Annotated in this window: 46 protein-coding genes, 1 CRISPR repeat array and 2 riboswitches (1 of these 49 running past the window's edge); of the genes, 37 read left to right on the forward strand and 9 right to left on the reverse strand. The window is 37.5% G+C overall.

The window, feature by feature from the left end; all coding sequences use genetic code 11:
* The 14 genes from infA to fabV all read left to right on the forward strand — a co-directional run.
* Positions 1–117 carry the 3' portion of a translation initiation factor IF-1 gene (infA, locus tag B2V22_RS01660; RefSeq protein WP_290490023.1) on the forward strand. It extends 102 nt beyond the left edge of the window, so only the last 117 of its 219 coding nucleotides appear in the window; its start codon lies beyond the left edge, outside the window; its stop codon occupies positions 115–117.
* 31 nt (positions 118–148) lie between these two features.
* Positions 149–262, forward strand: coding sequence for a 50S ribosomal protein L36 (rpmJ, locus tag B2V22_RS01665; protein ID WP_004262605.1), 114 nt, complete (start codon positions 149–151; stop codon positions 260–262).
* A gap of 32 nt (positions 263–294) precedes the next feature.
* Positions 295–660: a 30S ribosomal protein S13 gene (gene rpsM, locus B2V22_RS01670; RefSeq protein WP_290490024.1), complete on the forward strand. Its 366-nt coding sequence runs from the start codon at positions 295–297 to the stop codon at positions 658–660.
* A gap of 23 nt (positions 661–683) precedes the next feature.
* Complete coding sequence (rpsK, locus tag B2V22_RS01675) at positions 684–1,073, forward strand: 30S ribosomal protein S11 (RefSeq protein ID WP_004262610.1); 390 nt, start codon at positions 684–686, stop codon at positions 1,071–1,073.
* Between the two features lie 66 nt (positions 1,074–1,139).
* The gene (locus B2V22_RS01680) at positions 1,140–2,084 is read left to right on the forward strand and encodes a DNA-directed RNA polymerase subunit alpha (protein ID WP_004262612.1); all 945 of its coding nucleotides are present in this window, start codon (positions 1,140–1,142) and stop codon (positions 2,082–2,084) included.
* Between the two features lie 25 nt (positions 2,085–2,109).
* Positions 2,110–2,490 (forward strand): 50S ribosomal protein L17, encoded by a 381-nt coding sequence (gene rplQ, locus B2V22_RS01685; RefSeq protein WP_004262615.1) that lies wholly within the window; start codon positions 2,110–2,112, stop codon positions 2,488–2,490.
* Positions 2,491–2,908: 418 nt separating this feature from the next.
* On the forward strand, positions 2,909–4,816 hold the full coding sequence (locus tag B2V22_RS01690) for an acyltransferase family protein (RefSeq protein ID WP_290490025.1): 1,908 nt from the start codon (positions 2,909–2,911) through the stop codon (positions 4,814–4,816).
* Positions 4,817–4,951: 135 nt separating this feature from the next.
* A complete protein-coding gene (locus B2V22_RS01695; protein ID WP_290490026.1) occupies positions 4,952–5,401 on the forward strand; it encodes an OsmC family protein in 450 nt (149 codons plus the stop codon).
* A gap of 74 nt (positions 5,402–5,475) precedes the next feature.
* Positions 5,476–5,601: riboswitch (FMN riboswitch) on the forward strand.
* A gap of 117 nt (positions 5,602–5,718) precedes the next feature.
* On the forward strand, positions 5,719–6,561 hold the full coding sequence (locus B2V22_RS01700) for an energy-coupling factor ABC transporter ATP-binding protein (RefSeq protein ID WP_290490027.1): 843 nt from the start codon (positions 5,719–5,721) through the stop codon (positions 6,559–6,561).
* Positions 6,537–7,466, forward strand: coding sequence for an energy-coupling factor ABC transporter ATP-binding protein (locus B2V22_RS01705; protein WP_290490075.1), 930 nt, complete (start codon positions 6,537–6,539; stop codon positions 7,464–7,466). Before B2V22_RS01700 ends, B2V22_RS01705 begins: the two co-directional genes overlap by 25 nt.
* A 3-nt stretch (positions 7,467–7,469) precedes the next feature.
* Positions 7,470–8,258 carry an energy-coupling factor transporter transmembrane component T family protein gene (locus B2V22_RS01710; protein ID WP_290490028.1) on the forward strand — a complete coding sequence of 263 codons (789 nt, stop codon included), beginning with the start codon at positions 7,470–7,472 and terminating at the stop codon, positions 8,256–8,258.
* A gap of 21 nt (positions 8,259–8,279) precedes the next feature.
* Positions 8,280–9,137, forward strand: coding sequence for a tRNA pseudouridine(38-40) synthase TruA (gene truA / locus B2V22_RS01715; RefSeq protein ID WP_290490029.1), 858 nt, complete (start codon positions 8,280–8,282; stop codon positions 9,135–9,137).
* Between the two features lie 159 nt (positions 9,138–9,296).
* Positions 9,297–10,079 (forward strand): type I 3-dehydroquinate dehydratase, encoded by a 783-nt coding sequence (gene aroD, locus B2V22_RS01720; protein ID WP_290490030.1) that lies wholly within the window; start codon positions 9,297–9,299, stop codon positions 10,077–10,079.
* 228 nt (positions 10,080–10,307) lie between these two features.
* Positions 10,308–11,507 (forward strand): enoyl-ACP reductase FabV, encoded by a 1,200-nt coding sequence (fabV, locus tag B2V22_RS01725; RefSeq protein WP_290490031.1) that lies wholly within the window; start codon positions 10,308–10,310, stop codon positions 11,505–11,507.
* Positions 11,508–11,619: 112 nt separating this feature from the next.
* On the opposite strand, the gene B2V22_RS01730 is transcribed toward fabV, so the two are convergent.
* Positions 11,620–12,510, reverse strand: a complete 891-nt coding sequence (locus B2V22_RS01730; protein ID WP_232089775.1) for a fructose bisphosphate aldolase — start codon at positions 12,508–12,510, stop codon at positions 11,620–11,622.
* A gap of 199 nt (positions 12,511–12,709) precedes the next feature.
* Here B2V22_RS01730 and pepF point away from each other — a divergent pair, with 199 nt between their 5' ends.
* Complete coding sequence (gene pepF, locus B2V22_RS01735) at positions 12,710–14,521, forward strand: oligoendopeptidase F (protein ID WP_290490032.1); 1,812 nt, start codon at positions 12,710–12,712, stop codon at positions 14,519–14,521.
* Between the two features lie 50 nt (positions 14,522–14,571).
* Positions 14,572–14,736 carry a preprotein translocase gene (locus tag B2V22_RS01740; protein WP_111856611.1) on the forward strand — a complete coding sequence of 55 codons (165 nt, stop codon included), beginning with the start codon at positions 14,572–14,574 and terminating at the stop codon, positions 14,734–14,736.
* 368 nt (positions 14,737–15,104) lie between these two features.
* On the opposite strand, the gene B2V22_RS01745 is transcribed toward B2V22_RS01740, so the two are convergent.
* The gene (locus B2V22_RS01745; protein ID WP_290490033.1) at positions 15,105–16,283 is read right to left on the reverse strand and encodes a 5-methyltetrahydropteroyltriglutamate--homocysteine methyltransferase; all 1,179 of its coding nucleotides are present in this window, start codon (positions 16,281–16,283) and stop codon (positions 15,105–15,107) included.
* Between the two features lie 127 nt (positions 16,284–16,410).
* Between B2V22_RS01745 and B2V22_RS01750 the strand changes: the two genes are divergently transcribed.
* A complete protein-coding gene (locus B2V22_RS01750; protein WP_290490034.1) occupies positions 16,411–16,863 on the forward strand; it encodes a LysR family transcriptional regulator in 453 nt (150 codons plus the stop codon).
* A 159-nt stretch (positions 16,864–17,022) separates the two neighbouring features.
* On the opposite strand, the gene metF is transcribed toward B2V22_RS01750, so the two are convergent.
* Entirely contained in the window at positions 17,023–17,904 is an 882-nt protein-coding gene (gene metF / locus B2V22_RS01755) for a methylenetetrahydrofolate reductase [NAD(P)H] (protein WP_290490035.1), read from the reverse strand.
* 3 nt (positions 17,905–17,907) lie between these two features.
* A complete protein-coding gene (gene metE / locus B2V22_RS01760; protein WP_290490036.1) occupies positions 17,908–20,160 on the reverse strand; it encodes a 5-methyltetrahydropteroyltriglutamate--homocysteine S-methyltransferase in 2,253 nt (750 codons plus the stop codon).
* Positions 20,161–20,644: 484 nt separating this feature from the next.
* Here metE and B2V22_RS01765 point away from each other — a divergent pair, with 484 nt between their 5' ends.
* From B2V22_RS01765 to rpsI, 3 genes are all read left to right on the forward strand, one after another.
* A complete protein-coding gene (locus B2V22_RS01765) occupies positions 20,645–21,556 on the forward strand; it encodes a LysR family transcriptional regulator (protein WP_290490037.1) in 912 nt (303 codons plus the stop codon).
* Positions 21,557–21,708: 152 nt separating this feature from the next.
* On the forward strand, positions 21,709–22,152 hold the full coding sequence (rplM, locus tag B2V22_RS01770) for a 50S ribosomal protein L13 (RefSeq protein ID WP_290490038.1): 444 nt from the start codon (positions 21,709–21,711) through the stop codon (positions 22,150–22,152).
* Between the two features lie 14 nt (positions 22,153–22,166).
* The gene (rpsI, locus tag B2V22_RS01775) at positions 22,167–22,559 is read left to right on the forward strand and encodes a 30S ribosomal protein S9 (protein ID WP_004262670.1); all 393 of its coding nucleotides are present in this window, start codon (positions 22,167–22,169) and stop codon (positions 22,557–22,559) included.
* A 353-nt stretch (positions 22,560–22,912) separates the two neighbouring features.
* On the opposite strand, the gene B2V22_RS01780 is transcribed toward rpsI, so the two are convergent.
* Positions 22,913–23,299 (reverse strand): hypothetical protein, encoded by a 387-nt coding sequence (locus B2V22_RS01780; RefSeq protein WP_290490039.1) that lies wholly within the window; start codon positions 23,297–23,299, stop codon positions 22,913–22,915.
* Positions 23,300–23,332: 33 nt separating this feature from the next.
* On the reverse strand, positions 23,333–23,596 hold the full coding sequence (locus B2V22_RS01785; RefSeq protein WP_290490041.1) for a hypothetical protein: 264 nt from the start codon (positions 23,594–23,596) through the stop codon (positions 23,333–23,335).
* Between the two features lie 152 nt (positions 23,597–23,748).
* Here B2V22_RS01785 and B2V22_RS01790 point away from each other — a divergent pair, with 152 nt between their 5' ends.
* The 4 genes from B2V22_RS01790 (at position 23,749) to B2V22_RS01805 (ending at position 28,452) form a co-directional block, all read left to right on the forward strand.
* Complete coding sequence (locus tag B2V22_RS01790; protein WP_290490042.1) at positions 23,749–24,012, forward strand: hypothetical protein; 264 nt, start codon at positions 23,749–23,751, stop codon at positions 24,010–24,012.
* Positions 24,013–24,129: 117 nt separating this feature from the next.
* Positions 24,130–24,372, forward strand: a complete 243-nt coding sequence (locus B2V22_RS01795; RefSeq protein WP_290490044.1) for a hypothetical protein — start codon at positions 24,130–24,132, stop codon at positions 24,370–24,372.
* Positions 24,373–24,671: 299 nt separating this feature from the next.
* Positions 24,672–27,701, forward strand: a complete 3,030-nt coding sequence (locus B2V22_RS01800) for a DEAD/DEAH box helicase (protein WP_290490046.1) — start codon at positions 24,672–24,674, stop codon at positions 27,699–27,701.
* Positions 27,702–27,891: 190 nt separating this feature from the next.
* Positions 27,892–28,452, forward strand: a complete 561-nt coding sequence (locus B2V22_RS01805) for a hypothetical protein (RefSeq protein ID WP_239047520.1) — start codon at positions 27,892–27,894, stop codon at positions 28,450–28,452.
* A 544-nt stretch (positions 28,453–28,996) separates the two neighbouring features.
* Here the strand turns inward: B2V22_RS01805 and B2V22_RS01810 are convergent.
* On the reverse strand, positions 28,997–29,311 hold the full coding sequence (locus tag B2V22_RS01810) for a DUF4298 domain-containing protein (protein WP_290490049.1): 315 nt from the start codon (positions 29,309–29,311) through the stop codon (positions 28,997–28,999).
* Positions 29,312–29,350: 39 nt separating this feature from the next.
* The gene (locus B2V22_RS01815; protein ID WP_290490051.1) at positions 29,351–29,581 is read right to left on the reverse strand and encodes a hypothetical protein; all 231 of its coding nucleotides are present in this window, start codon (positions 29,579–29,581) and stop codon (positions 29,351–29,353) included.
* Positions 29,582–29,732: 151 nt separating this feature from the next.
* On the opposite strand from B2V22_RS01815, the gene B2V22_RS01820 reads away from it, so the two are divergent.
* From B2V22_RS01820 to B2V22_RS01835, 4 genes are all read left to right on the forward strand, one after another.
* Positions 29,733–30,167, forward strand: a complete 435-nt coding sequence (locus B2V22_RS01820) for a cupin domain-containing protein (protein WP_069285331.1) — start codon at positions 29,733–29,735, stop codon at positions 30,165–30,167.
* A 239-nt stretch (positions 30,168–30,406) separates the two neighbouring features.
* A complete protein-coding gene (locus B2V22_RS01825; RefSeq protein WP_149315119.1) occupies positions 30,407–30,790 on the forward strand; it encodes a tautomerase family protein in 384 nt (127 codons plus the stop codon).
* 98 nt (positions 30,791–30,888) lie between these two features.
* Entirely contained in the window at positions 30,889–31,416 is a 528-nt protein-coding gene (locus B2V22_RS01830) for a methylated-DNA--[protein]-cysteine S-methyltransferase (RefSeq protein WP_290490054.1), read from the forward strand.
* 84 nt (positions 31,417–31,500) lie between these two features.
* Complete coding sequence (locus B2V22_RS01835) at positions 31,501–32,142, forward strand: endonuclease III domain-containing protein (protein WP_313551839.1); 642 nt, start codon at positions 31,501–31,503, stop codon at positions 32,140–32,142.
* Between the two features lie 105 nt (positions 32,143–32,247).
* Here B2V22_RS01835 and B2V22_RS01840 read toward each other — a convergent pair whose 3' ends face one another.
* Positions 32,248–33,006, reverse strand: a complete 759-nt coding sequence (locus B2V22_RS01840; protein WP_290490058.1) for a hypothetical protein — start codon at positions 33,004–33,006, stop codon at positions 32,248–32,250.
* Positions 33,007–33,854: 848 nt separating this feature from the next.
* Here B2V22_RS01840 and cas9 point away from each other — a divergent pair.
* From cas9 to B2V22_RS01885, 9 genes are all read left to right on the forward strand, one after another.
* Entirely contained in the window at positions 33,855–37,268 is a 3,414-nt protein-coding gene (gene cas9, locus B2V22_RS01845) for a type II CRISPR RNA-guided endonuclease Cas9 (RefSeq protein ID WP_290490060.1), read from the forward strand.
* Between the two features lie 201 nt (positions 37,269–37,469).
* Positions 37,470–38,384, forward strand: a complete 915-nt coding sequence (cas1, locus tag B2V22_RS01850) for a type II CRISPR-associated endonuclease Cas1 (protein WP_290490061.1) — start codon at positions 37,470–37,472, stop codon at positions 38,382–38,384.
* Between the two features lie 26 nt (positions 38,385–38,410).
* Positions 38,411–38,704 carry a CRISPR-associated endonuclease Cas2 gene (gene cas2 / locus B2V22_RS01855; RefSeq protein WP_290490077.1) on the forward strand — a complete coding sequence of 98 codons (294 nt, stop codon included), beginning with the start codon at positions 38,411–38,413 and terminating at the stop codon, positions 38,702–38,704.
* Entirely contained in the window at positions 38,701–39,705 is a 1,005-nt protein-coding gene (gene csn2-St / locus B2V22_RS01860; RefSeq protein ID WP_290490063.1) for a CRISPR-associated protein Csn2-St, read from the forward strand. The genes cas2 and csn2-St overlap by 4 nt, the downstream gene beginning before the upstream one ends.
* Positions 39,706–39,728: 23 nt before the next feature.
* Positions 39,729–41,677: direct repeats of the CRISPR family, unit length 36 nt; unit sequence GTTTTTGTACTCTCAATAATTTCCTATCAGTAAAAC.
* A 120-nt stretch (positions 41,678–41,797) separates the two neighbouring features.
* Positions 41,798–41,919: riboswitch (FMN riboswitch) on the forward strand.
* A 120-nt stretch (positions 41,920–42,039) separates the two neighbouring features.
* Entirely contained in the window at positions 42,040–43,134 is a 1,095-nt protein-coding gene (ribD, locus tag B2V22_RS01865; RefSeq protein ID WP_290490064.1) for a bifunctional diaminohydroxyphosphoribosylaminopyrimidine deaminase/5-amino-6-(5-phosphoribosylamino)uracil reductase RibD, read from the forward strand.
* A complete protein-coding gene (locus B2V22_RS01870) occupies positions 43,135–43,737 on the forward strand; it encodes a riboflavin synthase (RefSeq protein WP_290490066.1) in 603 nt (200 codons plus the stop codon). It begins immediately after the preceding gene.
* Positions 43,738–44,934, forward strand: coding sequence for a bifunctional 3,4-dihydroxy-2-butanone-4-phosphate synthase/GTP cyclohydrolase II (locus B2V22_RS01875; protein ID WP_290490068.1), 1,197 nt, complete (start codon positions 43,738–43,740; stop codon positions 44,932–44,934).
* Between the two features lie 18 nt (positions 44,935–44,952).
* On the forward strand, positions 44,953–45,426 hold the full coding sequence (ribE, locus tag B2V22_RS01880; RefSeq protein WP_270371560.1) for a 6,7-dimethyl-8-ribityllumazine synthase: 474 nt from the start codon (positions 44,953–44,955) through the stop codon (positions 45,424–45,426).
* Between the two features lie 145 nt (positions 45,427–45,571).
* Positions 45,572–46,951, forward strand: coding sequence for a M24 family metallopeptidase (locus B2V22_RS01885; protein WP_290490072.1), 1,380 nt, complete (start codon positions 45,572–45,574; stop codon positions 46,949–46,951).
* Positions 46,952–46,969 lie beyond the last annotated feature (18 nt).

A 46,969-nucleotide genomic window follows, 5' to 3' on the forward strand; every position in this document is an offset into this window, starting at 1 on the left:
CATATTTCAGGAAAAATGCGTGTAAACTACATTCGTATTTTACCAGGTGACCGTGTAAAAGTTGAGATGTCTCCATATGACTTGACGAAAGGTCGTATCACCTACCGATTCAAGTAATGTAGAGATATATAATCGAGGAGGTATAACTGTGAAAGTAAGAGCATCTGTTAAACCAATGTGCGAACATTGTAAAGTTATTCGCCGTAACGGTAAAGTTATGGTTATTTGTTCTAATCCAAAACATAAACAACGCCAAGGCTAATTAAAGACAAATAAAAAGGAGGGTTTTCGTATATGGCTCGTATAGCAGGAGTAGATATTCCACGTGAGAAACGTATCGTTATTGCCTTAACATACATCTATGGTATCGGTAAAACGACTTCTCAAAAAATCTTAGCGCAAGCTGGAATTTCAGAAGATACTCGTGTACGTGACTTAACTAACGATGAGTTAGATCGTTTACGTGCAGCAGTAGATACAATTAAAGTTGAAGGTGACTTACGTCGTGAACGTGCTTTAGACATCAAACGTCTACAAGAAATCGGTTCATACCGTGGCATCCGTCATCGTCGTGGTTTACCAGTTCGTGGTCAAAACACTAAGAACAACGCACGTACGCGTAAAGGTAAAGCTGTCGCAATTCAAGGTAAGAAAAAATAATCTAAAAGGAGGTTAATTACACTATGGCTAAACGTCCAGTTTCACGCAAACGTCGTGTGAAGAAAAATGTCGAAACAGGTGTGGCACACATCCACTCTACATTTAACAATACTATCGTTATGATTACTGATGAGCATGGTAATGCAATTTCTTGGTCATCTGCAGGTGCTTTAGGATTTAAAGGTTCTCGTAAATCTACTCCTTACGCTGCTCAAATGGCTTCAGAAACAGCTACAAAAGCTGCTATGGATCACGGTATGAAATCTGTTGAAGTTTCAGTAAAAGGTCCTGGTTCAGGTCGTGAATCAGCTATCCGTGCTTTACAAGCAGCAGGTTTAGAAGTTACTGCTATTCGCGATGTAACACCTATTCCTCATAATGGTTGCCGTCCTCCAAAACGTCGTCGTGTTTAATCGATTGATGAACTTGGATATGCGATGATACATTTTCTCATGTTTTGAAAGGGGTAATTTGTCGATATGATCGAAATTGAAAAGCCAAATATTGAGACAATTGAAATTAACGACGATAGTAAATTTGGTAAATTCGTTGTAGAACCATTAGAACGCGGCTATGGAACAACCCTAGGTAATTCATTACGTCGTATCTTGTTGTCCTCACTACCAGGTACAGCAGTTACATCAATCCAAATTGACGATGTTTTGCATGAATACTCAACAGTCCCAGGTGTACGTGAAGACGTTACTGAGATTGTGTTGAACGTAAAACAATTATCATTGAAATTGTATGACGTAGAAGAAAAACAAGTAGAAATTGACATCACAGGTCCAGCTGACGTAACAGCTGCTGATATTATTGCCGATGCTGATTTCGATGTTATGAATCCAGACTTACATATCTGTACGCTTGCAGAAGGCGCTCGTTTCCACATGATTATGAATGTTAAAAACGGTCGTGGTTTTGTACGCTCAGAAAATAATAAAGTGGATTCAATGCCAATTGGCGAAATCCCAGTGGATTCTATCTACACACCAATTTCCAAAGTAAACTATCAAGTTGAAAATACTCGTATCGGAGAAATCAACGAATACGATAAATTAACTATGGATATTTGGACTGATGGTACAATTTCACCCGAAGAAGCATTAAGCTTAGCGGCAAAAATCATGACAGAACACTTGGAAGTATTCGTTAACTTAACAGACGAAGCTCGTCAAGTTGAAGTTATGGTCGAAAAAGAAGAAACACAAAAAGAAAAAATGCTTGAAATGACTATTGAAGAACTAGACTTATCAGTTCGTTCATACAACTGTCTAAAACGTGCAGGCATCAATACTGTTGAAGAATTGACTAACAAGTCTGAACCAGAAATGATGAAAGTACGTAACTTAGGTCGTAAGTCTCTTGAAGAGGTTAAAAACAAGCTAGCTGCTCTTGACTTATCTTTACGTCAAGAAGATTAATAAATCATAAAGGAGGATACTGACAATGGGTTACCGTAAATTAGGTCGTACTAGCTCTCAACGTAAAGCTATGTTACGTGACTTAACTACTGATTTAATTATCAATGAACGTATTACTACAACAGAAACTCGTGCGAAAGAAATCCGTCGTACAGCTGAAAAAATGATTACTTTAGGTAAACGTGGAGATTTAGCTGCTCGTCGTCAAGCGAACCAATTTGTTCGTAACGAAATCGCCGATGTTCGCGCTGAAGGTGAAGACATCGTTATCGAGTCTGCTTTACAAAAATTATTCAACGATCTTGGTCCTCGTTACGCTGAACGTCAAGGTGGATACACTCGTATCTTAAAAACTGAACCTCGTCGTGGCGATGCTGCACCAATGGTTATTCTTGAATTAGTTTAATATAAACTTTTAGTGATGTATAAAACGGAGTGTCATGATGGTGGTTATACCTTGTATAACCGAGTCTAGCTCTATCTACTCCTAGCGTGATGAAGTTCGCTAGGAGTGGAATATATCCATAAGTCTTATGAATAAATCAAGGCCAATTCATTTAGGTGAAAAATTGGTTCGGCATATGTGTTGTTTAACCAACAGGTGTTTGGTAGCATATATGCTTTTTTATTTTCTAAAGTGGTTGGGGATAGGGCTCAACCACTTTTTTGGGTTTTTGGGTGGTATTAGTCGGCAGGATGTTGGGAAATCTCAAAATTAATGTTCTCATTTTCCCATACTACCGATATAATATATGTATTATATTTGCGTGAATTGTCTCGAGCAGTGTCAACTGCGTGCTTGGCAATTTAGAGAGGCGAGGGTAATGAAGAAAAACTACTTTACACAGTTTGATACAATTCGATTCTTAGCGATGTTGGGTATTATTTTATACCACTATCTAACCCACCGTGTTTCGGGTGGTTTCTTAGGGGTGGACATTTTTCTCGTACTTTCGGGGTATTTAGTGACCAGTCAAATGGAGAGTAAATATAAAGCAGGTATCCAGGAGTCTTATTTTAAGAAAACCTGGGGTCGCATACGTAAAGTATGGTGGCCTATGGTCATTATTACAATGGTAGGTCTGACTTATTTACTACTATTTAGGCAACAACTATTAGTCAATATTGGCATTAATCTAACAACATCCTTGTTATTCGTCAATAATTGGCATCAAATATTATCTGGGTCATCCTATTTTGCGAATATGCTACACCCGTCACTAACAACACATTATTGGTATATTGCCGTTTATATGCAATTTATGGTGATTTGGCCACTATTCTTCAAAGCTAGTCGACGTTTCACCAAGACCAAATGGCAGTCGGGTCTAGTCATGCTTGGTACCGCGCTTTTGTCAGGCATTTTAATGGCGATAATCTTCACACCTGGTGAAGACCCATCACGAGTTTACTACGGCACGGATACTAGATTCTTCTCTATCGCTTTTGGTGGGGCTGCTGCCCAATTGTTAGATATGGAACAAATGGCTTCTTGGTTGAAGAATCGTATTGGTCGCTTTCACCACTTTATTGTTGATGTGGTATTGCTAGGCTTATTGGCTATACTCACTTATGGGATGCTTCACATGCTTGATGCAGCGACATTCACCTACTATGGTGGGATGTTCGGTTATAATTTCCTAGCAGCTGTGACCATTGCCCTATTGACCTACCAGGGATCTTGGGTTGGTTTTCTATTGAAATTTAAACCCTTGCGTTGGCTTGGTCAACGTACATTCCATATGTATTTATGGTATTACCCAATCAATGTGTTGTTCCATATGGTACCAACCAGTCAGAATTGGTTTACCAATAGTATCTGGCCGCAAGTCATTTTGATCATTATCCTATCCTGCTTGTCTTATGCCTTACTAGAGGAAAAAAGATGGCCGGTGCCGGTCTTCAATGAAGTCCGTAACGACCAATCTGTCCATCTTTTTACCAAGGTTCGCAACTTGTTTAAAGAGCCAGCACCCTGGTTGACCCGCATTTTATTCATTGCATTTGCCCTCGTTTTCCTTGGAGGCGTGAGTGCTGTGGCAGTATCTAAACCAGCAGACAATGTGACAGTAGAGGAGGAGCAAGCAGCTGAACAGGCTAAGAAGATTGAGGAATTGAACAAGCAACGGGCTGAACAAGAGAAGCAAGCTGACGCTAGTCTGTCAACCTATAAAGACAGTTTAAGTGAGGCGTCGCTAGGATTTTATGAAGGGATTCCTGATGAACAAGCCCGCTTTGCCTACCAATTACCGGTAACCTTTATTGGTGACTCCCTCATGGTGGGCGAATCAGAGGGTTTGTACACCTTGTATCCTAATGCTATTGTTGACGCGGCGGTTGGTCGCCAGTTATATACCTTAATTGGCTATCCAGCTAGCTTAGAAGCACAGGGTATGCTAAAAGATGTCGTTTTGGTTGACCTAGGTGCGAATGGTGGCTTTACGTCAGCTCAATTGTCTGACTTCTTAGATGAGATTGGCCGGGATAAGACCATTTTTCTAGTCAATACCCATGTCGACCGTCCTTGGGCATCTGATGTCAACAAAACTTTAGCTGAAGCAGCTAGTGACAATAGTGATTCAGTATATTTACTGGATTGGCATGAATTCTACAGCAACCACGAAGAAGCGTCCACTTGGTTGAGCCAAGACGGGGTCCACTTTAATCCAGACGGAGGCCAAGTGTGGTTGCAGTTTATCACCAACGGTATGTACGAAGTCTTGAAAAAATAAAATTTCCATATATAAATGAATCATTCGGTGAAAAGGCAATTGCGGATTTGAGTGCAATTGCCTTTTTTGTGTTGGAAATTAAGGGTATAATGACCCATATTAGAGCGTTATCAAGAGGATGGAGGCAATGCGCATATGGCTGAGGATAAATTGTTTTATACGACACGGGTGCATAATGATCAAGGACTTAAGGGAACGGCCTGGGTTGAAGGGGAGAATGAGCTGCGGGTTCAAACGTCAAGTCCTTTGAAAGCGAATGAGCCTGGGACGAACCCAGAACAATTGATTGCCTTATCATGGGCTACGTGTTTGAATGCGACCATCGAAATTGCTTTAGACCGACACGGTATCAAGGGTATGACCAGTGAAGTGGTCGTTCAAGTGGATTATAAATTAAACCAGGAAACGACCATTACTTATTTTGATTTTAAAGTAGATGTCTATCTCGATTTACCACGTGATCAGGCGGAAGCTATTGTCTATGAGGCAGAAGAACGTTGTCCGGTATCTCAAATTATCGGTGATTATCCTTATACGGAAATGGTGATTCATCCTAATGATCTTGGGGATGGTACAAAGGCATAAACAAGGTGTCTTGACATCTAATCATTGCTTTTACTGGTGGATTTGTGTAGACTAAACTAAGTGAAAAACAAATGAAATGTCTTCAGGGCAGGGTGCGAGTCCCGATCGGCGGTAAAGTCCGCGAATTACCAGGTAAAGCAGGTGATTGAACTAGTGGAATTCTAGTACCGACTGTTACAGTCAGGATGGAAGAAGCGTATAGCAGGATGAACGAGACGGCGATGCAAGTCTAGCTGGACTTGGGCTTCTTTGACAAACTCTTCCAAGTAACGTTGGAGGAGTTTTTTTTAAATATATTAAGTGAGCGAGGGAACAAGATGGCGAAACCGATTATTCAGGTTCAAGATTTGTCTTTTCAATATAGTCAATCAGACGAGAAATTAGCTATAGATGGCCTATCAACGACTATCTATGAAGGTGAATGGCTAGCAATTATTGGCCATAATGGGTCGGGGAAATCGACCTTTTCAAAATTATTAGTGGGCTTACTAGAAGCCAAGTCAGGAATCATTCAGGTGGACGATAAGGTCCTTTCTATGGAGACCTTATGGGATATCCGGAGTCAAGTGGGGCTAGTCTTTCAAAATCCAGACAACCAATTCGTTGGGGCAACGGTTGAAGATGATGTGGCTTTTGCCTTGGAAAATATGGGTATGCCGGTTGATGAGATGCATGCCCGTGTTGAGTCTGCCTTGAAACGGGTTAAAATGTGGGACTATCGCGACAGGGAACCCGCAGCCTTATCAGGTGGTCAAAAACAACGAGTAGCTATTGCGGGTGTGATTGCTGTGGCACCGAAAATCATTATTTTAGATGAATCGACTTCAATGTTAGATCCCGAAGGGCGTGACGAATTGATGGCAGTCGTGGCGGATATCAAACAAGATAATTCCCTGACTGTGATTTCGATTACCCATGATTTAAACGAGGCGGCGGAAGCTGACCGGATGCTTGTCTTTAAAGAAGGGCAAATTATTAAAGAGGGGACGCCAGCTGAAATCTTTACTTACGGGAATGATTTAACTGAGATTGGTTTGGATGTGCCTTTTTCCGAGCAACTAAAAAGCGCCCTTGCTAAACGCGGTGTGGCTGTGCCGGATGCATATTTTGATGAAGAAGGGTTGGGTGAATGGTTATGCAAATCGCATTTGAACAAGTAGGCTTTACTTACGGTGCTGGGACACCGTTCGCCAGTGTAGCCCTGCATGATATTAACGTGATGATTCCAGATGGATCATATACGGCGATTATTGGCCATACAGGGTCAGGAAAGTCTACCATTACCCAACACCTTAACGCCTTGGTACAACCCACTGTAGGCCAAGTACGGATTGGTGAGACGGTGGTATCAGCTGACTCTAAGCCAAAAAACTTGAAGAAAATCCGCCAACGAGTAGGGATGGTCTTCCAATTTCCTGAAGGACAACTATTTGAAGAAACTGTTATTAAAGATGTCATGTTCGGTCCTATGAATTTTGGTGACGGTGAAGCGACAGCCCGCGAGAAAGCTGAAGCGGCTTTAGCAGCAGTGGGGATTGCCCCGACTTTATTTGAGCGGTCACCTTTTGAGTTATCTGGTGGGCAAATGCGCAGGGTAGCCATTGCTGGGGTGATTGCCATGAAACCGGAAGTACTGGTATTAGATGAGCCAACTGCTGGACTGGATCCAAAAGGTCGGATGGAAATGATGGCTATGTTCGACCGCTTGTACCGAGACCAAGGGTTGACGATTGTTTTAGTGACCCATCAAATGGAAGATGTGGCAGCATATGCCAACCACGTGATTGTGATGGACGGTGGGACTTGTGTGAAAGAAGGGACGCCAGCTGACGTCTTTGCGGACCCTGCTTGGTTAGCCAGCCACCAACTGGCTTTACCGGAAGCAGCTGATTTTGCTTTTAATCTACAAGGTAGATTAGACCGCCAGTTATGGAATGCAGCGACTCAAGTGCCATTAACGGTAGATGCTTTAGCTGATTTAATCGTTGATAACTTGTCTTTAACGACCGGGCAAAATGACGACGACAAGTCAAGCGGACTTATTACACAGGAAGGAGGCCAATGATAGATGAAAGATAAATTGATTATTGGCCGGTACATTCCCGGTAATTCCTTGATGCACAAATTGGACCCACGGGTGAAATTGGTGGGCTTGATTGTCATGATGCTATTGGTATTCGCGGCAACTAATGTCACGACCAATATCGTTATGATCGTGGTAGTCACGAGTCTAGTCTTTTTAACTGGGATTTCTTTAAGGGTATTTTTACGCGGTTTGAAACCCATGATAGCTATTATTATTTTTACGGTAGCCCTACAAATTCTCTTTACCCACACCGGGGACGTCCTGTGGTCATTTGGGCCACTAGCCTTAACAACTGGTGGCTTGTCTAATGCGGCCTATATTTTTGTCCGCTTCCTATTGATTATTTTTCTATCGACGATATTGACTTTGACCACTCAACCCCTGGCTATTACAGATGCCATGGAAGCCTTGTTGAAGCCTGTTCGTAATATTTTGCCAGTCCATGAGATTGCCTTGATGTTGTCGATTGCCTTGCGATTTGTCCCGACCCTACTTGAAGAAGCGGATAAGATCATGAACGCACAGCGGGCACGTGGTGTGGACTTTTCAGAAGGGAATATCCTTGAGCGGGTGAAAGCCTTTATTCCAGTCCTCATTCCCTTATTCATTTCAGCCTTTAACCGGGCTTATGACCTAGCCACTGCCATGGAAGCACGTGGTTACAAGGGCGGTGAAGGCCGGACCAAGTACCGTCAATTGCATTGGGGCAGAATAGATACCCTTGCTAGTATCGGTCTTGCTGTTTTGACTATTATCATGATTATCTTATAGCCAATAGAAGGAGGGCGCATTTTGCCTAGATTTAAAGTAACCTTGCAATACGACGGGACCCCCTTTGTCGGCTTTCAAGTTCAACCAAATGGCCATACCGTACAAGAGGCCCTTGAAAAAGCCTTAAAGCTCATGTCTAAAGGACAGACGATTCCTGTCGTTGGGTCAGGCCGGACCGATTCAGGCGTTCATGCCCTTGGCCAAGTGATTCATTTTGATTATCCAGCGGAAATCGGTGAGGAAGCGGTTTTAAGAGCCTTGAATTCAATCCTTGATGATGCTATTCGCATCACCAAGGTTGAGCGGGTGGAGGATGATTTCCACGCTCGGTTCCATACTAACGGCAAGAAGTACATCTACAAGGTAGACACTTCTAAGTTTCCGTCACCGTTTACTAGACAGTATATGTACCACCATCCCTACCGGACGGACGTTACACGTATGCAAACGGCCTTAAAAGACATTATCGGCGTCCATGATTTTAAGTCCTTCTGTTCGACAAAAACGGATAAGACCAACTTTGTCCGGGAAATTTACCGGGCTGAGGTGACGGCTGATCCGGATGCAGAAACCTTGACCTTTGTCTTTGAAGGGTCTGGATTCTTGTATAATATGGTCCGAATTTTGGTGGGTACAACGCTTCAAATTGGTGACGGGTTAAGACCAGTTGATGAGATGAAACGGTTGATAGCAGCTGAAGACCGGAATGAAGCAGGACCCACAGCAGCCGCACATGGCTTATATTTAGCGGAGGTTTATTACCTAGGACTAGAAGACCGCCGGCAGGTTTCCAAGGCTTATAGCGACTATAAAGCTGGTTTAGGGACGCCTATGGGTGCAAGTGTGGACTTAGATGCAGATCCAGGTGAAGACTTTTAGAGACGGTCGACAATTTTGATGATGGTATGAATCAAGAATAAGTTCTTCAATCTTTGGTCACAAATTTTATATAGCTTAAAAGGCAAAAACTCGATACAATATACATATCAAATTGTATCGAGTTTTTTTATTTTACCTTGATGTCAGAAGGAGTCCAACATGAAGAGTGTAAAAATTGCTTCCTTGAAGTTCGGGGAGGATAGACCAAAAATGATTATTCCCTTAGCCGAGGATAATGCTGTAGATATTATCAACTGTGCCAATTTCTACCGCCGTCAACCAGGCGATATGGTGGAATGGCGGATTGATTACTTTGACGATTTCGACGAGCTGGAAGAGTTGGCTGAATTGAGTAAACGGGTGAAAACTTCTATTCAAAAGCCCTTACTTGCCACCTTTAGAACTTTGAGCGAGGGCGGGGAGTCAGCTATAGGCAAGAGCCAGTATGTTGAAATGTACCGGTATTTAATCCAAGCCAAGGCTGTCGATGCTATCGATATCGAGTTTGAGCGCGGCCAGGATATCTTAGACAACCTAATTCCTTACGCCCACAAACACCAAGTCAAAGTCATCGTTTCCTACCATGATTTTGTGAAAACCCACTTGGAAAATGATATGGTCAAACGTCTACAAAAGATGGGGCAGTCAGACGCGGATATTGTGAAAATGGCCGTCATGCCCCACGATGAAGCGGACGTATTGGCCTTGATGAATGCGACCCAACAAGCGTCAACATTAATCGACCAACCTTTGATTACCATGTCGATGGGCCGTTTAGGCAAGATTACCCGGATTGCAGGGGAAATCTTCAAATCAGCTGCTAGCTTTGCCACTGTAGAAGGGATGTCATCTGCCCCTGGGCAAATGGCCGTTGAAGATGTGGAAGAATGCCTGAACTTGTTGAGTCTACGTGCAGATGACCTGGATGACGATGATTTCTAGGATAAGTTGTTTCTAGGGTTGAAACGCGGCCATTGGGTAACGAAATACGCATAAGATAAGAGAGGATTGTAGGGTAAAACCACAGTCCTTTTTGCTTTCAAAAAAGCTTTCATTAACACTTTGATTTTTGATATAATCATGTAAAACTTTACTACTAGTTTCCTTAACTATATAATGTAAAGATGAATCATCAAAAAATGAGAAATTAGTAAATATTAGGAGACTTATATGACTTTAGAATTTAAGCCAAAAATGCGTGGCAATGTCCTTGTTAGTGTGAATCCGATGGGGTTGAAGCAAGAAGTAAACAATCAAATTCAATATGTTAAAGACCAAGGGACCTTTGAAGGACCAAAGAAAGTTTTGGTATTAGGGGGCTCATCTTCTTATGGATTGGCTAGCCGGATTAACCTAGCTTTTGGGGCGGGAGCAGATACGATTTCAGTTTCACATGGTGGGGGACCACGATCTGAGAAAAACCTTGGTAAGCCAGGTTGGTATAACAATATCTTTTTCCGGCAAGCAGCGGAGGCTGAAGGGCTAATCGCCAAAAATATCATGGCAGATGCCTTCTCTAGCGAAGCGAAGGACCAAGTGATTGACTTCATCAAGAATGAATTCGGTGGAAAAGTGGACTTTGTGGTTTATTCATTGGCTTCAGGACGCCGTACAGACCCAAATACCGGGGAAACTTACAATTCAGTAATCAAATCAATCGGCCAAGAAGTAGTGGGACCAAACGTCAACCTACAAAAGGAAACCTTCTATGAACAAGTGCTTGAACCTGCAACTGAGCAAGAAATCGCAAATACTGTGAAAGTAATGGGCGGTGAGGACTGGCGGATGTGGATGAATGCCTTACAGGAAGCAGATGTGCTTGCTGAAGGTGTTGAGACAGTGGTTTATTCTTATTTAGGGGCTGAATTAAACGAGTCATACTACAATAAGGGAACTTTAGGCCGCGCTAAAGCGGACTGTGATAAGGCTGCCGCTTTAATCAATGAAGACTTAAAAGATATCAACGGAAAAGCGACTGTCGTTGTAGCAACAGCAGTGACGACGAAAGCATCATCAGTTATTCCATTCTTCCCAGTTTATTGTCTAGGGTTGTATAAAATAATGGAAGCACGCGGCCAACATGAAACGCCAATTATGCATATTGACCGAATTTTCCGTGACATGTTGTTTGGTGATAAGCCAGAGTATGATGAAGAGGGCCGTTTGCGTCCGGACTCATGGGAATTAGATCCAGAAGTACAAGCTGAAGCCAAGGTTTTAATTGAACAAATCAACCAAGATAACTTCAATACAGATTTCACAGCTTGGGATACCTTCATGAAAGAATTCTTGAATTTAAATGGCTTTGAAGTGGATGGTTATGAAGAAACACCAGTGACTTATGAAGAGTTAGTGAATTTAAAACCCTAAATAGCGATCATCATCAAGCACGGTAAGGAAGACGCGTTCGACTTATCGTGTTTTTTGCTATAAAAAGCTCAGAGGACTAAAATCCCCTGAGCATGATGTATATTAAAATAGTTTATCTCTTGTTAACGGATGCGTCGTAAATGGTATCAATAGCACTGGCTAGTAAGTCATTGAATTCGTCATCTGCTTGGCTTGCTCGTAAATCGGATGCGAGGGCACGTGAGAATGACGCGATCATGTCGTGGTTTTCAGCCAATAGTTCATTGGCTTCTTCACGGGTATAACCACCAGATAAGGCCACTACACGAACAACGTTAGGGTGACTGGCTAATTCACGGTAAGTATCTGGTACAGTAGGGATTGTCAGCTTCAACATGACTAAGTCATTTTCCCCTAATTGATCTAAGTGTAATCTGATTTCTTCAGCTAATAATTCTTCGATGGCTGCTTTGTCTTCAGCCTTGATATTCACTTCAGGTTCAATAATCGGTACTAAACCTGCATCAATAACTTGTTTAGCGACTTCAAACTGTTGGTCGACCACTTCTTTGATGCCTGCAGGATTAAATGCGAGAATATTAGACCGTTCCTTAGTACCGAAAATACCGCGGTCATTAGCACGTGCTAATAGGTCGTCAAGTTCTGGCATATCTTTCATTAATTGTACGCCATTGGCTTCTTCAGCAAGTCCTTTATCGATTTTAAGGAAGGGTACGATCCCTTTGTCAGCTAAGTATTCTGCGGTGTATTTACCGTCTACTTGGCGGTCCATGGTATTTTCAAATAAGATAGCAGCTAGAATTTTATCGCTAGTAAAAGCTGGACTGGTCATGATTCGCGTCCGCATTTCATGAACTTTCGCAAACATTTCGTCTTCATTGCTGTAGGTATCTTCGGCTACGCCATAGGCTAATAGGGCTTTTGGTGTTGAACCACCTGATTGGTCTAGGGCAGCGATAAATCCAGGGGCATTTGACATGCGTTCTAATTGTGCTTGATTAATTGACATATTGAAAATTCCTCCTTAAAAATTAGCGGTGGTATCATTTCGTCACTTATTATTATGAACCTAATATTTTAAAAATACAAAGAAAGACACTTGAAAAGAAGGATAGGCAACCTATTTCTGGTAAGTTTTGGGGTTTTAGTGGTAAACTTATTTAAGAAAATTACCATTAAACTAGGAAAGAAGGATATGCCGGATGACAACAGAGAATACATTCCCAACCCGCGACCAAGTAGATGTAGCAACCACTTGGGACCTCAGCCAAATTTTTGAAGATGAAGCAACTTTTGAAGCGAAATTAGCTGAATTTAAAGATCTAGGAAAAGCTTTCAAGGAAAAATATGAAGGTAAATTAAGTGACGCGAGCGATATTGCTAATGCAGTTTTAGCGGCATCTGACGTGCAAGTTTTAGGGTCACAATTGATGCACTATACCTTTTTAGCGGTTGAAGCCGACCGTACAAATTCACAAGTAGCATTGAAATTACATAAGGTATCGGCAGCGAGCAAAAATGTTCAAGAAGCGATGCTATTTTTCCAAAATGCATTGCTAGAAAAATCAGCAACTGAACTGGAAAAAGTAAAGGCCATTGCTCCAGAAACAGCAGATTATATTGCTGAAGTTGAACGTCAACAAGCGATATATCTGGGTGCTAAAGTGGAAGATGTACTATTCCAATTCGAACAAGCACATGATCAAAATTATGAAGTGTATAACAACGCTAAATTAGCCGATTTGACTTTTCCTGATTTTGAAGTAGATGGTACTACTTACCCTTTAAGCTTTGTTTTATATGAAGATAAATATATGTTTGAAGAGGATACAGCCGTTCGTCGGGCAGCCTTTGATGCTTTCTCAAAAGAATTGGCAAAATACCAAAATACCTTTGCAACAACTTATTATGGCCACGTCTTGCAGGAAAAAGCTCAAGCTAACATCCGTGGCTATGAATCAGTGATTGACTACCTACTCTTCAGCCAAGACGTGGACCGAGAACTATATGACCGTCAAATTGATGTGATTATGGAGAAATTAGCGCCCGTTATGCGTAAATATATCAACCACGTTAAAGAAGTACGCGGCTTAGATAAAATGACTTACGCTGACTTAAAAATTAGTTTAGATCCAACTTTTTCAAAACCCGTTTCTTTTGAAGAATCAGAAACCTACGTTAAAGAAGCCACAGCTATTATGGGTGAGGACTACTTTAACGAAATCGCACCAGCCTTCACCGACCGATGGGTAGATTACGCCCAAAATATTGGTAAATCAACTGGTGGATTTGCAACCATCGCTGCCGGTGTTCATCCATATATCTTAATGAGCTGGACAGAACAATTGTCTGATGTCTATACCTTGATTCATGAATTGGGTCATGCAGGGCAAATGAGCCGAGCTGAAGCCAATAACTTGTTTATTTCAAGTGAACCCAGCTTGTATGTGATTGAAGCGCCGTCAACTTTCAATGAGTTACTATTAACTGGCTATTTACAAGCCAATGGTGAAGACGACCGTACCCAACGCTTTGCCTTAGCCAATATGCTAACCAACACATATTTCCATAACTTCATTACACACTTGTTAGAAGCGGCCTATCAACGTGAAGTTTACCGACTAATTGACAAGGGTGAAGCCTTCACAGCCGAAACCCTTTCTGACTTGAAAAAAGGGGTATTAGAAGCTTTCTGGGGTGATGCTGTAGAGATTAATCCGGGTGCTGAATTAACTTGGATGCGTCAACCACATTACTACATGGGCTTATATTCTTATACTTATTCAGCAGGCTTAACGATTGCTACACAAGCCTACTTGAATATCCGTTCAGGTGAAGATGATCAAGCCATTGAAAAATGGATCAACTTCTTGAAATTGGGGCGGATTAACCCGGTTGAAGCTGCAAAAGTAGCAGGAGTGGATATTACAAGTGGTGAACCATTAGAAAATACCATAGCCTTCTTAAACGACACAGTTGACGCTATTATTGACTATTCAACGAAACTGGCTTGATGAAGACTAGGGATTGCCACAAATAGATGGAGAGAAAGTTTGGTGAATAGATGATTTGGGTATTTTTCGTAGCAGCTCTTTTGCTACTGATTACCAGTAATTATATGTACAAAAAAGAGCAGAAGCGTATCTACATCGTCTTCGGTGTCCTCGCGGTTGTGCTATTAATCTTCTTTATGGCTTTCTTTGTACTATACAATATGCAAGGGGCTTAAATATTGAATTGCTATCTAAGTAGAATCCTATTTTTTGGATTCTACTTTTTTATTTATAACGAAAATCCGTAGGCTTTTGCTTTCTCTAACATTGCCTTAAAATCCGTGGGACCGTTCTCATCCAAGGTGTGAGAACTTGGCTGACCATTCAGACTGTAAGGGGTTACCCCGAACATTCTGATATATGTCAGCATGAGAATATTTAAGCCCTTAATAGGCGAGGGCTGCAACAAAGTAAAGCTCAAAGGCTTAACTTTAACTTCTCCGATTGATTGAAGTGATTGCTGATACAAGAATAAAGATATTGAAAAAGAGGTTGGCGTGGGGAGCCAACCTCTTTTGAAGGATGATAGTTTTTTGATTAGGGATTATTCACCAAAGTATTTGAATGCGATTGCTTGTCCTTGTTTGATTTTGTCCCATTGGTTTTCGTGGGTTAATTCGTTACCACCGTCACATGAGGCAAAGCCACATTGGTGGGATAGGTATAATCGATCTTTTGATACATATTTGCTAGCTTCTTCTAAGCCGTTTAGGGCGCGTTCTTCATCGTCTAAGTCAGCTGTTTTTGATGATAGTAAACCTAATACAACTTCTACTTGGTCGTTGTCTTTAAAAGCTTCTAATGCGTCGATTGAACCAGCACGCTCGTCGTCCCACTCTAAGTAGAAACGGTCGTAACGTTGGTTTTTCAAGAAATAATGAGCAATTTTCTCATACGAACCGTCAGCTATGTGTCTAGAAGCGTAGTTACCACGACAGTTGTGGGTATATACTTTTAAACCTAATTCATGACCGTAATCAATAATTGCATTGTTAATAGCTACATAAGCTTCTGCACTGGCTTTAGCTGCCTCGGCGTCCCAAGTACCATCTTCATTTCTAAATGGTGAATTTGATGCATCCTCTGCATGGATAGTCCATAAACAGTCATCTAATTGGAGGACTTTACCGCCTTCTTGTACATATTCATCTAAGAATTCTTTGTAGGCCTTGATTAAACCTTCTCGTAATTCAGCTTGTGATTTGTATACCTCGTTGTATGTTTGTAGGTTTAAACCTAAATCAACATACATATGACCTGGTGAAGGGATACAAACTTTCACATCAGCATCTGAGTCATTTAAGGCTACTAAACGCTTGTAGTGGTCAATGAAAGGATGGTTTTTACCTGATAGTGGTTTGAAGATTTCAATCCCGATGTCTTTACGTGTTTCAAATGGGGTTTCGTTGTCATGGTCAACAAAGATATACCCTTGGTCAGCAATGAAACGACGTACGCCGTCAAAGCCCCAAACGAAGTCTAGATGCCATAATGATTTAGAGTATTCGCCATCTGTAATTTCTGGGAAGTCTAACTCGATTTCTTTTTTTACGATATCAGCAACTGCTTCGTCTTCTACTTTTTCGTAGTTGTCGAAATCTTGGTAGAATGGATATTGGATATCGTCGCGTTCCTCGATTTGTCGTTTGTAGGCTAATAAGTCTTCTGGACGTAAGAATGAACCAACTGTAAGGAATCGTTTTGAAGTTTGTGTTTGTGTCATAATAATGTTCTCCTTTTTCGATAAATATTTTTGAACTTGTTATGAGTATATGGGTCTGGCATAATAATTACAAATAACTATTATATGTCGGTTTTCATAGCTTGAAACTATGGTAAGGAGTGAGCGTATGCGGATTGAAGATTTGCAGTATTTTATGAAGGTTGTTGAAGTGGGGAATATGACGCAGGCGGCCAAGGATTTGTTTATTGCCCAGCCGTCTTTGTCGAAGGCCATGGCCAATTTGGAGTCTGAGATGGGGGTAACCTTGTTTCAGCGGACGGCTAAGGGGACGATTCTGACGGTGCAGGGGGAGGAATTTCTCCAGTATGCACGGCAAGTCTTGGAGCAGATTGACTTGATGAACCACCGCTACAAAGAAGGCATTACGGCCAATCGAATATTCTCCATTTCCGCTCAACATTATGCCCTTGTAGTAGATGCCTTCGTAAAGCTTCTTAGCGAAATGGACGCTGATCAATATGAAGCAACCCTAAAAGAAGAGTGGACATTCGAAGTCTTGGACGACGTAGCCAATTTGAAATCAGAAATTGGTGTTATCTATGCTTCTCAATTACTCTAAGAACAGTTGCGACTCTTTCATCTAACGTATGCTTAGTCCCTCTTTTAGACATAAAAATGCCCCCTTTACAGTAGTAGAGAACTTTTATTATTTCTCTGTCTACTATATTGGGAGCATAGCAAATCACGCTGGAGGCTGTTGCTTTATATAATTTGCTCTTTATACGCCTAAGAGTTCCGTAGTTTGAAACAATGATTTTGTTGCTTGATGAATTTGCCGAGCGGTATCGGATTGATTCATGGTATATAAATGAATGCCATCCACGCCTTGTGTGACTAAGTCGACAATTTGATCAATGGCGTAGGCAAGCCCCGCTTCACGCAATGCAACAGGATTGTGTTCATATTTTTCTAAAATTGCTAAAAATTTCTTCGGCAGTTGAGAAGAGCTGACTTTAATTAGACGTAAAGCCTGTTTACGATTTACGATAGGCATGATCCCAGCCAAAATGGGGGCATCAATCCCTGCCAGTGAGCATCCTTCTTTGAACTGATAAAATTGTTCATTGTCAAAGAAAAGCTGTGTAATCAACTGACTGCAGCCAGCTTCTACTTTTTTCCTTAGATGCTTGATATCAGAAATCCGGTTGTCTGAATCTGGATGAATTTCAGGGTAGCAAACACCTGAAATGTCAAAGTAGGGTGCTTGTTCCTGAATAAAAGTAACCAAATCACTCGCATAAGAAAAATCTCTTTTAGGTGGAATTCCTTCAACAATATCGCCTCTAAGAGCTAAAACATGCCGGATTCCTAGTTTTTCAAGCTGTCCAAGGATGGTAGATACTTGTTGCTTGGATAAATAAGCTGCCGGTAAGTGTGCAATGGTAGGAATTCTCAATGTGTTTGTTACATAATCAGCAATTTTGACGGTTGTTTCTTCAATATTAGCTTTGTTATTACTGCAAGTTACGCTAATAAAATTCGGCTGTAAATCCTGTAGCTCATTCAAGGTCTGAATCAATTTTTTTGTACCAACTTGGGTATTCGCTGGAAAAACTTCAAAAGATAGGGAAGTGCCATTTCCTCTTTGAAAATCGGTCATTGCCTACAGCTCCTTTCGAATCGTCTTCACTGCTTGCGTCATGTTTTCCAGGCTCGCTTTTGTTTCACGTTCCCCACGAGTCTTCAAACCACAATCCGGATTAATCCAAACTTTCTCTTTTGGAACCTTTGCTAAAATTGCTCGAATGGTTTCGGTAATTTCTTCCACTGAAGGAATTCGTGGTGAGTGGATATCATAAACACCGGGGCCAACTTGAATTTTAAAGTTTTGTTTTTGTAATTCATCTAAAATTTCCAAATTAGAACGAGACGCTTCAAAGGAAATGACATCCGCATCCATATTCTCAATCGCAGGGATAATATCGGTAAACTCGCTATAGCACATATGGGTGTGGATTTGCGTTTGGGGTTTCACTTTGCTGTGAACCAATCGAAAGGCAGGGATTGCCCAATCCAAATATTCTGAATTCCAATCACTTCTTCTTAATGGCAACTTTTCCCTCAAAGCAGCTTCATCGATTTGAATCACGCGAATACCGTTTGCTTCTAAGTCCAATACTTCTTCCTGAATCGCCAGAGCAATTTGTAAAGTAGATTCACGCAATGAAAGATCCTCTCGAGGGAATGACCAATTTAAAATGGTCACCGGACCCGTTAACATTCCTTTTACGATTTTATCTGTTTGTGACTGCGCATAAGCAGACCATTCCACCGTAATCGGTGCTGCTCTTGAAACATCTCCCCATATGATAGGCGGTTTCACACCACGAGTGCCGTAAGATTGTACCCAGCCATTTTTACTAAATAGATAACCTTCCAAGTTTTGTCCGAAATATTCGACCATGTCGTTTCGCTCAAATTCACCGTGAACCAAAACATCTAACCCAATTTCTTCCTGCCAAGCTAACCAATCATTCGTTCGGTTTGCGATAAATTCTTTATAGTAATCTTGACTGATTTCTTTTCGTTTGAAAAGAGCACGCGTCTTTTTGACATCTTTCGTTTGTGGGAAAGAACCAATCGTTGTAGTCGGTAGTAACGGAAAATTAAAAATGTCCTTTTGCAAAGCTTCTCTTTTTGAAAAATCTGGTTTCCTTGTAAAGGTATCTTGGGACAATTGATTGATTTTTTCCCCTAGAGCAGTATTTACCGCAATTCTTTCTGATGCAAACAAGTCTTTATTTTCAGCCAGAGCAGCGCTGCTTTCTCCATCAAGAATTTCTTTTAATTCAACGAGCTCCTGTAACTTTTCTTTAGCAAAAGAGAAATGCCGCTTGATTTCTTCAGGAAAACTTTCCTTTTCTACTGTGAATGGTACGTGGAGCAAGGAGCAAGAAGTAGACAGGACATAATTTTTCACCCTCAAACTCTCTAATAGGGCCAAGCTTTTCGAATAGTCATTTCGCCAAATGTTTTTTCCGTTAACGACTCCTGCATACAGAAATTTGTCTTCTGGAAAGGCAGTTTGAACCAACTCGATATTTTTAGTACCTTCCACAAAGTCCAAGCCGATTCCTTCTACTGCTAAGGCAGTCAATTCATGATACACGTCACGTACATCACCAAAGTAAGTTTGAATGAGGATTTTCAAGCCAGCTTTATCTGTAAGCAAGGAATCATAAAGATCTACAAATAATTTCTTTTCCGCTTCATCAACATCTTTTACCAAAGCAGGTTCATCTAATTGAATCCATTCTGCACCGATTTCATTCAATTTGTGAAACACTTCTTGGTATCCTTTCACCAAGTCAGCGACAAAGTCACGAGCAGCTAATCCATCTTCAAACTCGCTTAGTTGAAGCAAAGTAAAAGGCCCAACTAAAACAGGGCGGCTATCAATTCCCAAATCCTTGGCTTCTAAGAACTCATCAAAAATTTTGCTCGTACTAATTTGAATAGCGGTGTCTTTTTCAAATTTTGGTACGAGATAATGATAATTCGTATTGAACCATTTTTTCATCGGGAGAGCTTTAATATCGCCTTTTTCTCCTTGGTAACCATGTGCTAAAGTAAAATACTTATCTAGGGAAGATAAGTCACTTTTTTCGACTTCTTTTGGAAGAATATTGAATAGAAATGCAGTATCCAAGGTCTGATCGTAAAAGGAAAAGTCATTACTTGGAATAGAATCAATTCCTGCTTTTTTTAATAGTGTAAAATGCTTGCGCCGGATTTCTTTTCCAATTCGGAATAATTCTTCTTCATTGATTTCGTTTCGGAAATACTTCTCCGTCGCAAATTTTAATTCACGGTTTTCGCCCAACCTGGGGAAACCAATAATGGATGTTTGAGTCATAGTGAATCCTCCTTTGTTGTTATCACCTGAATAATTCATACCTCTAATATCAAAGGCTGTTTTATCTATATTGTTATATTTTCTTTATCGTTTATCATCTTCTATCCTAATTGATTAATTTTTCTGGCCCTTATAATTATTTTGAGTGTTTTCACTTTTCAAACTCAAATTTTGGACGCACTGCTCCTTGGGCCATTTAAAAATTTTTAAAAATCTGGTTATTAAATGTACTGCCGAATCCTTTGGTTTTGCCTGAATACGGTATAAAATTCTCGCTGATAAAGGGGTTCTTTTTCATTACCTAATGGGTGATGAAGCAGATTACTTTAAAGACTATTAAATCAATGTTAGGAAAGACTATTAGTAAAACTATGAATTATTCAGGTTTTGAACTTGTTATGAGTATATGGGTCTGGCATAATAATTACAAATAACTATTATATGTCGGTTTTCATAGCTTGAAACTATGGTAAGGAGTGAGTGTATGCGGATTGAAGATTTGCAGTATTTTATGAAAGTTGTTGAAGTGGGGAATATGACGCAGGCGGCCAAGGACTTGTTTATTGCCCAGCCGTCTTTGTCGAAAGCCATGGCCAATTTGGAGTCTGAGATGGGGGTAACCTTGTTTCAGCGGACGGCTAAGGGGACGGTTCTGACGGTGCAAGGGGAGGAATTTCTCCAGTATGCCCGGCAAGTCTTGGAGCAGATTGACTTGATGAACCACCGCTATAAGGAGGGAAGTCAGGCCAACCGGATATTTTCAGTATCCGGCCAGCATTATGCCTTTGTAGTGGATGCTTTTGTGAAGTTACTAAGAGAGATGGCTGCAGACCAGTATGAGGCGACATTAAAAGAAGAGCGAACATTTGAGGTCTTGGATGACGTTGCTAATTTTACCTCTGAGGTAGGTGTTATTTACCGGTCTAATTATAATCAGAAAGTATTGGAAGGGGCTTTTCAAGAGAAGCAACTGACTTTTACGCCATTGTTTAAAACTGCACCACATGTGTTTATTGATAAAGGGCACCCTTTAGCGAAACAAGCGACGATTAGTTTAGATGACTTAACCGCTTATCCTCGTTTATCATATGAACAAGGTACCCACAATTCTTTCTACTATTGGGAAGAGATTTTAGCGGATATTCCTGTCCCAAAACGGATTATTGTTTCTGACCGAGCAACTTTATTTAATTTACTCATCGGTCTAGATGGCTATACGATTTCTTCAGGGATCATTAATGATGATTTGAACAGTCCGGATATATTGGCAATTTCTCTTGAATCAGACGAGGTGATTGAACTAGGTTACCTAACCGCTAACCGTCACCAGCTGTCTTCAATTGCCAAACGCTACTTAGGCTTACTCGAGGAATCAATCCAACAATATGCTAAATAAGAAATCTATGATAAGTGATTTTTTTCGTGGAAAAAGATTGACGTAGTGAATTTCAAAGTGGTACAATATAAGACGGTATTGTTTGCCCCATGATAGGCCCCGGAAACCAATTATGAATCGAACAATCAGACAAGATAAACGGAGGAAATATAATGCGTACAACATATATGGCGAAAGCAAATCAAGTTGAACGTAACTGGGTTGTCCTAGACGCAACAGATGTTCCATTGGGACGTCTATCAACAGTTGTGGCAAGCATGTTACGTGGTAAAAATAAACCAACATTCACACCAAACGTTGATACAGGTGATCAAGTTATCATCATCAACGCTGAAAAAGTGAAATTAACTGGTAAAAAAGCAACAGATAAAAAATACTACCGTCACTCAGGTTACCCAGGTGGTATCTATGAAACAACTGCAGGTACATTACGTGATGAAAAACCAGCACGTTTAATCGAAACTTCAGTTAAAGGTATGTTACCAAAAAACCGTTTAGGTCGTGCTCAATTTACACACCTACACGTATACGCTGGTGCGGAACACCCACATGCAGCGCAACAACCTAAACAATTAGACATTAACGAATTAATCTAAGGAGGGAAAAGCAAATGGCACAAGCTCAATACATCGCAACAGGCCGTCGTAAAAACTCAACAGCCCGTGTACGCTTAGTACCTGGTACAGGTAAAATCGTTTTTAACGGTAAAGAAATGGCAGAATACCTACCATACGAATCATTATTCGTAATCGTTAAACAACCTTTAGCAGTTACACAAACTGAAGGCCAATATGACATCTTCATCAACGTTAACGGTGGTGGATATGCTGGTCAATCAGGTGCAGCTCGTCACGGTATCTCTCGTGCGTTATTAGAAGTAGATCCTGACTTCCGTAAACCACTTAAAGATGCTGGTCTTTTAACACGTGACCCACGTATGAAAGAACGTAAGAAACCAGGTCTTAAAAAAGCGCGTAAAGCACCTCAATTCTCAAAACGTTAATCAAAAGATTATTATATCAACGTTTGCACCAATTATTTGGTGCAAATTGGTGTTAATTATATTGACAAATCGTTTAAAAGACTTAAAGCATCAGCATCTTGCTGGTGCTTTTTTTCTGGGCTCTAAAATATAGCTTCATGCCTTTATAAGCCTTGTTGCGAATTATCCATAAGATTATTTGGAACGAAAATATTACTATTAGAAATCCGATAAATAACTCGTTAACGTGTTTTGTGAAAACAACTCCCAACTTAAGTTGGGAGTCGATAAAATTCACACAAAAAACAATCACAGTAAGCATAAAGCATGTGCTATATATGAAAATCCCGTTTTGTTGTCTTTGTGTTCTTACTTTACGTTGTTTGAACATTGATTTTTTCCACGCCTTTAAATCGAAGGATCAAGTCAAAGCCTATAACAAAAGATTTTTCTTGAATGAAATCGATTAAACGTACATATTCGCCTTTTTGAACACTGATATGTTCCTGACCATTCAAGACGGTCACGTCAAAAGTATTTAATATGTTGTTATCTCGCTTTAGTCCAGTTTTCTTGTCGGAACCGTAATCAGTATTGTCTTTGGTAATGGATAAAGTTAAAGTAACACCTTTTTCATCTGGCTCTTTTTTACTTACGTATGGTCGTTGTGAAACTAATCTGTACATATTTCCTGTGTTTCTTAAAAATTCATCTGCTTTGAATTTAGTTTCTGTGAATACCCATGCATTTGCGATCGGCATAGTGCAAAACCTCTTTCTATTAGTTTAATTTTTTTATAGTCTTTCTAATACATATTCAAGCCCTCGAATTGTAGCAACTACTTCATCCATTCCTTGAACTTTTAATTCGCAATTCCCAAAAGTAAGAGTAATAGCATCTTCTCTTAAATCGTCTCTGTAATCTCCAAGAAGTTTAAGATTGTCCTCGACATTGCTTGCGGTTAATTCACTTTTGAAATCTTCTAAGAAATAATCAATACTGTATATATCTGGATATGACCATTTCATGGAAGACAAGTGATAGCCTTCAACAAACATAAGCTTGTTCCTCCTCTCTATATTAATTGTGAAAGTATTGCGCAATTAACTTTCTATCTCAATTATGAGGCAAGTTGTTTTTAAGAAATAATGGAAATAAATGATATAATGCTTGATAGAATATCCATATTTTTTTAGTGAGGTGGATTTTAATGCATGACTGGCAAATAAGTGCTATAGAAGAGTTAAAGCAGAGATGGTACACCATAGATGAAGCTATAGAAGAGTTAGCCGAAAATGGAAAAGAAATATCGAGAACAGATTTTTCGAGGCAAATGGATACTGTTGATTTTGATAAGGAAATTGGCTTTTTAGGGAAACCACAATATAAGGAAGAAGAACCAATTAATTTCTTTGTAAATAATAAGTGGCGAGATGATATTTCGCTATTTCTGTCTGGTTTTTTAAAAAGCTAGCAAAACAAGAATATAGATGAAAATGATATTGATAATATTGTCGATGAAACATTAGAAATTGTAGGAAAAGTAATTGTTGAAAAATATTACAGTCTCGCTGGTCAGAATAAGTTTTTGGTGAATCGAAACAAAAAATTAGAAGATACCAAAGAATATTATATTGCCGTACAACGAGGTGTTGAAGAGCGGGCAAATGAATTGAATCGAATTAGTAGAAATATTACTGATGATATTAATTCCAGTTCTAAACAATTGGTAAGTAAAGAAGTTTGTCATTTAAAGCAAACTGTACAGGTAAATGAAAAATTAGATAGAATTTTAAAATTGTTGGAGGAATCGCATAATGAAAATGAAGATTAACGAAAAGATACGCGAGGTTCTCTAGCAATTTGATGACCGATACTAGCTTGAAGGTAAGTTGAATAAAGAGGAATTGCTTCAAGACTTGTACAGCTACAATGAGGATTTATTGGAAGTAATACTTGCGAATGATTTGTTGAAAAATTCGGTTCACCGTTCAGATTACAAAAACAACAGTCGGGCAATTGAGTAACCTAATTAAAGAGTAACTTTATTTTCGTATAAAATACATTTTTTATATGTTGCAATATTATTAATTAAACGGGCTGTGTACTTCTATTAGAGAAAGAAGGGATCATTTGGGAAAGTATAAAAATATAATTTCGACGATCGGACGCGATAACAAATTAAGTCGATGTGTGGATGCTGAAGGAAAAATCTTTAACCGAGAGGAAATTATTAATAGTTGGAAAGAGTCATATCATGAAAGGGTTTCTCGAAATGAAGATGAGATTGGTTTACGCTTGCCTCAATTTGGAGCATTATCTGCAATTCGTGCACATTGGGCAACATCAAATTCTCCAGCAACCATTGTCTTACCTACTGGAACAGGCAAGTCTGAAACAATGTATACTACAATTATTTCTGAGAGAATTACTTCAACGCTTATCATTGTACCGTCTAATCTATTGAGGGAACAAATTTTTGAGGGAGCGAGGCATTTTGGTATACTTCCAAAATTAAAAATGACATCAGATGAAATTATTTATCCAACGACTTTTCTTTATAAGTCAAAAGTAAAAGAAGAGGATGAAAGTATTCTGATTGATGCCCTTGAGGAGGCTAATATAATTGTTTCGACTCCAGGGATGATTAAAAATATGACCTCTTCAGTTTGGGATAAACTTCTTGAAAAGGTGGAGGTTGTAATATTCGACGAAGCGCATCATCTTGCTGCTCCCGATTGGGGAACAGTGAGAGAAAGATTTATAGGGAAAAAAATTCTACAATTTACTGCAACTCCATTTAGAAATGATGGGAAAAAAATTGATGGTAAGATAATTTTCAATTATGGTTTGGCATTGGCACAAAAAGCCGGGTACTTCAAACCTATCGATTTTTATCCAATTCAAGAATTTGATGAGCGAAAGTCTGACAATGAAATTGCGAAAATTGCCATCAAACAATTAGATGAGGATTTGAAGAAAGGATATGAGCACGTACTTTTAGCGAGAGCAAATAGCCGAAAGCGAGCTGATGAATTGTATGAAAAAATTTACTCTCAATATAAAAAGTATAATCCAGTTGTTATTCATACTGGTATTCGTCCTACCCAAAGAAAAGAAAACTTGCAGCAAGTTAAAAGTGGTAAAGCAAAAATTGTGGTTTGTGTAGATATGTTTGGTGAAGGTATTGATATTCCAACACTGAAAATTGCAGCAATTCATGATAAATATAAGTCGCTTCCGATTACACTTCAATTCATTGGACGATTCGCTCGAACAAGTGGCAATAAGTTGGGAAATGCAAAGCTAATTACGAATGTGGCAATGGACGATTTGAAGGAAGCGATTGAAGAGTTATATCATCAAAATTCTGATTGGAATCAACTTCTTAATATCCATTCAAATCAAGCTATCAATAAAGAAGTTGAACTTAGTGAATTCATTGGCAAGTTTGAAAAAGGTCATGCGAAGGAGATAGATTTATCTCAACTAAAGATGAAAATAAGTACTAGAATGTTTCGATCTCCTTCAAAAAGAACTTTCATAAATGGATGGAAAGAGGTTTTGGATCAAGATAAAACTATACCATTCATAAATGAAGAAGATTCCGTTTATATTTTTATTGAGGAAATTGAAACAAAAGTAGTCTGGTCAGATCAAAAGGATATAGTGCAATACGATTATGATTTTTTTGTGTTATTTTTTGATAAAGATAATGGAATCATTCATATAAACGAAACTGATACTGGAAAGGGAAACCGACTTGTGGATAGTATTTTTCCAGAAGCATCAGCAATTAAGGGAGATTCGATATATCGAAGTTTAGATGGAATTAATCGATTAATGATTGGAACGTTGGGATTAAAGCAAAAACCTAGCGGAAGGATTAGCTTTAGAATGTTTGCTGGTACTGATATTAAGTCTGGAATTAGTGAGGCTGTTGTATCTGGTTCGACTAAATCTAATTTATTCGGTTATGGCTATCAAGGTGGAGGACGTATTAGTATTGGTTGTTCGTATAAAGGAAAAGTTTGGATGCGTTGGGTAGAACGGATAAACTTTTGGACAGAGTGGTGTCAGAACATTGGGAAAAAAATATTGGACGAAACTATTGATACGAATAATATATTAGATAATTCGCTCGCCTTAGAAATTATTAAGGAATTCCCAGAAGGTGTTCCTTATAAAATAATGCTACCAGAAATAATTGAAATCTCCAATTCTTCAACGAAGCAGTTGTATATTTCTAAAGAACAAAAGGCATTTCCATTCTTTCAAACGGATTTAAAGTATCCCGTTTTATTTAATGGAAATCTTCGTTTTGAGTTTTGGATAAATGAACGAAAATTTGTCTTCGAGCAGATTATTAATGAGACATCATATGGTTTCAAGCAAATCGAAGGTGAAGAGCTAATAGTGAAGACAGGTAATAAATCTGTTAAGATGACTGACTATCTGTACGAATATTCACCGGAAGTATCGTTTATACAAAGTGATGGAACTATTATTGTAGTTCAAGAAAATTTAAAAACAGTTATCAAACCAAAAAGTAGCATCGATGTGCCGGCGGAATCCCTTTTTGCTATCGATTGGAATGGACTTGGAGTCAATATTAAATCTGAATCTCAAGGAAAAGAAAGAAAGGCTGATTCAATTCAATACGCTACGATACATAATATTGTAGATCAGACATCAGATATTATTTTTGACGATGATGGATCGGGAGAAATAGCGGATGTTGTTTCAATCAAAATTAATGAGGAACATCGAAAAGTCGTATTTCATCTGTATCATTGTAAATACTCACATGGAGAAAATCCTGGTGCTCGTGTTTCTGACCTATATGAAGTATGTGGTCAAGCTGAAAAATCAATTATGTGGAATGATAATGTCTTAGAAATTGTTCAACGAATGATTGTACGAGAAAATATGAGAAAGAAAAACTATGATGAAACTAGATTTGAGAAGGGGGACTTACAAACCCTGTATATGTTAAAGAAGATGATAAGGTCTGGTTTTGAAACAGAATTTGAAATATCAATTGTTCAGCCAGGAGTCTCGATATTAGAAATCACAGATTCAATGAAGCAAATTATTCTGGCAACGGATACTTATTTAAAAGAGACTTATAGCTTACGTCTAACATGTTATTTTAGTAATTAGATAGAATGGTTGTTTGTATTACTGTGTTAGAAAGCACTCGCATATCTGGTAAGCTCTGAAGCCAAAGGATGCAAAGGTGCCGAGTTAATCAATATATGAATGAAGACCTTAAATATTATTTGAATTCTATGTAGCTTATACACAATTAATACTTATCGATCAAAAAAAGAATAAATAAGAGGAAGGTAATATGAGTTCAATTTATGTGAAAAATTTAATTAACACAGTCATTGAAAAATCGGTAAATAAATCATGGAATACTGCTGTATTAGAATGGGAAATTGATGATGTTATTGAAGATGAAAATCATGAATCTTCTTGTATATGTGGCAAAGAAAATATTAGATATTTATTTACAATTAAGAATATCAATAATCAAAACACGTTATTCCCTATTGGAAGTTCTTGCATTAAGAAATTTGAGCGTGAAGATTTAAATGAACTTACATTAGTTAACGAAAAATTGTTTAAATTATTTCATGCTGTTAAAGCAAATGCATTTATCACATTGGATTCTAAATACTTCTCAAGAAAATTATTAAAGTATATGTTTGATCAAGGTGCATTCCCCCCTAATCAGTACAATAATTATAGTGGAGATAAAGATTACGAATTTATGCTAAAAATGTTTAATATGAGAGGCGAGCCATCTGAAAATCAGTTAAAAAAAATAAGAGCTATCATTTTGAATTCTATAAAACCATATCTCATACAATTACTTAATGATAAGGTTGCGAAAAAAAGCTTTTAGATTCAAAATTAATATATTTATTTAAAATGCGAATTATTGAAGTACCAACAATAGAAAAGTAAAAAGAAATGTATTCAACTAGCATCTATAATAATGATGGTTCAAATTGGTTCAAGTCGTATCAATTTTCATACAGATTCATACCTTTATAACAATTTATAATTTTATTAGTTATTGATATGAAAGGATTTAAATGGATTGCTTATACATGAAAAATACTTTCGTATTTCTCAAAACGTTAATTTTTGGCGCTATTACGAATTTATTCGTTTATGGATACAGTATGGGACGGAGATTTCCAAAGAAGTCGAGTACGAATCCATATACAAATCAAAAAGACATTTCTCACTTATGTGGGGAATGTCTTTTTTTGTTTTTTTGTGATAAATAGCCTAATATCAATAAAATAGCTGGATTAGCTTATCCTAAACTTCTACTTTTGATAGATGCGCCAAATTAAGCTAAATAGAATAAAGGATAGCTATTTACCACTTAAAATTCGATTTAATTAGCAGTAAATAACTAAATTTTTGTTATGGATGGATTAGGAATTTGAGCTGTCTTCCAATAAGCTTTCACCAACACTTTTTAGTTTATTGGCTAAATCCATAATATCTATAACAAGGTCATAACTGTAGTCTTCTCCTAGTACAGCTGTTGTACTAGCATCTTCAAATAAGCCTTGTTCTTCCATCTTTAAGTGTTTAAACCAAGTCTCACTGCCATAGTAGTTAAGGAATAGTTTGATATTTGGTAGGTATCTTTCAAAATTTTCCAGGGAATCAGACATGATTTCAATTTCTTTAGAAATCTTCAAAAAATTTTCTTCCATCTCATAAAAATTATCAGTATGCTTCACGTTACCCCTACCTTTTTTTTAATGATCTACATTTGATGATTATTTTATTGCGCTAATGATAGCGGTAATTGTTGGTACGATTGAAATGATCGTATAAATTTGGACAAAATAAGCAATAGGTTCCTCCCAAGAAGGAGGTGCAATTAAAGCAATAAAGTAGAGTATAATAATAAAAATAAGATTTGTTAAAATCCTAGATAATGCTAGGCGCCAGCCTATTTTCTGTTTAAAATTAAATGTTTGTTGCCAAAAATTGATAATTAATTTCATGATAAAACGCCTTTCTAAATATGAATGCATAACTAAAAAAAGCATAAACTAAAAATATACAGCAAGCAACAAGATTTTTATGATCATTTATTCACAACATACTTGCATTTAAATATATAAGGAGTAGAATTATAGGTAAGGAGGGATTATGATGACTGATAATAAATTTCTGACTGGTAATGTAGATAACGACAAAAAGCCGTATATTATAGATATTGAAAAAGAAACGTTAGAGAATACAAATTTTCGTACGACGATTTGGACAGGTAACAAGTTGCAGTTGACTGTTATGGAGATTCCTGTAGGCGGTGATATTGGTTTAGAAGTACATAATGAAAGTGATCAATTTATCCGTATCGAGCAAGGTGAGGGTCTTTGCCAGATGGGCCCTGCTGAGGATGATTTATCCTTTGAACAAAAACTTGGAGAAGATGAGGCAGTCTTTGTGCCACTAGGTTTATGGCATAATATCACCAATCGGGGGAGCGTACCGTTAAAACTGTACACCATTTATGCTAGCCCTGACCACGTACCTGGTACTGTTCATGGTACTCAAGAAGATGCTGAAAGCGATCCAAATGAATAAAACAAACTTGAAATGCATAAAAAGTGCAAACAATAGTTAAAACAAGTAAACCGATGACCTTAAAAGCGTTATCGGTTTTTTTATGCTCGAAATCAACAAGTCTCTATAAAAAGATATTCTTTTCCATATTTAAATCAATGCATATGACAAACATTCTAAAAATTGATGTAATTTGAAACTAGCATTTTAATTCACTTTATATATAATAAGGATATCAATGATATAAGGAGCGTGAGCATATGCCATTAGTGAGAATTGATCTATTAGAGGGTAAGACTGCAGAATTTAAATCACAACTAGGTGAGTTAGTTTACGAATCTATGCTTGAAACAATTGGCATTCCTGAAGAGGATAAGTTTGTGGTTGTGAATGATTTAAAAGCTGAAGAACTGATATTTTCTACCAATTACCTAGGTGTTGACCGTACAGATGGTATCGTGATCATTCAAATCACGATGAATGAGGGACGTACAACTGAAGTAAAAAAAGCTTTATACAAGACGGTTGCTGATAATTTAAATAACCAATTAGATATTCGCAAAGAAGATGTCTTTATCAACTTAGTTGAAGTAAATAAAGAGAACTGGTCCTTTGGTAATGGTATTGCACAGTACGCAGAATAAATAGCATTACTACAAGTACATAAAAGCCATACCCTAGCTATCCCCATCTTTTTTGAGATAGCTGGGGTATCTGTCATCTTAACCCAGGAGGGATTACCATGTATTACAAATCGTCTTACACTTCACCAATTGGCCAAATGACTATCGTGAGTAATGATCAAGCGATTAAAGGATTGTGGTTTAGTGATCAAAGATACTTTGGTGGTAAATACGACTTACAGACTATGGTAGAAGGAGAAACACCAGTGACAAAGCAAGTCAAAAATTGGTTAGATGCTTATTTTGCTGGTGAGAACCCAACCCTTGACCCAAACATTTTGGCCCCAGAAGTAACGTCTTACCGTAAGCAAATCCTGAACGCACTGATTAATGTCCCTTACGGCCAAACGACTAGCTATAAGGAATTAGCTGATAAAGTTGCTTTAAACACTCTTGGGAAAAGAGGCTCAGCTCGTGCAGCTGGCGGTGCTGTTGGCCACAATCCCATTTCGATTCTAATTCCATGTCACCGGGTTGTAGCCACTAACGGTGCATTAACTGGTTATGCAGGTGGTANNAAGCGCAAAATTGCCTTGCTGGCTTTAGAAGGCTTTGACCAATCCAAGCTAGATAACCACCAAGTATAGGTGTGACGCTCATAGGAACCCATTAATTTTTACATGAAGATGCAAAGAAAAATACCACATAACGGCAAAATAATTTAGGGTGAGATGATGGATAAATTAGCTATTAGAAAATTATATGATACTTTACTGAAAGAAATGGGGCCACAAGGATGGTGGCCTGCTGAATCTAAGGTAGAAATTATCTTGGGGGCTATCCTTGTTCAAAATACCAACTGGCGTAACGTTGAAAAGTCTTTAAATCATTTGAAATCAGCGACTGGTTTTTTTCCAGAAGAAATTTTAAAGCTCCCGTTAGAAGAATTAGAAACGCTGATTCGACCAAGTGGTTTCTACCGCAACAAGGCGCGAGCAATTCAAGCCAGTTTCCAATGGTTTGATAACCACAAATGGGATTATCAAGCTATGCAGTATGCATACGGAAAACAGTTACGAAGTGAAATCTTGAAATTACACGGGGTAGGGTTTGAAACAGCTGACGTATTTCGCGTTTTTATATTTGACCAACCAGCGTTTATCGCTGATGCCTACGCTAGGCGATTATTCAGTTGGTTGACAGGCAATTCGTACACAACCTATCAAAGCCTTTACCAAGAGATTAACCTACCGGATGACTTCACTTATGAGGAAGCCCAGGAATTCCATGGCTTAATTGATGAGTTTGGCAAACTATACTTGGGTAAAAATGGCCAAGTAAAGGAAAATTTTTTATCTAAGATAAAACTGTGAGGCTGGAACCAAACTAGTCTCACTTATCTAAATAAAAAGGGATAACGATTTCATTTTCGAGAAGATTTTATCCTCAAAAGTTAGATTTTTTAACTTAGTACTTAACTACTTCTTATTATAATTTGGCTCTATATCCAGTATTAATTTTATTAGATCAGAGTGAACACCTTTTTGTAATAGATTTCTTTGAAGATTATTATTTAGTGATTCTTTGTTTCCTATATTCTCTTTAAGTGTTTCTCTATATGCTAATATAATATTCCGGATTAAGCTTTCAGATAATATTTTCCTTTCAGTATTAATTGTTTTAATAAAATGATTGAGCTCATTTTTATCGAAATCATGGAAGGAGAAATTAATTATTTTAGCAATATAGGCGGTATTAATTGAAACAGGTTGAGAATTATTTTTTGATATTTTCTTATTAATACGTTGTCTTTTACTAGTACTATCTTTTTTTATAATTTCTTGATTAAATTGTGGGTCGTATTTAAGTATTTTTTGAATTGTTGATGGAGATATTTTATACTTTTTTAGATTTCTTTCTAAGTTATTGGTTATTATTTCAATACTAGTTTTTTTATTTAATTTTTTGCCAATTCTTAGCGTGTCTTGATATGCCCTAAGAATCTTATTAAGTGTTTTATCTGACAATCGATTACCGTACTGATGAGTTGTATTTATATATTTTTTGTAGTTTTTAGACCCTATATAGTTTTTTGTAGTTCGAATGATATTAGTATAATAATATCTCTCATTATCATATCTTTTGGCATTTGGAGCACTTACAACATAATTTCTAGAACCATGAACTCGGCTGATTTTCCCTTGATTCTTACCATTGGAAACATTAATAATAGCCATCCTACATCTACCTCACTATCTGTATTTTTCAAATTATTATCGTACAGTTTATTCAAACCTGCTTTATAAATTATGCGGTTTTGGGTGATATTCAGCTTGAATACATCCTATTGCTTGTTGCCTATGAATTGATCTGACGTTACTGTAAACTTTGTCAACACAATAATCCCAATTAAGTGTTCAATATTCTGCTTTTACAAATTTGGAGAGTCACCTTGCAAACTATACAGTTAAAAATATCTGCTTTATTTAAAAAAATCTTCTATAGTTACATGTATTTTATTCAGATATTTGAATTTTATCACTATTAAACTATAACATTATTCTCTCTTTTGTTCATAAAGGTAGTTAAATCACATTGGAAAAATAAATGAATCAATTGACAAATAACTTTTGAATTAATTAAAACTGGGAATATTGTGTTGTGCAACGATACCATATTCTTTTGAAAGAGTTATACATCTTATTACATCTTCTATAAACATTAAAATATAGTTCTTCAAATGATTGTAGAGTACTATTTATTATTAAACACCTTATATGAAGGATATACTTTATTAACTTTCTATCCTAAGGAGGGGGCTCAGATTGCTTATCAATCTTTTACGACCTTTCTGGATTTGACTGAGAGTTTTCCAAGTGATTGATATTCATATTGTATGTCAGGACAAGTTTGTAATCAAACGAGAATGAAAGGGGTACTGGCTGCTAGCTAATGCTACTTAGTTAGTGATATTTAAGCTATTTAATTGAATCTGCCTAAAATACTGTGTTCACGATCTAAAAAAAGTGATGGTACTTTTCTATGTTTTTGATACAATATAGGTAATTTTATGTGGGGGGATTTTATGTATAATATTGGATTAGATATTGGTATTGCGAGTGTTGGGTGGGCTGTAATAGAAAATGAAAGCGGTTCTATAGTTGATTTAGGTGTGCGATTATTTTCATCCAGAAATGCTGACAATAATGCAGAAAGACGAGAAAAAAGATCTTCAAGGAGATTAATTCGAAGACGAGTAACAAGATTAAGCGATGCAAAGAAAGTTTTATCAAAAGCAGGATTTGTACAGGAAGATATGTATAATCATGTATCACCGTATGAAATTCGAGTGCGCGGATTAGAGTCAAAACTTGAAAGAGGGGAAATCTATCGTGCTGTAACCCATATTGTAAAACGTAGAGGTATTTCTTATTTAGATGAAGATAGTTTGGATGCAAAATCAGAAGGGCAATCTTTTAAAGATGAAGTGACTCGTAATGCACGCTTACTTCAAGAGTTCACTCCCGGTCAAATTCAATTAAAACGATTGAAAGAGGGAGGAAAGGTTCGTACTGGTTATAATGACCAAAATGAATACCAATTAAATATTTTTACAGTTGGCGCATATGCAAAAGAATTAGAAAGAATTCTGACTAAACAACAAGAATTTTATCCTGAAATTACAGAAGACTACATCCAATCCTTTGTAAGACAAGGAACTGGCGAAAAAGCTGGATTAATCTACCGTAAACGACCTTATTACCATGGTCCAGGTAATGCTGCCAATAATAGTCAATATGGTCGTTGGGCACATTATCATGAGAATGGAAGGCCAGCTAATAATATATTTGATCAATTGATTGGTAAAGATCTAATTGGGGAAATAAGAGCTTCAGGAATCTCCCTATCGGCTCAAAAATTCAATTTGTTAAATGATTTAAATAATTTAACGATTAATCGAGAAGAAGCAAAACTTTCTACCGCAGAAAAAAATATGATTCTACAATATTTGATGAACGATGAAGTGAAGACATTTGGTCCGAAAAATTTAGCCAAACTATTAGAATTAGAAATGAAAGATATACGCGGGTGGCGTGTGGACAAGAATGATAAACCTCAAATTCATAATATGGGACCTTATAGAACTTGGAAGAATGTCTTTGCAGAATCAGGTATTGAGCTCGGGGATTTGCCAATTGATACTGTAGATGCAATTGCAAAAATCATTACTTTAAATACAGATTTAGATGCAGTAGAGCAAACGATTGCTTTAGAGTTACCGGATGCGGATCCTAAACTGAAAGCTGCGATACTGGATAAATTTCATCAGCTAAAAGTAAAAGGATCAAATGCAACATGGCATAGTTTCTCAAGTAAACTTATCGGAATTTTGATACCTGAATTAATTAATACTTCAGAAGAGCAAAATACAATTATTGAAAGATTAAAAATCAAACCAGAATTAAGAAATAAATTCGCAAATTTACCTCATATTCCAGTTGAAGACATAACCGATGAAATATTTAATCCAACAGCAAGTAAATCTGTACGTCAAGCACTTAGAGTATTTAATCAGTTAATTGATAGGTACGGCAAGGGAAATATTGAAAACGTAGTAATCGAAATGCCACGTGATAAAAATGAAGATGATCAAAAGAAAGTAATCGCAGATATCCAAAAGAACAACGAAAAACGCAAGAATGATGGTAAAAATTACTTCCTTGCTAAATCTGGTTGGACTGAAGAGCGATTTGAAGCCAATATTAGAAAAGGAAAATTTGCCGCAAAATTAAACTACTATTATGAACAAGATGGTAGATGTGCATATTCTGGGGCACCAATTTCACCTGAAGATTTATTAAATGAAAAGACAGAAATCGATCATATCATCCCATTATCAATTAGTTTAGATGACTCTATTAACAACAAAGTATTAGTCACTTCAACAGCTAATCAAGTAAAAGCTCAACGATCACCGAAACAAGCATTTGATGAATCTGGCGCAGCTATGGGACAAACTTGGGACGAATTTAAGGCATGGGTTTTGGACCGGAAATATAAAAAATATAAACGACAATTATTACTTTTCGAGGGTGATATTTTTAATCCAGAAACTCGAAATAAATTCGTTGCACGTAATTTAAATGACACGCGCTATGCAAGTCGAGAAGTATTGAATGCAATCCAAAGCTTCTTTAGTGGAAGTGAAAACCATACTAAAGTACAAGTGGTTAATGGTAGTTTTACGCATACATTACGTAAAAAATGGGGTAATGTGATGGATAAATCGAGAGACACACACCATCACCATGCAGTAGATGCTGTCTTATGCGCTGCTACACCAGGCATAAGAGTAGATAAATTTAAGTTCGTTGAAGGACAAGACGGTGTCCCTTATATGTTAGATCAGGATACAGGAGAATTAATTAAGTATCACGAATATAAGAAACTTTCTTTATATAATCGTTCAACTTATACGCCTAAGTGGGATAACTTTATTGAACAATTAACACCTACAAGATTATTTCCACGTATTAAGTTTTCACATCAAGTAGATAGAAAAGCTAATCGTAAGATTAGCGATGCTACATTATATTCAACAAGAGTAATAGAAAACGTTATGGTGAAAAGAGGTAAAGAAGTTAAAACTGAAGAATCTTATATTATCGGGAAAATTAAAGATATCTACTCAGTTGAGGGTTGGAAAGCTTTTGACAAAAATAAAGAAAAATTATTGATGAAAGAAATCGATCCCAAAACTTATGAGAAACTAATAGAAATCTCTACTCAATATCCTGCCAAAGTAGAAGTACAAGACCAAAGTGGGAAAACTAAATCTATAGATATTTCTCCATTTAAACGTTACTGTGAGGATAATGATGTACCTTATGTGACCAAATATTCTAAAAAAGGTAAAGGGCCAGCTATAAAATCTTTAAAATACTATGATAAGAAACTGGGGACCCACATTAATATTACAAAAGATGAAATCGGGAGAGATATTGATAAAACCAATCATAACAAGCAAGTTGTTTTATTATCTACCAATCCATGGCGGACAGATGTTTACTATGAACCTTCTGATGGATCATATCGATTGCTAGGAATTAAGTATAACCATCTAAAATTTAGTGGAGAGAAGTATGGGATTCCTCGAAATTTATATGAGAGTCTAAAAGATGTTGAAGGAATCAGTAAGGAAGCGGAATTTAGATTTAGTTTGTATCGAAAAGATGGAATCAGAATTTCTGATGATACGGATGTACTAGAAGGACTATATCACGCTAGAAATGAAACTAGTAATAATTATTTTGAAATGAAACCATTAGATAAAACTAAGTGGGATAAAAAAGAACATGTGAGTATTTTTGGAAACATGAGTCCAACGGGGCAATTTATTAAAGGTTTAAAAAAAGGTGTTGTTATACAAAAGTTTTATACTGATTATCTTGGAAAAAGATATTTTGTCGATCAAGAAAGATTAACTGGAATAATATAAGAAAACGGTGGCATTTTGTTAAGACTTATGGTATATTGTAGTTGTAATCGACGGGTTACCTTGTTCGACGGAACAAGTTCTAATATTTTTTACTGATAGGAAATTATTAGAGAATCTACAAAAATAAGGCTTTATGCCGAATTCGCCATCCATTTTTATGGGTGGCTTTTTTATTACCGTTATTTTCTGTAGGAGGACAATATGGCTTTTCGAACGGTATTTATAAAGAATGGTGAACGATTAAGTTTAAGGTTAGATAATCTTGTTGTAACAAAAAATCAAGAAGAACTGTATATACCATTAATTGATATAGAAAATATCATCTTAGAAGGTGAACAAACCACTATTACCAGCCGTGTGTTAGCAAAACTATCTTATTACAATATTGATGTAATAATTTGCGATAGTCACTACCTTCCATGTGGTGTTTATCTACCGTTAGGTCAATACCATCATGCTGCTAAAAGAAATATTTGGCAAGCAGGGTGGTCTGATGATCTAAAAGATACAGCATGGATGAATGTTGTAAGTCAAAAAATCTTCAATCAAATATTAGTATCCGAAGATTTGAGTGAAGATCGCGGTAGGATCGATAAGATGATCGGTTTGGCTGTTAATATTACTCCCGGCGATAAAACCAATAGAGAAGGTCATGTCGCTAAACTTTACTTTAATTCTTTGTATGGATTAGGGTTCACGAGAGAGGATGATTCATTTCCGAATGCATGTATGAACTATGGTTACAGTATTCTTCGGTCGCAAGTCGCAAGATATGTATCTGGACAAGGGTTGATACCAAGTTTAGGCATATTCCATAAAAATGAGTATAATGCATTCAATTTAGTGGATGATTTAATGGAGCCATTCCGCCCACTGTTGGATTGGTATATTCATCGCAAAATTTTGGTGGAAAAACCACAATACTTAACATATGAACATCGTATAACGCTAATTGACTTTCTAAACCAGCAGATAAAAGTAAAAGGCAAGAGATTGTACTTGAATCAAGCAATTGGCTTGTACGTTAACTCTTTTATTCAAGCAATGGAAAACAATGATTTTCATCAATTAATTACTATTCAAGCTGATGGATTTATGGAGAGTGATGAGGAGTGAGTTTTGGAATTGTGAGACTGCTATGTATGTTTGATGTGCCGTTTGATACTGCAAAAGAACAAAGAGAATATAGGATTTTTAGAAAGCATTTGATTACCAACGGTTTCGTGATGTTACAATACTCTATCTATTATAGAAGTTTACCTAATAGGAGTGCGCTAAAGAAATATGAATCTATCATAAAAAGTAAGGCACCTACGAATGGTAATGTGCGATTAATGTATGTGACAGAGAATCAATTTCAGGAAATGGTATTATTAACAGGCGAAAAAAGTAAACAGGAAGAACTAATTGGTAATAAAAGGTTGGTGATTATTTGAGTAGAAGAATTCAAATTATAACGAAGAATTTAAATCTCGATTTAATAATGGATTCAACGCTGGTTTTTATCGGTTCGAATAAGGATGCTAAAAGAGAAATACTTAACACCTTTCTACAAACAGCTTCAAAGTATGTAGATGAAAATCAAGGGAATTTAGTAAGCCAAACTGGAAGGATACTATTTGATGGAACTGAAGTTAGTAATCGAAATACAGATATAATCTATCTAGATGAATATTATTCACTCTATAAAGAATTAATTTTAAAAAAATCGTACTTTCTTTTTGAGGAAGTATTAGAAATAGGTAGTCAGATACCTATCGTTACACAAATTGAAGAAATCAATGACCAAATGAGTAAGTTCGAGCTATTAATGAATCAAGCATTGCATGAAAATTATCCTGAGCTATCCCTAGAGCTACCATATTTTAGTCATGATGCACTCATTAAGAAGTTTGCGACTTTGAAGTTGGATAGGGAATTGATAACCAGCAGGAAAATGATCGAAACATTTATCAAATTAGTGTCACGCACTATTAGTCAGAGCGGTAATAGAGTTTGGATTATTCTTGATGGGATTGATAGACATCTTTCCCAAGATGACTTTAAATACTTATACGATTCTCTAGTAGATATTTCTAGAGATACTCAACGGTTGAATGTAATTTTATTCAATGTGGATTATGCATTGTGGCGATTAAATATTGCACTAGAGGATTTTATTGTAGTCTATAAGGAAATACAGCAGCTCTACCCAATAAATGAAATGTACCAAAGCATTGAGAGACATTACCCTGATAGTTTCATAATAGATGAGGAGAATTTACAGCAAAGAATTTTGACCGTGATTCCATATATAGGATATACTGAAGCAGTTTCTTTAAGCAATAAAAATATGGTAATATTAAAGGTGCTGAAGAAGTTGTTAGGCGATGAAACAAAAATTGAGACGTCATTTGAATCGCTAAGCAGCTTGGAAAAATTATTTCTTGAAGATTAAGAACGGTAATTTTTAAATTTGAGGTTTTTGTACTCTCAATAATTTCCTATCAGTAAAACAAATGAAAGGTGTGATGTAATTTGAAAAAAGTTTTTGTACTCTCAATAATTTCCTATCAGTAAAACTATCACTCCTTTCAGTTTGTATATTGCACGGTTTTTGTACTCTCAATAATTTCCTATCAGTAAAACGGTGCAACACAAGAAGAAATAGACGAACTCGTTTTTGTACTCTCAATAATTTCCTATCAGTAAAACTGATATGGACACTCGCATTAATCCGTCGCAGTTTTTGTACTCTCAATAATTTCCTATCAGTAAAACTTTTTCTACAAATTCTGACCTAACAGACGAGTTTTTGTACTCTCAATAATTTCCTATCAGTAAAACTCGTAAATCCAAATTCCCATTCAGGACAATGTTTTTGTACTCTCAATAATTTCCTATCAGTAAAACCAACAACTATTTTTATGATGATCCAATGCTGTTTTTGTACTCTCAATAATTTCCTATCAGTAAAACAAATACAAACCGTTCAAATCGCGGCCAATGGTTTTTGTACTCTCAATAATTTCCTATCAGTAAAACTCTTCGTGCTGAATCTTGATAGGAATACCAGTTTTTGTACTCTCAATAATTTCCTATCAGTAAAACGAGTGCTGCCAAGTCAGTTTATAGAAATATGTTTTTGTACTCTCAATAATTTCCTATCAGTAAAACTTAATTTATTAAACAAGTTTGGACTTACATGTTTTTGTACTCTCAATAATTTCCTATCAGTAAAACATTAGACGTTGATGAAGCGATTGAACTAATGTTTTTGTACTCTCAATAATTTCCTATCAGTAAAACTGCAAGCAATCAATGAGAATAGCTATCCATGTTTTTGTACTCTCAATAATTTCCTATCAGTAAAACAAAAAAATATAGATGATATAATCAGCTTAAGTTTTTGTACTCTCAATAATTTCCTATCAGTAAAACTCTTGTGAGATTTTATAAGGCAATTTACTTGTTTTTGTACTCTCAATAATTTCCTATCAGTAAAACAAGTTGCTGATGATCGTGGTATTGAATACGGTTTTTGTACTCTCAATAATTTCCTATCAGTAAAACACAAGATATTGAAACGAAACCAGTTACTTTGTTTTTGTACTCTCAATAATTTCCTATCAGTAAAACAGTCACTGTTATATTCGTATCCTTTTTTATGTTTTTGTACTCTCAATAATTTCCTATCAGTAAAACTATTTTTCAGCGATTTGCTGACCAGATTCAGTTTTTGTACTCTCAATAATTTCCTATCAGTAAAACAAGTGCCTCGCATCGTTTCACTCCCTCCTAGTTTTTGTACTCTCAATAATTTCCTATCAGTAAAACTGATTATAACGTGATTAAATTGTATTACTTGTTTTTGTACTCTCAATAATTTCCTATCAGTAAAACTGTTGTCTTCACCAGCGATTGGAATTTGTGGTTTTTGTACTCTCAATAATTTCCTATCAGTAAAACAATTGGGAATTAATTTGGAATGAAGATAAGGTTTTTGTACTCTCAATAATTTCCTATCAGTAAAACAGTGAAGAATTGATAAAGGGTATCCAAGCAGTTTTTGTACTCTCAATAATTTCCTATCAGTAAAACTACAAGCTGGTGAAACTCTAGGTGCGATTGGTTTTGTACTCTCAATAATTTCCTATCAGTAAAACAATTCGGTCCAGAAATATTTTCTGTGGCTAGTTTTTGTACTCTCAATAATTTCCTATCAGTAAAACTTTTGTGTTGATTGATCGCACAAGCGGTGGGTTTTTGTACTCTCAATAATTTCCTATCAGTAAAACAATGTCTGACTCATAAAGACGACCATTATAGTTTTTGTACTCTCAATAATTTCCTATCAGTAAAACATACCAAGCGGTATTTGATATTTATCATTAGTTTTTGTACTCTCAATAATTTCCTATCAGTAAAACAATGTCACTATTATGTTAATTGATATTAAATACCCTATAGTGTATATTTTCTATTCAAAGTATATTTAAGGGTTTACATTTTCATTTTATTGCCGTAAGATATCACCATAAACATTCAAATAAAATCTTCAGGGCAGGGTGTAATTCCCGACCGGCGGTAAAGTCCGCGACCTCCTTTGATTAGGGGCTGACTCGGTGTAATTCCGAGACCGACAGTAGAGTCTGGATGGAAGAAGAGTAGAATCAAAATAAACGAATACTATAAGTCTATAGTTTATTTGTGTGCCCTAGGAATCTAATTTCTAGGGCTTTTTTTCGTCACTCTGACTAGATTTTTTGTTGTTTAGAGAAAGGATGAGTGAATGAAAGACTATATGCAAGAAGCACTTGACCTAGCCAAATTAGGCCAAGGTTGGACAAGGTCTAATCCCATGGTTGGTGCAGTTATTGTGAAAAATGATCAAGTCATTGGCCGAGGCTATCATCAGCAGTATGGTGGTTTGCATGCGGAAAGAGAAGCCTTAAAGGATGCCAGCGAACAAGGGTACGATGTAAAAGGGGCAACTATGTACGTCACGCTGGAACCTTGCTGTCATTATGGTAAAACGCCGCCTTGTACGCATGCCATTATCGAAGCGGGTATTGAAAAAGTGGTGGTTGCTGCAATTGATCCGAATCCATTAGTTGCTGGAAAAGGCATCCAGGAATTAAGGAACCACCATATTGAAGTAGAAACGGGTCTTTTGGCTGAAGAAGGTGAAGACCTTAACCGTAAATTCAATTATTTTATGAACCATAAGCAACCCTACGTCACCATGAAATACGCCATGACCCTAGATGGTCGAACAGCTGCTTACACTGGGGATTCCCAGTGGATAACGGACAAAATTGCACGAGAGCATGTGCATTACCAACGCCACAGTAACCAAGCCATTATGGTTGGCATAGGGACTGCGCTTGCTGATGATCCATCGTTAACAGTTCGAATTGACGACTTTGAGGGGATTAATCCTATCCGTATTGTTTGTGATACGAGCTTGAAGCTACCCTTAACCAGCCAATTAGTAAAAACAGCGAAGCAAACGCCCACAATTATTGCGACAACTAATCAGAACACACAAGATCACCAAGCCTATCAAGCAGCTGGCTGCCAGCTATTGGTTGTGAATGCGAAGAATGACAAGGTAGATTTAGTGGATTTAACCACACAACTAGGCCAACAAGGTATTCAAAGTATTTATGTTGAAGGTGGATCAAGACTAAATGCTTCGCTACTTGAATCAGGGTTAATCCAAGAAATCCACACTTATATTGGTCCCAAAGTCATTGGTGGTTTTGACCAGTATAGTCCTATCAGTGGTTTCGGTTTTCCACAGGTGGACCAAGCGCTCACAAGTTATATCCAAGCAATCACGCCATTAGGTAAGGACTTTTTGATAGAAAGTAGGGTGGATTAAATGTTTACAGGAATTATAGAAGATATTGGCCGTATTGAAAGTATCGAGGCCATCAACAATGATGCAGGACTTCTTTTGACCATTGCCTCGGGAAAAATAGTATCCGATGTCAATCTAGGTGACTCTATCAGTGTCAACGGTATTTGTCTTACTGTGACGAATTACACCGATACCAATTTCCAAGTTGAAGTGATGCCAGAAACGATTGCGAAAACGTCTTTAGAAAGTATTACTAATAATAGCCGCGTGAATCTTGAACGCGCGATGAAAGCCAACGCGAGATTTGGTGGTCATATTGTAAGTGGCCATATTGATGGTATTGGGAAAATCACCGCAATTGAAGCGGATGGCATTGCGAATTGGTACACGGTTCAAACAAGTCAACCATTAATGCGCTATATCATCATGAAGGGGTCTATTGCTATTGATGGCACCAGTTTAACGGTTGCTGGCGTTGAAGGAGACACATTTAAAGTATCAATCATTCCTCACACGAGTGAGCAAACAATTTTTTCAACCTATCAAGTAGGAACTATTGTGAATTTAGAAAATGATATTGTTGGTAAGTATATTGAGCAATTTACAGTGAAGGAGCGGGTATAGATGGATTTTTCAACAATCGAAGACGCATTAGCAGCTTTACAAGCAGGTCAAATCATTATGGTTTTGGATGATGAGAATAGAGAAAATGAAGGAGACTTAATTTGTGCAGCTGAGTTTGCAACAACTGAAAACATCAACTTTATGGCCACTCACGCTAAAGGGTTGATTTGTCAGCCAATGAGTCAAGCAGTAGCTAGTCGGTTGAATTTGTCGCCAATGGTGGATGATAATACAGACCCACATACAACCGCATTTACGGTATCCATTGACCATAAAGAGACAAGCACAGGGGTATCTGCAGTTGAACGCGGGTTAACCATGCGTGAAGCAGCAAATCCAGCTAGTCAACCCAGTGACTTTAACCGTCCGGGACATGTTTTCCCATTGGTAGCGAAAGAAAATGGTGTCTTAGAACGGAACGGTCATACAGAAGCAACGGTTGATTTGATGAAAATAGCTGGACTGAATCCAGTGGGTGTATGTGTAGAAATTATGCGCGAAGACGGTACGATGATGCGCCAAGCCGAACTCCTAGACCGGGCTACTGAGTGGGATATGCCAGTCATCACTATCAAGGCGCTTCAGAACTACCGGATGAAAACTGAGCGTCATACCCACCATGTATCACAAGCTAAGATGCCGACCAAATTTGGCGATTTCACTATCCATACTTTTATCAACGAGGTAGATAATCAAGAACATGTAGCTTTGGTAAAAGGGGATGTTTCAGGTAAAGGACAGATCCTAACGCGCTTGCATTCTGAATGCTTAACGGGAGATGTGTTGGGCTCCAACCGGTGTGACTGCGGAGAACAATTACATGAGGCTCTACGGAAAATCAACGAAGCTGGCCAAGGTGTCCTCTTATATTTAAGACAGGAAGGTCGCGGTATTGGGTTGATCAATAAAATAAAAGCCTACCAATTACAAGAAGAAGGACTGGATACTGTAGAAGCTAACCATGCCCTAGGATTCCCAGATGATTTAAGGGAATACCATACGGCTGCACAAATGTTGGAAGAACTGGGTGTAACATCCATTGACCTTATGACCAACAATCCTGATAAAATCGCACAATTAGAAGCATCTGGTATCCAAGTAGCGAACCGCGTAAGTATTGAAATGGCTGCTAATCCGGATGATGAAAACTACTTAATCACTAAAAAAGTAAAAATGGGACACTTATTAGACTTATAAAATATGGAGGATATTAGCATGAACATTATTCAAGGAAAATTGTACAACGGAGAAGATATTAGAATTGGGATTGTCATTGCTCGATTCAATGATTTTCTGACTAAAAGCTTACTAAGTGGTTGTGAAGATGGCCTTACGCGTTCAGGTGTTTTGACAGAAAATATCGACGTAGCTTGGGTGCCGGGTGCCTATGAAATCCCGCTTACAGCCGCAACGATGGCTGAAACAGGTAAATATGATGCCATTATTACGCTTGGTGCTGTGATTAGAGGGGCTACAAGTCATTTTGATGTGGTTATTAACCAAGCTTCAAGTGGGGTCACCCAAGTAGGATTAACCCACAAATTACCGGTCATCTTTGGTGTCTTAACCGTTGAAAACATCGAACAAGCTATTGAACGCTCTGGTACTAAAGCTGGTAACCTTGGGTTTACTTATGCAACGAATGCTATTGAAATGATTAATTTATTCAAAGAAATTAAACAACAATAAGTCATTAATCCATATGAAAATATCTCTAACAGCATAAGGCTAGCTTTAATTTTTAATCATGGTAAGATGGAAGTTGGGAAAATAAAGCGCATTCAATTATCGAACGTTTTTGATGATTTGCGCAAAAAGCTTAAGGAGACTTCATATGACGATTCAATTTAAAGAAACATTAGCGCCAACCAAAGATAATTCTGGAAAACCTATCATTTTAAGTGACGCTACCTTCGCTCAACGCAAGGACAAAGTCCTTCAGTTAATGCGAAAATATGACTTCTCATCATTGATGATTTATGCAGATAAAGAACACGGTAGTAACTTTGAATATTTAACTGGTTTTATTCCACGATTTGAAGAAGCTATCCAAGTAATCAACCAAGACGGAACGTCGACACTGATTTTAGGTAATGAGAACTACAATAAGACCAGTATGGCACGTACACAAAGTGAAGGTATTCTTTGTCCATTCTTCTCTTTACCTAACCAACCCATGGATTTCACGAAAACTTTCGCTGACTATCTTAAAGACGTTAAAGTAGATGATTCCAAACAAATTGGTTTAGTAGACTGGAAGCTTTTATCTAATGATATGACTAACTTCCACGACCATCATTCAATACCAGCATTTATTGTAGATGGTATACAAGAAGTTTTCGGTTCTGACAAGGTAGTGAATGCAACCCAGCTATACATGCATCCAAAAGAAGGTGCTCGAGTAACAAACAACGCAGAAGAAATCGCTCGTTATGAATATGGTGCTTCCCTTGCTTCTGATGCTGTTCTTGAAGCAATCAACCAGCTAACCATTGGTCAAAGTGAGTTAGAAGCCGGAAATCACTTAAATCGCGATGGTCAATATCCTTCTGTTGTGACTATTGCCGCCTTTGGTGATCGCTTTAAAGGCGCTAATATTTATCCAACTGATAACACGTTAAATGATGGCGATAAAGTTGCATTAACTGTAGCCTATAAAGGTGGTTTGTCTAGTCGTTCTGGCTATGCAGTGAAAGATGAAAGTCAGCTCGCTGAACGTGATCCAGGATACTTAGAAGATGTCGTTTACCCATATTTTCAAGCTTATAAATGGTGGTTAGATCATTTAACTATCGGGGAAAAGGGTGGCGACTTCTACCAAGCATTCAGTGACTTCTATCCGCAAGCTACTTATGGCTGGAACTTGTGCCCAGGGCATTTAGTAGCTGACGAAGAATGGTTAAGCTCACCATTTTATCAAGACTCTGATGCAACAATTCAAAGTGGCTACATCTTCCAACTAGACTTTATACCTTCACAAGCGAACCATAATGGTGTTTCAGCTGAATCGACGATTGCGGTTGCGGACGCAGCACTACGCGAAGAGATGAAGATTAAACAACCAGAACTTTGGTCAAGAATCTCTAAGCGGAAGGACTATCTAAAAGAAGCATTAGGTTTAGCGTTACCAGAACATTTATTACCATTAGCGAGTACTTTTGCCTACTATAGACCATTCTTATTAGACAAAAAAACTGCTATCTACTTTGGATGAACTACAACGCCATTAAAA

This window comes from Aerococcus sp. UBA6277, assembly GCF_002440555.1.
GTDB lineage: Bacteria > Bacillota > Bacilli > Lactobacillales > Aerococcaceae > Aerococcus.

Bases quoted from the DNA above. Each gene is read 5' to 3' on its own strand.
- rpsM (WP_290490024.1), top strand. From the start codon at position 295: ATGGCTCGTATAGCAGGAGTAGATATTCCACGTGAGAAACGTATCGTT.
- rpsK (WP_004262610.1), top strand. From the start codon at position 684: ATGGCTAAACGTCCAGTTTCACGCAAACGTCGTGTGAAGAAAAATGTC.
- B2V22_RS01680 (WP_004262612.1), top strand. From the start codon at position 1,140: ATGATCGAAATTGAAAAGCCAAATATTGAGACAATTGAAATTAACGAC.
- rplQ (WP_004262615.1), top strand. From the start codon at position 2,110: ATGGGTTACCGTAAATTAGGTCGTACTAGCTCTCAACGTAAAGCTATG.
- B2V22_RS01690 (WP_290490025.1), top strand. From the start codon at position 2,909: ATGAAGAAAAACTACTTTACACAGTTTGATACAATTCGATTCTTAGCG.
- B2V22_RS01695 (WP_290490026.1), top strand. From the start codon at position 4,952: ATGGCTGAGGATAAATTGTTTTATACGACACGGGTGCATAATGATCAA.
- B2V22_RS01700 (WP_290490027.1), top strand. From the start codon at position 5,719: ATGGCGAAACCGATTATTCAGGTTCAAGATTTGTCTTTTCAATATAGT.
- B2V22_RS01705 (WP_290490075.1), top strand. From the start codon at position 6,537: ATGCAAATCGCATTTGAACAAGTAGGCTTTACTTACGGTGCTGGGACA.
- B2V22_RS01710 (WP_290490028.1), top strand. From the start codon at position 7,470: ATGAAAGATAAATTGATTATTGGCCGGTACATTCCCGGTAATTCCTTG.
- aroD (WP_290490030.1), top strand. From the start codon at position 9,297: ATGAAGAGTGTAAAAATTGCTTCCTTGAAGTTCGGGGAGGATAGACCA.
- fabV (WP_290490031.1), top strand. From the start codon at position 10,308: ATGACTTTAGAATTTAAGCCAAAAATGCGTGGCAATGTCCTTGTTAGT.
- pepF (WP_290490032.1), top strand. From the start codon at position 12,710: ATGACAACAGAGAATACATTCCCAACCCGCGACCAAGTAGATGTAGCA.
- B2V22_RS01740 (WP_111856611.1), top strand. From the start codon at position 14,572: ATGATTTGGGTATTTTTCGTAGCAGCTCTTTTGCTACTGATTACCAGT.
- B2V22_RS01745 (WP_290490033.1), bottom strand. From the start codon at position 16,283: ATGACACAAACACAAACTTCAAAACGATTCCTTACAGTTGGTTCATTC.
- B2V22_RS01750 (WP_290490034.1), top strand. From the start codon at position 16,411: ATGCGGATTGAAGATTTGCAGTATTTTATGAAGGTTGTTGAAGTGGGG.
- metF (WP_290490035.1), bottom strand. From the start codon at position 17,904: ATGACCGATTTTCAAAGAGGAAATGGCACTTCCCTATCTTTTGAAGTT.
- metE (WP_290490036.1), bottom strand. From the start codon at position 20,160: ATGACTCAAACATCCATTATTGGTTTCCCCAGGTTGGGCGAAAACCGT.
- B2V22_RS01765 (WP_290490037.1), top strand. From the start codon at position 20,645: ATGCGGATTGAAGATTTGCAGTATTTTATGAAAGTTGTTGAAGTGGGG.
- rplM (WP_290490038.1), top strand. From the start codon at position 21,709: ATGCGTACAACATATATGGCGAAAGCAAATCAAGTTGAACGTAACTGG.
- rpsI (WP_004262670.1), top strand. From the start codon at position 22,167: ATGGCACAAGCTCAATACATCGCAACAGGCCGTCGTAAAAACTCAACA.
- B2V22_RS01780 (WP_290490039.1), bottom strand. From the start codon at position 23,299: ATGCCGATCGCAAATGCATGGGTATTCACAGAAACTAAATTCAAAGCA.
- B2V22_RS01785 (WP_290490041.1), bottom strand. From the start codon at position 23,596: ATGTTTGTTGAAGGCTATCACTTGTCTTCCATGAAATGGTCATATCCA.
- B2V22_RS01790 (WP_290490042.1), top strand. From the start codon at position 23,749: ATGCATGACTGGCAAATAAGTGCTATAGAAGAGTTAAAGCAGAGATGG.
- B2V22_RS01805 (WP_239047520.1), top strand. From the start codon at position 27,892: ATGAGTTCAATTTATGTGAAAAATTTAATTAACACAGTCATTGAAAAA.
- B2V22_RS01815 (WP_290490051.1), bottom strand. From the start codon at position 29,581: ATGAAATTAATTATCAATTTTTGGCAACAAACATTTAATTTTAAACAG.
- B2V22_RS01820 (WP_069285331.1), top strand. From the start codon at position 29,733: ATGACTGATAATAAATTTCTGACTGGTAATGTAGATAACGACAAAAAG.
- B2V22_RS01825 (WP_149315119.1), top strand. From the start codon at position 30,407: ATGCCATTAGTGAGAATTGATCTATTAGAGGGTAAGACTGCAGAATTT.
- B2V22_RS01835 (WP_313551839.1), top strand. From the start codon at position 31,501: ATGATGGATAAATTAGCTATTAGAAAATTATATGATACTTTACTGAAA.
- B2V22_RS01840 (WP_290490058.1), bottom strand. From the start codon at position 33,006: ATGGCTATTATTAATGTTTCCAATGGTAAGAATCAAGGGAAAATCAGC.
- cas9 (WP_290490060.1), top strand. From the start codon at position 33,855: ATGTATAATATTGGATTAGATATTGGTATTGCGAGTGTTGGGTGGGCT.
- cas1 (WP_290490061.1), top strand. From the start codon at position 37,470: ATGGCTTTTCGAACGGTATTTATAAAGAATGGTGAACGATTAAGTTTA.
- cas2 (WP_290490077.1), top strand. From the start codon at position 38,411: ATGTTTGATGTGCCGTTTGATACTGCAAAAGAACAAAGAGAATATAGG.
- ribD (WP_290490064.1), top strand. From the start codon at position 42,040: ATGAAAGACTATATGCAAGAAGCACTTGACCTAGCCAAATTAGGCCAA.
- B2V22_RS01870 (WP_290490066.1), top strand. From the start codon at position 43,135: ATGTTTACAGGAATTATAGAAGATATTGGCCGTATTGAAAGTATCGAG.
- B2V22_RS01875 (WP_290490068.1), top strand. From the start codon at position 43,738: ATGGATTTTTCAACAATCGAAGACGCATTAGCAGCTTTACAAGCAGGT.
- ribE (WP_270371560.1), top strand. From the start codon at position 44,953: ATGAACATTATTCAAGGAAAATTGTACAACGGAGAAGATATTAGAATT.
- B2V22_RS01885 (WP_290490072.1), top strand. From the start codon at position 45,572: ATGACGATTCAATTTAAAGAAACATTAGCGCCAACCAAAGATAATTCT.